Consider the following 57,671-nt stretch of genomic DNA (forward strand, 5'->3'; position numbering starts at 1 on the left):
GCCTACTGTGCTCGTGCCGTTATACAGCTGGTAGTTGATGCCGGTGTTAGAGTTGTTCAGGGTTATAGCTGCACCTGCGCTGTTCTGGCATATCGTGCCGCCGCCGCTTACCGTATGCAACTGGGGAAGGGCGTTGATGCTTATGGTCACCACTCCGCTCATATCGCTCATACAGCCTGTGGTCAGGTCTGTCGCCTGTGCGCTGTAGGTGCCTGCTACCGTAAAGGTGCCTATATCTATAGGAGTGCCTGTACCGAAGCCTGCAGTGCCTGCTACTGCGCTGCCGTTATACAGCTGGTAGCTCACGCCGGGGGCGCTGCCGCCAAGGCCTACCGTTACTCCGCTGCCACCCGCGCAGTAGCTGCCGCCGCCTGTCACGGTCTGTACCGCGGGCAGTGCGTTCACGCTCACGCTCACCGTACCGGTCATCGCGTTCGTACAGCCTGTGCCGCTGTTATAGCCTATAGCTGAGTAGTCGCCGGCCGCTGTCATGCTGCCGAAGTCAACGGCAAGGCCCGTGCCTGCAACAAGGCCGCCCGTAGGTACGCCATCGCGGTACAGCTGGTAGCTTACGCCCACCTCAGAGTTGCCGATGCCTACATGTACGCCTGTGCCGCCTGCGCAGTAGGCGCCGCCGCCGCTCACCGTCTGCGCTATGGGCAGTGCGTTCTGCACCACCGTGGCGCTGCCGTTCATATCGCTGGTGCAGGTACCGTTATCGGCCCCTACATAATAGGTAGCTGCAAGGGTGTGTATACCGAAGCTCAGCGCTGCGCCCGTACCGGTCGTCGCAGTGCCTACAGGCAGGCTGCCGTTGTACAGCTGGTAGCTTACGCCTGCTGTGCTGCCGCTCAGACCTATGGATACGCCTGTGCTGCCCGCGCAGTAGCTGCCGCCACCTGTTACATTATATACTGTCGGTACCGCATTGATGGATACCGATGCTGTGCCTGTCATATCATTGGTACAACCCGTTACAGGGTCCGTAGCTTTCACCATATAGGTGCCGCTCAGCGTCTGGCTGCCGAAGCTGATGGCAGAGCCTGTGCCCGGTACCGCGCTGCCCATCGCCGAAAGGCCGTTGTACAGCTGGTAGTTGATGCCGTTCTGGCTGCTGCCAAGGCCTACCGCTACTCCCGTGCCGCCTGCGCAATAGGCGCCGCCGCCATTCACTATCTGTGCCACAGGCAATGCATGGATGGCGATGCCTGCGCTGCCGCTCATCACGCGCGTACATGCCGTGGTGGCATTGGTCGCCAGTACCGTATAGGTGCCGCTCGCCGTCTGGGTGCCCAGGCTGATGGCAGAGCCGCTGCCGGCTACCGCTGTGCCTACTGTGGCCGCGCCATTGTACAGCTGGTAGTTAACGCCTGTCTCAGAACCTGCAAGGCTGATGGCCTGACCGCTGCCGCCTGCGCAGTAGCTGCCGCCACCCGTCACTGCATATACTGTTGGCAGAGGGTTGATGGTGATAGAGGCAGTACCGCTCATAGCGCGCGTACAGCCCGTGGTAGTATTGGTCGCCAGTACCGTATAGGTGCCTGCCGCGGTACGAAGACCGAAGCTCACTGCCGCACCGCCGCTCACCGCAGCGCCGCTCGCAGTTGCACCATTGTACAGCTGGTAGTCCACTCCTGCCTGTGTGGTGCCCGTAAGCCCTATCGTAACACCCGTACCGCCCGCGCAGTAGCTGCTGCCCGAGGCGCTCATCGCGAACACATTAGGCAGGGCATTTACCGTTATCACAGCGCTGCCGTTCATATTGCTCTGGCAGCCCGTTACGCTGTTGGTCGCCTGTACCGTATAGGTACCCGCTGTAAGCTGGTTGCCGAAGTTCAGCGCACTACCCGTACCGCTCATCACGCTCACCAGCGTAGCGCCCATCGACAGGCTGTAGTTAACGCCCGTAGACGAACCGCTCAGCCCGACAGCTATACCCGTACCACCGGCGCAGTATGCACCCGTACCCGTTACAGGATATACAGTAGGCAAGGGGTTTATACCGATAGAGGCCGTACCGCTCATGTTGTTCGAACAGCCCGTAGTAGGGTTGATGGCGAATATCGTGTAGGTACCGCTAAGGGTCTGTACAGGGAATGTTATAGGAGAACCTGTACCGCCTATGAGAGATCCTACCTGTGTAGCACCATTATATAAGGTGTAGTTCACACCGGTCTGGCTGCCGCCCAGACCTATCGCCACGCCCGTACCGCCAGAGCAATAGTTGCCGCCGCCGGTCACAGGATATATTATTGGAAGAGCATTCACTGTTACGCTTGCAGAACCTGTCATGGTAGCAGTGCAACCCGTAAGGGCATTGGTAGCAAGTACCGTATAGATACCGGCCTCTGTCTGCTGGCCGAAGTCCAGACCGCCGCCAGTACCGGGTATGGGGCTGCCTACAGGCGTGCCCGAGCGGTACAGCTGGTAGTTCACATTCGTCTGCGAGCTGGACAGGGTCACCGATATACCGGTTCCGCCTGTGCAGAAACTGCCTGTAGTACCTACGTTAAAGGCTGTAGGCAAAGAATTTATTGTTATCACTGCCGAGCCCGACATAGCTGCGGTACATGTAGTAGTGGCATTGGTAGCCAGCACCGAGTAAGTACCTGACGCAGTGAATGTGCCAAATGCCAGCGATGCACCCGTACCCGCTACCGGAGAACCTACGGTAGCTGCGCCATTGTATAGCTGGTAGTTAACACCCGCGGTAGAGCCGTTCAATGTGATGGCTATGCCTGTACCACCGCTGCAATAGCTGCCGCCGCTGCTCACAGTGAACACTGTAGGTGTAGCGTTCTGTATCACGGTCGAAGAACCGTTCATATTCGTAGCACAGCTTGTAGTAGTATTTGTGGCCACTACAGAGTAGATACCGGTAGTGGTCTGGTTGCCAAAGCTCAGTACACCTCCCACACTTACCGATGGAGAACCTACAGCGCTGGCGCCATTATATAATTGGTAAGATATACCCGCAGTAGAGTTATTGAGACCTACGGCAACACCCGTGCCACCGCTGCAGAAGCTGCCGCCGCCCGTCATATTGAATGCTGTGGGCGGCGTGTTAGCTGTCACTACCGCACTGCCGTTCATGGCGCGTGTACAGCCTGTGGCCGTTATTGTAGCAGTTGCGGTATAGGTGGCCGCTGTGGTCATATTGCCAAAGCTCAGCGATGCGTTGGTACCGCCTACAGTAGCAATGGCCGATGCGCCATTGAAAAGAGTATACTGCACGCCCGAGCTGCCGAACGACAGGCCCACAGCGCTGCCACTGCCGCCTGTGCAGTAGCCGCCGCCACCGGTTATGGTATATGCAGTGGGCAGTGGGTTCACTACTACCGTAGCGCTGCCGGTCATGTATGTGATATTGGCCGTCATAGGGTCGCCTATCACGGTATAGTTACCTGCGATCGTCTGATTGCCGAACGATATGGGAGCGCCTGCGCCTACCATTGGGCCACCTACAGGTGTAGCATCCCTGTACAGTTGGTAGCTCACGCCCACATCCGTGCCGCTTAGTGCAACAACAACACCTGAGCCTCCAGAGCAATAGCTACCTCCGCCGGTCACAGCATATTGTGTAGATGCAGCAGTGGCATTTACACCATATCCTAAAATAACCAACAGTATCGCTGACAGTTTTAGTAGGAGTTCTCTTCTCATATCGAATCTTAGTTTAATGGTATCTGATTATTGATCTGAAGTAGTTTTTTAAATATCGAATGCCCGTCAGGCCTGTGTATCGGCTTAATTGAGCTTCCTGCCGGCTATCACCTTGCCACCGCCTGCAGGGGTTTTGTACCCGCCGCTCTGGCTCTTCTTTATCATCAGCCTCACTTCGCCCAGGCTGCCGCATTCATCGCACGATGCTCGGTAGGTCTTGCCGTCATAGGTCACATCGGCCACGCCGTTGTACCAGTTGGTGCCCTGCATCATGAAATTCTCATTGGCATATAGCGCAGCGAATACGAATACGTTCTGCGGTGCGTCAAAGCTTATGAACAGGCTGTCGCCCTTCACACGCTCACATATGCCTGGCGTATAGGCAGGTATGGTCACTTCCGTCACATCCTGCAGCTTATCATAAGATACCGTGCCCGACATGATGACGCCATTGCCCGCCACACCCGTATGGCGCAGCGTTATGGGCCTGTCAGTGTAGAATTGCAGCTTGCGCAGGTCGGCCTTGTCGTTGTCCAGGCGGAATTTCAGCGACTTTGTAAATGGCAGATAGTCTGCGGCATTAGGCCCCGCTGTGGTCGCAGTACTGGCAGTATATACCTTGTCGCTGCACGAACTGAACAATAATGCAAGCACTACAGGTGCAAGGACCAATATCATTTTTCTCATGAAAATAAACTTTTGGTTTACGCTATCTCCTAACAATTCAGGCTTAGGGCTTGCTATATTACTAATAGTTTTCCACATATCACATCATATTAGTTAAAAAAATTTTCACTATTGAAAAGAGTATTGTTTATATGCACCGTATATATGTCAATATATCTAAGGTCATACCTATCAGCAGGGCATTCGACATATAAAATATTAACTTTTGGGAATTATTTTCTCGCATATTTTTTTGCCTGTAATACCGCCCCGATATTTTTATTCACATCATCAGTTCCTATACATCATTATTTTTACCTTTAAGGTGATAGAAGAAAACGATATCAAAAATACATGTACATACATACATTTGCATTATGAGATTGGAGGAAGCGATCAGATCGAACAATTTTAGCGACGAACGGCACAGGGCTACTGTCAATCTTGTGTACTCTGCATACTGGATGAAGGACATCCTCAGCTCTGCGCTCAAGGAGTACGGCCTTACCATGGAGCAGCACAATGTGCTGCGGATACTCAAGGGCTCACATCCCAAAGACCTTTGCGTGAAGGACATCGCATCGCGTATAGTAGAGAAAAGCTCTAATGTGCCCCGCATCATAGACAGGCTGGTGGCAAAAAAGCTGGTACGCCGCTACCAGTCGAAGGAAGACAAGCGCGAGACCCTGGTAGGCCTCACCGAAAAAGGCATAGAGACCATACAGCTCGCCCGCAAGGTGGTAGACGAGGTAACGCACCGCACGGTGAACCTGAACGAGAAAGAAGCGGCCACCCTCAATGCCCTGCTGGAAAAAATGAGAGAAGGTGCAGACGATGCAGGTAAATAATACTACTACGACGAACGAAAACATTTAAAGACCAATATAAAACCAACAGATATGGCAAACACAAAATGGGCGCTTGAGCCCTCACACTCCGAGGTGACATTCAAGGTAAGGCACATGATGATAAGCAATGTGTCGGGACAGTTCAAAAAATTCGATAGTACGGTAGAGACAGATGGCAACGACATAGCTACTGCCAAGGTGCGCTTCACGGCCGATGTGGATTCCATATCCACCAACAACGACCAGCGCGATGGCCACCTCAAATCTCCCGACTTCTTCGATGCAGCCACCCACCCGCAGATAGTTTTCGAAAGCACATCGCTGCAGCCTGTCGGCGGCGACGCCTACAAACTGCATGGCAACCTTACTATGCGCGGCACCACCAGACCCGTCACCTTCGATGTAGAGCATGGCGGTATACTCAACGATGGCTGGGGCAATGTACGCGCCGGCTTCACCATCACCGGCAAGGTGAACCGTAAGGACTATGGCCTCAACTGGAGCGCCCTTACCGAGACCGGCGGCCTGGTAGTAGGCGACGATGTGAAGTTCGAAGCGCATACCGAGTTCGTACGTCCCGCGCAAGGCTAGGTCAAATAACATACTGCGCAAGAAAAGAGCGGATGGGTGATGCCCGTCCGCTCTTTTTGTGTACTCACTCCTTTTCCGATGGCATACATTGAGGTCGAAATTCACAGCGTCAGATAACATTTCCCTCTCCTTTGGCTACCGTGTACCTACAAGTACTTATTTGATGATATGTTTGCCCCGGCGGGGCTACATGCTTGTAGCAAAATATATACCTCATGCCGTTATGCCCCATAGTGGGCTACCCTGTGTAACACATGGGTAGCTCCTGACGGAGCATTTCTGAAAGATACTTATAACAGCGAAGAAGATGTGGGCACAAAAGCAAAAAGCGGCACAGATCGCTCTGTACCGCCTTGCATCCATCATCCCCAAAAACTATCTTCGTCTATTCGTCGTTTCGCCCGTCCCGTCGTGTTATCCCTGTCTTATTTTGCCTTACCGAATTCCAGCTTCAGTATTATCGTCACTTCGTCGCCTACCACTGCGCCGCCGGCCTCGGTCATCTTGTTCCACATCAGGCCATATGCCTTACGGCTTATCTTGGTAGTGGTCTTGAAGCCCGCCTTGGTATTGCCCCATGGGTCTACCACGCTGCCGCCATATGCCACATCGAACTTCACTTTCTTCGTCACATCGCGTATCGTCAGGTCGCCTTCCATTACATAGTTGTTACCCTTGCCTTTTTTGAACGATGTGCTCTTGAAGGTCATCTGCGGAAACTTCTCTGCGTTGAAGAAGTCGTCGCTCTTCAGGTGCTTGTCGCGGCCTTCGTTATCAGTATTGATGCTGTTCACATCTACCGTGAACTCTACTTTGGCATTATTGAAGTCTGCTGCCGGTGCATCTATCGATCCGTTGAACTTCGTGAAGCTGCCCTCTACTTCCGATATCACCAGGTGGCTTACCGAGAATTTTACGTTAGAGTGGCTAGCGTCTACGTTCCACTTTGTCTGTGCTGTTACGCTGCTTGCTACAAAAAGCATTGCCGCTGCGATGAATGTGCTGATCTTTTTCATGTTCTTGTTTTTGGTTGTTTAGCTGTTTTTGGTTGCGTTCACAGTGCAAATATATGTACATACACGCATTATTTTGTATCGGTTTCTTTTATACTCATATAATTGATCTCATATTTTGGCGTTATTGTTTTTATATTTAAAGCACAAAACACTGTTTATGAGAAAGTACTTCCTCCTTGCGGTCATCGCCTGCGCCTCCACATACGCCTCGGCACAATCGGCCGGAGACCAGTTCGCTGTCTTTGCCCGGGAACAGAACACACAAATGGTGGCCGCCTACGAAAAGCGCGATGTCACTGCATACCTTGCCCAGCTCTCACGGCTGCAGAACAGCTATGCACGCCTCAGCGCAAAGGACAAGGCGAAGTACAAAGACGTTATGACCGATGCCTATTACAACCTGGCATGTACCTACGCCCTCACGGGCGACAAGAAGAAAGCCCTCAGCTATCTGGAGCGCTCTCGCTACTACAACTACGACCTCCTCCTCACCGACAACGACCTCGCCGCGCTCGAGACCGAGCCGCGCTTCGCCAGTTATGCCAGGACGGCCAGGGCACACAGCCCCAATTATGTGGCCATACTGCGCAGCGCTCCTGCCTACAATATGCACGAGCATAAAGAGCTGCCCGCATTCACTTATCAGCCCTCTGCACACCCCAAGCTGAAAAAGCTGGTAGAGAAATATGACCTGTATACAAAGGTCTTGGGTGGCTCTGATGTGGCTACCATGATAAACGCCATGCGCTGGGTACACAACACTATAAAGCATGATGGCTCCAAAGGTAATCCCGATACAAAGAACGCCCTCAGCATGCTGAAGACCTGCACCGCCGATGGCACCACGCTCAACTGTCGTGGTATGGCCATAGTGCTCAACGAGGTATACCTGGCCATGGGCATACCATCGCGCATTGTCACCTGCATGCCCAAAGACCCCAACGATAACGACTGCCATGTGATAGTGGCCGCATGGTCGGCATCGCTGCGCAAATGGGTATGGATGGACCCTACCTTTATGGCCTATGTAACGGACGAGAAAGGTGTGCCACTGGGCATACAGGAAGTGCGCGAACGCCTGATACAGGGCCGCCCGCTGGTACTGAACCCCGATGCTAACCACAACCAGTACGAGATGCAAACCAAAGAAGACTACCTGTATGGCTATATGGCCAAGAACCTCTACAAACTGGAATGCCCCGCCAGCAGCCAGTACGACTACGAGACCATGGAAAAAGGTAAGGAGCGCACCTACATACAGCTTTTAGGCGGTACCAGCAGTTGGCCGCATGGCACATCTGCCCGGCGCGATGGTATGAACACCCTGCATACATACTTCACCGCCAGCCCCCGCACATTCTGGAAAACACCTCCCGGCCAGTCGCGCACCGAGCAGGACCACGCCCTTGCCGAGTTCATCAACCACTATAACAACTTAGATGATGCCGCTATAAATGCCAGCTTCGCTGATGCTGCCGACTTCGAGGCCAAGACAGGCAAACCTTTATGGGCCGATGGCCAGTCTGCAGGACTCATGAAGACCTACGGTAAGATACGCTCCTTCAGGTACATGGGTGTCGATGAGCAGGGAGTGTCGCTTTACAAGGTCGTTTGCGAAAGGTCTACACATGTCCTTGGTCTTACACTCGATGGCGAGGGCAAGTTCGGCACGCACAGGTTCCACACCACATCGCCGCAGATAAGGGAAATGCTGGTAAAGAACAGCAGGTAAAAGCCGTTACTGGGCCTCGTACACATACCTCATATCTGTCTTGTAATATTTGCAGGCCGGGCGCAGGCCGCATTCATTGCATTTGGGCTTGCGGGCCACGCATATGTAACGCCCGTGCAGTATTATCCAGTGGTGGGCTATGGCCAGTAGCTCCTGTGGTATATTGGCCACCAGTTGCTGCTCTGTCTGTAATGGGGTCCTGGCATTGGTGGTCAGTCCTATCCTTGCCGATACACGGAACACATGTGTATCTACCGCCATGCCCGGCTTGTCGAACACTACCGACACTATCACGTTCGCGGTCTTTCGTCCTACGCCCGGTAGTCGTACCAGCTCTTCTATGGTATCGGGCACTTCGCCGCCATAGGTGTCCATCAGCATATTGGCCATGCCTATCAGGTGGCGCGTCTTGTTGTTGGCAAATGTCACACTGCGTATATAGGGCTCCACATCCTCAAATGTAGCTTTGGCCAGTATCGCCGGTTCGGGGAAACGCCTGAAGAGATCGGGCGTCACTATGTTCACACGCTTGTCCGTACACTGTGCCGATAGTATCACAGCCACCAGCAGCTCATACGGGTTGGTATAATGCAGTTCGGTCTCAGCATTCGGCATGTTCTGCTGAAACCACTCTATCACATATTTGTAACGCTCCTTCTTGGTCATGCCGATGAACAGGTTTTCTTTATTCCTAATTCCTATTCCCTAATTCCGCCCACCTCAACTCTATATCATATACACCACCAGCCCATCTCTCAGCTTCGGCTCGAACCATGTGCTCTTTGGCGGCATCACATTCCCGCTGTCCGCTATGTCGAAGAGCTGCTGTATGCTCACCGGGTATAGCGAGAAGGCCACGGCCATATCGCCGCTGTCCACGCGCTGCTTCAGTGCGCCCATGCCGCGTATGCCGCCTACAAAGTCCACACGCTTATCCGTACGGGGGTCGTTTATGTTCAGCAGTTTGCTCAGTACATTGTTCTGCAGTATGGTCACATCCAGTATGCCTATGGGGTCGGTGGTATAGGTGCCGGGGCGTGCCGTCAGCCTGTACCATGCGCCATCCAGGTACATTCCGAATTCGTGTATCTCTCCCGGCTTCACGGCCTCTGCACCCACGCGCGTTATTTCAAAGTCCGCCTCCAGCTTCTGCAGCAGGGCTGCTGCTGTCATACCGTTCAGGTCTTTGGCCACGCGGTTATAGTCCATTATGCGGCACTGGCTGGCAGGGAATATACAGGTAATGAAATAGTTGAACGCCTCATTGCCATCTACCGAGTAGCCATTGTCCCTCATTTCCTTGCATACCTTCGCTGCCGATGCCGCGCGGTGGTGGCCATCGGCTATATAGGTGCAGGGCACATCGCTGGCAAAATTGCGGGTTATGGCAGCGACCTTGGCATAGTCGTCCACTACCCACAGCTTGTGGCGTATACCGTCTTCTGCTACAAAGTCGTTCACGGCCTCGTGGTCACGCTTCCAGGCATCTATTATGTTCTGTACGCTCTCGGTATCGTTATATGCCATGAACACCACTCCTGTCTGCGCGCCGGTGGTAATGATGTGGTTGATGCGGTCCTGCTCCTTTTCGGGCCGGGTGAACTCATGCTTCTTAATGATGCCGTTGTTATAGTCGTCTATCGACGAGCCGCATACCAGGCCCGTCTGCGACCTTCCATCCATCACCAGCTCGTATATGTAGTAGCAGGGATCGTTATCCTGTATCAGTATACCCTCTTCCACCATGCAGTCAAAGTTCTCATTCGCCTTGTCGTACACTTGCTGGCTATGCACATCCACGCCTTCGGGCAGGTCTATCTCAGAGCGGGTCACATGGTAGAAGTTATGCGGGTACTTCCTGAACTCGCGCGCCTCGGTCACGCTTACTACGTCATACGGAAGGGTCGCTACTTCTGGTGCCAGTTCTTTGGAAGGCCTCAGGCCCTTGAAAGGAATGATGTTAGCCATATCGTTATCTGTTGTTAAGAAGGCTGCAAATTACCAATAATAGCGGGTTCCTGCAATGCATCATTCATTGCAAAGTAATGTTAATGTTACCCATCCCTTCTACTCCATCCCTTTTCTATGATAACTTCGGGTCACTCAAACCACCACCATGCCGCAGCTACGTTCCCTCCTCTGTGCCGCAGCCATATCGTATATGCCGTTACTGGCACTGGCACAGACCGATACCACTAAGACACAGCAACTAAAAGAGGTAAAGGTAAGCGCGCAGAAAGGCGCAATAGAAACAGCCCCCGGCAAGACCATAGTGAATGTGCAGGCGCTCTCGGGTACAGCGGGCAAGAATGCGCTGGAGCTACTGCGCCGCGTACCCGGCATATCTGTCGATGGCCGTGGCAATATCACCATGACGGGCAAGCAGGGTATCACCCTTATGCTGAACGGCCGGCAAACATACCTGAGCGGCGAGGAACTGCGCGACCTGCTGGAAAGCATGACAGCCGATGAGGTGGCGCAGGTGGTGGTCATATCACAGCCATCGGCCCGGTACGATGCCGAGGGCAATGCCGGTATCATAGACCTGAAGCTGCGCAGGCTGCGCCGTAGCGGCATCAATGGCAATGTGAACCTCGCCTGGACCAAGAGCCTCTACGAAAGCACGCACAACTCGGCCCTGCTCAATTACAATACCGGCAATACCAACTGGTATACCAATGCCAGCTACATCAATGGCCGCAATGGTGTGTCGTGGCAGCAGGATATGACCTTCACCGATCCTGCGGGTACGCCCACTGCACATACTGTAATGGGCTCCGAGCCGCGCGAGATGTTCGACAAATACAACCTGCGCACCGGCGCCGATCACCGCTACTCCGAAAGCACCAATGCAGGCTTCAGCATCACCGGCGCCTACTATGCCAACCAGATGAATACACCCATCATCACCAATACCACATTTCCACAGGGAGATACAGAATACAGCATACGCCATACCAACGAGAACAGCCTGCGAAAGAACTATGCGGCCAATGCATACCTGCGGCACTCGCTCGGCAAGCATTCCGACATCAGTATAGATATAGATCACCTGCGCAATACCAAGATGCTCTATCAATACCTCTCTACCGATGCATATAGCAATGGTACTCCCCTGCCCCACCAGTTGACACTGCAAAGCAGGATACCCATAGACATAGCCATATACAGCGCCAAGGCCGATCATTCCATCACCCTGACCGGCGATATGAAAATAGAGAGCGGTGGCAAATACAGCTATGTAGCTGTAGACAATGCAGCCTACTTCATGCGCCATACAGCCGGCACATGGATGGATGACACCAGCCGCACCAACCGCTTTCTCTACCACGAGCATATCAGTGCCCTGTACGCCAATGCCTCGCGCACCTTATCTTCTCAGTGGAGCGCGCAGGCAGGCCTAAGGGCAGAGTATGCACACATCACCGGTCTGCAGCAGGCCACAGGCCAGCAGTTCATACGCAGGCAGCCTGCGCTCTTCCCCACGGCCTACATCAGCTACCGGCACGATAGCGCCAATTCTTTCGAGCTCAACTACGGCAGGCGCATCACTCGCCCGCAGTATGGTATGCTCAATCCTTTCAATTACTATACCTTCTACAATACCTACCAGCGTGGCAACCCTACGCTCCTGCCACAGTACGCCCACAACATAGAGCTGAAGCACAGCTACAACGACCGTATCACTACAGAGCTTAGTATCAGCAAGGTCACCAATGCCATCTCATGGGTCAGTATGCCCGACAATGCCACGCAGACCACCTATGGCACACCCATCAACTTTGCGGGCAATACCACTGCAGCCCTTGGCATTACCTACAATGGCAAGCCACAGCCCTGGTGCGAGATGATGATACACAGCGAGGCGCTATACGCCATCTACAAAGGCATCATGAACGATGTACCCATGCACAATGCCCGTGTGGGCTACAACATATGGCTCAATAGCCGCCTTATACTGGGCAGCGGCTGGGATGCCGATTGCTATGTGAACTATACAAGCCCTATGGCGGCCTCGCCTGTCAGCAATTCCATTGCCACACTCTATACCAATTTCGGCATATCGAAAAAGGCCTTCCACGATACCACTACCATAAAGGTGAGCATCGACGATCCCTTCTATGTATACCGCAGTGGCAACGACGATAAGCAGCCCGGCCTCTCCAATAGCGCGCGCCTGCTCAGCAACAGCCGCTACTGCACTATGGCCGTCACCTACAACTTTGGGCGCAAAACCGCACGAACGCGAAGAAACGAGAACCAGCCCGAAGAGGCGCGGCGAATGTGACCCTGCCATCATTCATAACTACGTCAAGCAATAATTATGTCTCTACTTTTCTCTCCCCTGCAGCTTCGCAGCATTACATTGAAGAACCGCATCGTGGTATCGCCCATGTGCCAGTACTCGGGCATAGATGGCTTTGCCAACGACTGGCACCTGGTACACCTTGGCAGCAGGGCCGTAGGTGGTGCGGGCCTCGTATTCACCGAGGCTACAGCGGTCACACCCGAGGGGCGTATCTCGCCCTATGATCTGGGCCTGTGGGACAATGAGCACATCACCTTCCTGCGCCGCATCACATCTTTTATAGAGGCACAGGGCAGCGTACCTGGTATACAACTTGCACATGCGGGCCGCAAGTCCAGCCTCACTACTCCGTGGAATGGCGACAGGCAACTCACGACCGAGGAAGGCGCATGGGATACCCTGGGCCCCACTGCGCTTGCATTCTCTCCCGATCGCGCCACACCGCAAGAGCTCACAACCGATGGTATAGAGCGCATCATCACTGCCTTTGCACATGCCGCCAAACGTGCGCTCACAGCGGGTTTCAAGGTATTGGAGATACATGGCGCCCATGGCTACCTCATCAATGAGTTCCTATCTCCTCTCAGCAATCGCCGCACCGATGAGTATGGCGGCTCTTTCGATGACCGCATACGCTTCCTCATGCGCATCATAGAGGCTGTGCGCGAGGTATGGCCGCAGGAATACCCGCTCTTCCTGCGCATATCCGCCTCCGACTGGGTAGATGGCGGCTGGACCACAGAAGACTCTGCACGCCTTGCACCCATAGTAAAGCAGGCCGGTGTAGACCTCATAGACTGTTCCAGCGGCGGCAATTCTGCCGATGCACGGATACCGGCAAAACCCGGTTACCAGGTACCCTTTGCCGAGGCTGTAAGAAAAGCAGGCATACCCACAGGTGCAGTAGGTATAATAGTAACACCGCAGCAGGCCGAAGATATATTGGCAGCAGGCCAGGCCGATCTCATCTTCATGGCACGCGAGTTCCTGCGCGATCCCTACTTCCCCCTGCATGCTGCCACAGCATTAGATCACGATATGCGCTGGCCCGTACAGTACGAGCGTGCAAAGCGAAAGAAGTAACATAGTTCTGTAAAGAGAAAAAGGAAAGGAAGAGAAACAAAGAACACGGGTCACTGCGAAGCCCGCGCCTGGACTTGTGTATAGCCGCGGGCTGTGGCAGCCTCGCAAAAAACACTTCTATAAATAATGGTCGCTGCTTATCACCCCCCTCTCCTTCGGAGAGGCCTGCCTGCCGGTAGGCAGGGCCGGGGAGAGGTCTCTACTGATCATCCTTCAGTATATACCCCATACCTATCACGGTATGTATCAGCTTGGGGTCAAAATCCTTGTCCATTTTCTTGCGCAGGTAGTTCACATACACATCCACCACATTGGTGGTTATGTTGAAGTCCACACCCCATACGTTCTCCAGCAGGTCCATGCGCGATACCACCTTGCGCTGGTTCTTCATAAAATGCTCCAGCAGCCTGTACTCTGTCGATGTCAGCAGTATCTCCGTATCGCCGCGTTTCACGCGTTTGGCGTCCAGGTCCATCTCCAGGTCGGCTATGCGCAGCTTGTTCTCCTCTGTATACCCCGATGAGCGGCGTATCAGCGCCCTTATCCTTGCCAGCAGCTCTGCAAATTTGAACGGCTTCACCATATAGTCGTCGGCTCCGTTCTCAAAACCCGTCACTATGTTCTCTGTAGTACCCAGTGCGGTCAGTATCAGTATGGGCCGCGTATCTTTTGCCTTGCGTATCAGGCGGCACAGTTCCAGCCCGTTTATGCCCGGCAGCATTATGTCTATTATGTACAGGTCGTATGCGTGCCCCGATGCCATTTGCAGGCCTATATTGCCATCAGGGGCCACGCTCACCTCATAGCCCTCCTCCCTCAGCCCCTTGCTTACCATGGCCGCTATATTCGCCTCATCTTCTACAAGGAGTATGTTCATGCGCTGTATCGTTATTTGAGTCGTTCTGCAAGTATATTCCGTCACCTGCCTTGCGGTGGTGTGGTAAACAAATTTAAGCACAATAAAAAGACCGGGCGCATATGCACGCGCCCGGTCTGTTAAAATAGTATTAGAATATCATTTGCTTACAGCGTACGCTTCACTTCCACTTCTTCGAAGCCTTCTATGATATCGCCTATGCGTATGTCGTTGTAGTTCTTCACCGACAGACCGCATTCGTAGCCCGCGTTCACTTCCTTCACATCGTCCTTGAAGCGCTTCAGCGATGCCAGTTCGCCCGTGTATATCACTATACCGTCGCGCACCAGGTTCAGCTTCGTCTGGCGGGTCATCTTGCCATCCAGCACATAGCAGCCTGCTATGGTACCTACGCCTGTTATCTTGTATATCTCGCGTATCTCTATGTTGCACACGGTCTTCTTCTCTACCTTCGGTTCCAGCAGGCCTTCCATAGCGCTCTTTATCTCCTCTATCGCATCGTATATGATAGAGTAGGTGCGTATCTCTATGTTCTCCTGCTCTGCCAGCTTGGCGGCCTGGCTCGACGGGCGCACCTGGAAGCCCAGTATGATGGCGTCCGATGCCGTTGCCAGCAGTACATCGCTCTCTGTTATCTGGCCCACGCCCTTGTGTACCACGTTCACTGCCACCTCTTCGGTAGACAGTTTCTGCAACGAGTCGCTCAGCGCCTCTACCGATCCGTCGAAGTCGCCCTTTATGATGATGCCCAGCTCCTTGAAGTTGCCCAGCGCCAGTCGGCGGCCTATCTCGTCCAGCGTTATGTGCTTGCGGGCGCGTATACCCTGCTCGCGCATTATCTGTGCACGATGGTTGGCCACTTCCTTCGCATCGTTCTCGTCCTCGTATATCTTGAACTTCTCACCCGCCTGTGGCGCGCCGTTCAGGCCCAGCACCTGTACAGGTGTAGATGGTCCTGCGGTCTGCACACGCTGTCCGCGTTCGTTGAACATGGCCTTTATCTTGCCATAGTACTGGCCGCACACGGCCATCTCGCCCTGGTTCAGCGTACCGCTCTGCACCAGTATGGTGCTCTGGTAGCCGCGGCCCTTATCCAACGATGCCTCTATCACGCTACCTGTTGCCAGGCGGTCGGGATTGGCTTTCAGTTCCAGCATCTCTGCCTCCAGGCCTATCTTCTCCAGCAGCAGGTCTATGTTCAGACCCTTCTTGGCCGATATCTCCTGGCTCTGGTACTTACCGCCCCAGTCCTCTACCAGTATGTTCATCTGCGCCAGCTGTTCCTTTATCTTTTCGGGGTTGGCGCCCTCTTTATCTATCTTGTTTATGGCAAATATCATGGGCAGGTTGGCTGCCTGTGCGTGCGATATCGCCTCCCTAGTCTGGGGCATTATCGCATCGTCGGCCGCTACCACTATCACCGCTACGTCGGCCACCTTGGCACCGCGTGCACGCATCGCCGTAAAGGCCTCGTGACCCGGCGTATCCAGGAAGGTTATCTTCTTACCTGTCGATGTCTTCACCTGGTAGGCGCCTATGTGCTGGGTGATGCCGCCGGCCTCACCCGCTACCACATTGGCGCTGCGTATATAGTCCAGCAGCGATGTCTTACCGTGGTCCACATGGCCCATTATGGTCACAATGGGTGCGCGTGGCAGCAGGTCCTCTTCATCATCTACATCGTCCTCTTCTTCCTCTGCTTCCTGCTCCAGGTTTATGAACTCTACGTCGTAGCCGAATTCGCTGGCCACCAGCTCTATCACTTCCGCATCCAGCCTCTGGTTGATGGACACCATGATGCCCAGCCCCATACACTTGCCTATTATCTCGGCAAAGCTCACATCCAGCAGACCTGCCAGCTCGCTCACCGATATGAATTCGGTCACCTGTATCACATTGCTCTGCTCGGCATTCTCTGCGGCTGCGCGTTTTTCGGCCATTTCATCGCGCTTGTTGCGGCGGTATTTGGCCTTCAGGTTCTTGCTGCGGGTCGATCCCGTCAGCTTCGCCTGTGTTTCGCGTATCTTATCCTGTATAGCTTTTGTATCTATCTCCTGCTGCTGTGCCGATACGAATGGTGCGCGCGGATCTCTGCGGTCATTACGGCCACCCGGTCCGCCCGGCCTTGGCCCGCGGTTATCCCTGCCGCCGGGTCCGCCCGGCCTTGGTCCGCGGTCATTACGGCCTCCGGGTCCACCCGGTCCGAAGCCGGGCCTTCCCTGGCCACCACGGTTGCCTGCGCCTGCTGCGCCGCCCGCATCGGGCCTTGCTGTAGGGTCCGGCTTTTTGTCCACCGGTATACGTTTGCGCTTGCGTTTCTCCCTGTTGTCTCCGGGGCGGCCGCCTGGCTGCGATACCGGCAGTTCTATCCTGCCTATTATCTTCGGGCCCTCCAGCCTGGGGGCCTTCATTTCTATGTGTTCACGCTTCTGTGCGCTATCGTCGTCCGCAGCAGGGGCGCTCCTGTCCTCTTCGGCAGCTACGGCAGGGGTTTCATGTTCCTCTTCACGCGTTGCCACAGGGGTAGCAGGGGCTACGGGAGCCACTTCTTCTTCGGCAGCGCTCTCCTTTACCTCTTTGGGCGTATCTTCTTTCTTCTTGCCTGCGGCAGCGGTAGCGCCTTTCTTGGGGCGGCTTGCCTGGTTCAGCGAATCCAGGTCTATCTTGCCCAGTACATTGGGGCCACCCAGCTTGGGTGCTTTCATGGCCACATGCTCGGTACCTGCCTCGGGCTCTGCCTCTTCGGGGGTATCTGCCTTCTTGGCCACCACGGCTTTCTTAGGCTCCTCGGCCACGGGTGGCTCTGCGGGTGCAGGCTCTGTCACGGCTTTTTTAGGCGCTTCGGCCACCTTTGGCTGCTCCACCACTACAGGTTTTTCCTCTACAGGTGGCTTGGGTTTGAATATCTCCTGCGCCTTTGCAGCAGGTTCTTCTTTCTTCTCCTTTACGGTAATATCCAGTTCTTCCTTCGTCTTCTTTATGCCTTCCAGCAGCGAGCCCTTCGGCAGCGCTATGTTCTCGCTCCGCTGCTTGTCCTTCTTGTCCTGGGCAAACTCCACCTGCAGGGCACTGTACATCTGCTCTGTAAGCTTGGTGCTGGGGTTATTGCTCACCTCAAAGCCCTTATCGACAAGGAACTCCACCAGGGTGTCCTTACCGATGTTGAATTCTTTGGCGGCAGCCAGCAGCCTTGGTGTATTCGTGGTCGTACTCATTCTTTCTTTCTCCTTGTCAGATGTTTTTTTTCGAAAACCGCCCGAGTGGCACTTGCCCTGCTCACAAACCTACGCCATTTTTCACTGAAAAAGGCATACAGGCGGGTCATACCTATTTCTATCTCATACGAACAGTGCGCTTTTTTTTAAGATCATTGTTCATTGAATTCAGCCTCAAGCACTCGGCGCACATCGCGCACTGTCTCTTCTTCCAGGTCGGTGCGGCGTACCAGTTCGTCGGCGCTCAGCTCCAGCACGCTCAGTGCCGTATCGCAGCCTATACGCTTGAACTCGTCTATCACCCATGGTTCTATCTCGTCCGCAAATTCGTCCAGGTCTATATCGTAGTCCACATCGTCCTTCACATCGCGGTACACATCTATGCTGTAGCCGGTCAGTTCCTGCGCCAGTTTTATGTTCACACCCTTCTTGCCTATCGCCAGCGATACCTGGTCGGGGTCCAGGTACACATCTGCGCTCATGTTCTCGTTGTTCAGCTCCATCTTGTTTATACGCGCCGGCGTCAGCGAGCGCTGCAGCAGCAGTTGCAGGTTGGTAGTGTAGTTTATGATGTCTATGTTCTCATTACGCAGCTCGCGCACTATACCATGTATACGGCTGCCCTTCATACCCACGCATGCGCCTACCGGGTCTATGCGGTCGTCGTAGCTCTCTACGGCCACTTTGGCGCGCTCGCCGGGTTCGCGTACTATCTTCTTTATCACTATCAGGCCATCCATTATCTCGGGCACCTCTATTTCCAGCAGCTTCTCCAGGAACGATGGATGCGTACGGCTCAGTATGATGATGGGCGAGTTGTTCCTCATCTCCACCTTCTTCACCACTGCACGCACGGTCTCTCCTTTCTTGAAGAAATCGGTAGGTATCTGCTCGCTCTTCGGCATTATCAGCTCATTGCCTTCGTCGTCCAGCAGCAGTATCTCTTTTTTCCATATCTGGTATACCTCGCCGCTTATTATGTCGCCTACGCGGTCGGCATATTTCTTCAGCAGGTTGTTCTTCTTCAGGTCGTTTATACGCGCGGCCAGCGTCTGCTTGGCGGCCAGTATGGCCCTGCGGCCAAAGTTGCGCACATCCACTTCCTCGTATACTTCCTCGCCCACGCTATAGTCGGGCTCTATCTTTATGGCGTCAGAGTAGGGTATCTGCAGGTTCTCGTCCTCCACCATATCGTCGTCCACTATCTCGCGCCTGCGAAATATCTCCAGGTCACCCGTCTGGTCGTTCACTATCACGTCAAAGTTCTCGTCGGTAACGTACTTCTTGCGCAGCAGCGTTTTGAAGACGTCTTCCAATACCTTCATAAGGGTAGGCCTGTCAATGTTCTCGGCGTCTTTGAACTCCTGGAAGGAGTCTATCAGGTTGATACTTGCCATATTGCTCTGTTTTTCTGTGCCCGGCCCATCCCGGGCCATCCACGTTATTTAAAAGATTATCTGAACTACAGTTTTTTTGATGTTCGAAAATGCGATCTCGGTGCTCTTTACCGGGTCGCTGGCTTTTTTACCTTTTACTTCCAGCACCATGTGCTCGTCTGTCACTTCCCGTAGCATACCGGTCACTTCCTTGTCCTCCTTGTCTGTCACGGTCACCTTGCGGCCTATGTTCTTTTTATACTGGCGCATCTGTGTCAGCGGCTCATCTACGCCCGGGCTCGATACCTCCAGCGAAAAATCACCATCCGGGAACATGCCCGCAGCCTCTATGGCCGCATACAACTTCCTGTTCACCGACGACGACTTGGTGATGGAAAAGCCACTATCCGCATCCAGGTATACCTTCAGGTTGTTGGTAGGCTTCACCTTTATATTCACCACGAATATATCGGTACCGTCCAGCAGCGGTTCCAGCAGGGCATACACCTTTTCTATTATCTCGGCCATATATCACAATAAACGAGGGGACAACCATGTGTCCCCTCTCTTTTGAATCAATTCCGCTGCAAATATACAATAATTTCCAATTACGGCATTACCATTTTATGAAAATATTTATCCCGGCGCCTCAGTGCGAGGCCTGCGCCGGGACCCCGTACATAACCGCAAGCCGTGGCAACCTCGCGAAAATAGATAGAAGAACATAAAAACAAATGCAGGTCATTGCGAGGCCTGTGACAAGCCCTGGTGCGTAGCCGCAGGCCGTGGCAATCTCGCGAAAACCAAAAGAACGTGGTCAAAAAATGCAGGTCACTGCGAGGCCTGCGCCAAGCCCCAGAGCGTAGCCGCAGGCCGTGGCAACCTCGCGAAAAACTAAGACATCTAATATGTACGAATATCTTTAATATCGTCCCAAAGATCTCGCCACTCATAATTAAAACCAGTTATGAGCGCCTCCTTTTTCTTTCTGCTACCTGCTTTTATTCTTTTCTCTTCAGCGATCGCCTCTTCTATATGGTCAAAGTATTTGTACCATACCAGCATCACGCAGTTATATTTCGCAGTAAAGCTGTTCTCATAAAATTTGCTCTTATGTTTCCATATTCTACCCTCAAGGTCAGATGTAACGCCCGTATACAGAACATTCTTATCAGGAGAACAGACGATATATACTAGACCACCCTTTTGCATATTGCAATGTACATACTGTATTTTATTATGGTTTTCGCAAGATCGCCACAGACCGCAACCTCGCGCACAAAGCCACAGCGGTCTTCGCAATGACACAAATATTTAAGCCTTCGGCAATACCCCTATAAGCATCATCCCACCATAAAATAGTAATTTTGCTTACACTGCAAAGAAGAAAATTGTTAATAATATTATGAATAATAATATTTTCTTCTCCCCGCCTGCGATACATGAGTTATCCACATAGGTGTGAGTACTTTCTTCATGCAGCAGGAACCTGTTTTTGATAATTTAGACATACTGTGTTCCTCGTTAACAACTTTTAAACAATATTCTGTATGAGTGCCCATCAACAAAAAGGCCTGTCTTTCGGCCGCCAGTACACGCGCGACGGAGTAAGCCCATACGATATGTTCGAGTACGACTACCGTACCTCTGTCATTCGCAACCCCAATGGCGAAAAGGTTTTCGAGATGACCAATGTCGAAGTACCGAAGCATTGGTCGCAGATAGCTACCGATATCCTTGCGCAGAAATACTTTCGCAAAGCAGGTGTGCCGCAGCCCGATGGCACCACCGGCCGCGAAACATCTGTGAAGCAGGTGGCTCACCGCCTGGCCGACTGCTGGCGCAGCTGGGGCGAGCGTTACGGCTACTTCGCATTGGCATACGATGCGCAGGTCTTCTACGACGAGCTCATATATAGCATACTATACCAGAGCTGCGCGCCCAATTCGCCGCAGTGGTTCAATACCGGCCTCTACAGCAGCTACGGCATAGATGGCAAGGCCCAGGGCCATTTCTATGTCGATCCTACTACAGGTAAACTCGAACGCTCAAAGAACGCCTACGAGCGCCCTCAGCCACATGCATGTTTCATCCTCTCTGTCGATGACGACCTTGTGAACCAGGGCGGCATCATGGACCTCTGGGTGCGCGAGGCACGCATATTCAAATACGGCTCGGGCGTAGGTACCAACTACTCCAACATCCGCGCCGAGAACGAAAAGCTCTCGGGTGGTGGCACATCCAGCGGCCTCATGAGCTTCCTGAAGATAGGCGACCGCGCCGCAGGTGCCATCAAGAGCGGCGGCACTACGCGCCGGGCCGCCAAAATGGTCTGCCTCGATCTCGATCATCCCGAAGTAGAGCAGTTCATAGACTGGAAGGTAGAGGAAGAGAAGAAAGTAGCGGCCCTCATTGCCGCCGGCTACTCCTCCGACTACGAGGGAGAGGCATATCGCACGGTATCGGGCCAGAACTCCAATAACTCTGTACGCATACCCAACTCCTTCTTCCATGCGCTGGAGAACAATGCCGACTGGAACATGACGGCCCGCAGCGACCGCAGCAGGGTGATGAAGAGCGTGCCTGCAAAGACCCTGTGGGACAAGATAGCATATGCCGCATGGCGCTGCGCCGACCCCGGTACGCAGTACGATACCACCATCAACGAGTGGCACACATGCCCCGAGGGTGGCCCCATCAGGGCATCCAATCCCTGCTCCGAGTACATGTTCCTCGATAATACCGCCTGCAACCTGGCATCCCTCAACCTGCGCCGCTTCTATAACGAGGACACAGGTATGTTCGATGTCGATGGCTTCGAATACATGACCCGCCTCTGGACCGTCGTGCTGGAGATATCTGTGCTCATGGCGCAGTTTCCCTCGCCCGAGGTAGCACAGCTCAGCTACGACTACCGCACCCTGGGTCTCGGCTATGCCAACCTCGGCTCTATGCTCATGGTCAGCGGCATAGCCTACGATAGCGAGGAGGCCCGTGGTATAGCAGGCGCCATCACTGCCATTATGAATGGTGTCGCCTACCGCACATCGGCCGAAATGGCCCGTGCCCTCGGCGCCTTCCCCAGGTTCAAAGAGAACAAGGCCCACATGATGCGCGTGATGCGCAATCACCGCGCCGCCGCATACGATGCTGCCGAGGCATACGAAGGGCTGGAGACAAAACCCATGGGCATACATGCCAAGTACTGTCCCGACTACCTGCTGAAGGCCGCCACCCGCGCGTGGGACGAGGCCGTGCAGATGGGCGAGCAGTATGGCTACCGCAATGCACAGGCCACCGTTATAGCGCCTACAGGTACCATAGGCCTGGTTATGGATTGTGACACCACCGGTGTAGAGCCCGATTTCGCGCTGGTAAAGTTCAAGAAGCTCTCCGGCGGCGGCTATTTCAAGATCATCAACCAGAGCATACCCGCGGCCCTCAAAAAGCTAGGCTACACTCCCGAGCAGAGCGATGCTATAGTGAAGTATGCCAAGGGCCATGGCACATTCGCAGGTGCGCCCTACATCAATCACCAGAGCCTTAGCGAAAAAGGCTTCATAGCGGAAGAGATAAAGAAGCTGGATGCCGCTGTGGAAAGCGCCTTCGAGATAGGTTTCGTCTTCAATGTCTACACCCTTGGCGAGGAGTGCCTGCAGCGCCTGGGCTTTACTGCAGAGCAGTACTTCGCTCCTGACTTCAACCTGCTCGAGTCCCTCGGCTTCACCGATGAAGAGATAGATGCCGCCAACGACCATGTATGCGGCACCATGATGATAGAAGGTGCGCCCTACCTCAAGGCCGAGCATCTGCCCGTGTTCGACTGTGCCAATAAATGCGGCAAGAAGGGCCAGCGCTACATACACGCCCATGGCCACATACGCATGATGGGCGCTGTACAGCCCTTCATCAGCGGCGCCATATCCAAGACCATCAACCTCCCCAACGAGGCCACCGTCGATGAGATAAAGGACTGCTACCACCTTAGCTGGCAACTGGGCATAAAGGCGTGCGCCCTCTACCGCGATGGCTCCAAGCTCAGCCAGCCCCTCAGCAACAAGAGCGATAAGAAAAAGAAAGAAGAACCAAAGGCCGATGCCGCTACTGCAGAGGCCAGCCAGATAATAGACCTCGGACAGCTCACCATCAACGAGCTGCTCGAAGAAGTGAACAAACGTGTACAGGCCAGCCCCGATACACAGCTCAAACGCCAGCTCAGCCGCATAGTAGAGCGCAAGCAGCTACCTGCCAAGCGCCGTGGCTATACCATCAAGGGCAAGGTAGGCGGTCAGGCCATCTTCCTGCGCACCGGCGAGTACAGCGATGGCACCCTCGGCGAGATATTCGTAGATATGGCCAAGGAGGGCGCTACCATGCGCAGCCTGCTCAATAGCTTTGCCATAGCCATATCGGTAGGCCTGCAGTATGGTGTACCGCTGGAGGAGTATGTCGATAAGTTCGCCTTCTCCCGCTTCGAACCCTCCGGCATGGTCGATCACCCCAATATCAAGAGCGCCACTTCCGTGCTCGACTATATCTTCCGTGTGCTTGCCTACGAGTACCTGGACCGCGACGACCTGGTGCATGTACCCGACCCCGACCGCCGCACACATGCGCAGGAGGTAGAGGCCCTGCAGCAGGAGCTCTCGCAGGTACGCGTCACAGCGCCGCAGGCGTCACAGCCCGTGCAGAAGCCACAGCAGGCCATTGCGCCAAAGGCCGTACCCGTTACCGCCGATGTGAAGAAGCTAATGGGCACCAGCGCTGATGCCCCCGCCTGCCGCAACTGCGGCAACATCACCCTTCGCAACGGCACCTGCTACATGTGCCCTAACTGCGGAACGACCACGGGATGTAGTTAAGAAGAACATTGAACACCCTTTAATTGTATTTCATTACATGAAAAAAGAAGTAATTCAAGCACTTTTTGAAAAATTTGAGGCAGCATCCTTATTAGTTGAAAATGTAGAATACTGGAGCGCAAGAGTATTACAGGATATTCTTGGATATACTCAATGGAGAAATTTCATAAATGCTATTGAAAAAGCAAAAACCGCCTGTCAAGCAGCAGGAGAGGTGGTCGGCGACCATTTTGCTGATATCAGCAAAATGGTCGAAATAGGTAGTAATACACAAGAGAGGTCACTGACATTGCATTAACTCGCTATGCCTGCTATTTAATAGCTCAAAATGGAGACCCTTCAAAAAGCGAAGTAGCATTTGCTCAAACCTATTTTGCCGTACAGACCAGAAAACAAGAGATAATAGAACAACGCTTACTCGATGTCGCGCGCGTTACTGCTCGCGAAAAACTTTCACGGTCCGAAAGCAAGCTTTCCGGTATCATTTATGAACGTGGGGTAGACAATCAAAGTTTTGCTTTTATTCGTTCGAAAGGCGATATGGCACTATTCGGTGGGTATACTACTAACGACATGAAAAGAAAATTAGGTGTGCCAAACAATAGGCCACTAGCCGACTTTTTACCTACACTTACCATTAAAGCCAAAGACTTTGCTACCGAACTTACAAGCCACAATGTAATGGACCGCGAATTAAAAGGAGAAAGTGAAATAACCAAAGAACACGTTGAAAACAATATTGCAGTAAGAAGAATGCTTGCAGAAAGAGGAGTGCAACCGGAACAACTTCCTCCTGCTGAAGATCTTGGAAAGGTAAAACGTCGATTGGATAAAGCTGAAAAGAAAATCGTTAAAGACTTGAAAAAAGGAAAAAGAAAATAATCTTTTATAGCCCGCCCAAATGGGATTCCCCGCCCGTTTGGCGTAGTCTCCGACTACGTCCTTGTGGTTGTCGATCTCCAGATCGATGAAATACAATACCCACTGGCGCAAGCGTTCCTCAGGGCCGCTACTGCCTCACACGGATCGGCCGCTCCGTTACCTGCCGAAACATGAACCACCCTTATCTTTGCCCCGAAAATCCCAGTATAGGAATGAACATCAAGACCCTTCTTCTACCCGCCTGCCTCTATCTTGCTCTTGCATTCGCCTCCTGTGGCAGCAACACCGGTAGCAGCAATAACGGTACAGCTACATCAGCCACTACCACAGATACCACAGGCCGGTCGCAGGGCGCCTGGTATCGCCACTACGAGGGCACCATCGCCGGCCAGCCCGTCTCGGCCGATATCTATCACACACAGCAACATATCCATGGTACCTATGCCTACCACCGGCAAGATATTCCGCTGGCCCTCTTCCAGCAGCACGACTCCTCTCGTGGCGACCGCATATTCCTTTACGAGAGCGTCCTCACCGACCGCAACGAGAACGACGACCCCACCGGCGATCACTGGGTCATATCCTTCACCGGCAATGCTATCACCGGCAAATGGATAAGCCGCGATGGCAAGAAGAACTACGATATACAGCTCAGGGAAACATACGATGGCGCCTATCGCTTCGCGCTCCTCCAGCACACCGACTCCACCATCATCACCCTCAAAAGCAAACCCCATACTGCCATATCCTCTTACGATCTCTCTATACCTGCCTCCGGCAACAGTGCTGCCGATAATGCTTTCCTTACCGAATGCATCCTCAAAAAGCAGGGCTGCAACGCTGCCGATCTGCGCTCCTGTCTCAAAGACCGTGATGCAGCTTATTTCAAAGAATACATGGCCGACTTCGACTCCTCTGCCATCGACGATGATATGACCTTCGAGCTCGACCACGAACGTTCTGTCGCCTCCCGCGTGGTATATAGCCGCAGTGGCGTGGTAGTATTGTGCTACAGCCACTATGCGTTCTCCGGTGGCGCGCACGGCATGGGCTACGATACCTATCTGTGCATCGATGTACCTGGCAAAAAAGTATTCGCTCTGCCTGATGTGCTTCAGGCCGATACTCCTGTCCTCCTCTCCCTTATCGAGGCCGAGGTACGCAGGCAGTTCCGCATACCACAGGGGCAGCCCCTCATAGAGCGCCTCGCTACCGAAAGCATCACCACGCTTCCCCACGAGTTCTCCTTTACCTCTACCGGCATCATTTTTCACTATGCCCCCTACGATATAGCCAGCTATGCCGATGGCGAGGTAGACCTTTTTATATCCTTCACCAAGCTGCGCAGCTTGTTGCTGCCTGCCTTTGTAAAGCGCATGAACATACAGTGATAGTTGCTGCAAATGGCGTTATACATTAATTTTATGCCGCAAAACACGCCTATTCCCGTAATTATTTTTATTTTTGATGTTCTCTATTAGTTAATAATAGCGATACCGGTACCGCAGCTACCTGCAATTGCCACACTCTATTGCACATTTTGCACCATATACCCTGTTACGCAAAGACACTTTTGTGAACACTCAAAACACTCAGCATATGCAGCACCCCGAAGGTTATGTAAGCCACGAAATAGAACACGGCATTGCCACCATCGAGTTCTTCCACCCATCCAGCAATGCACTGCCTGCGGCCATTCTTGCCGACCTGGCAAAGACCATCAACGACATCGGTATCGACAATCGTGTGAAGGTCATCATACTGCGTAGCGCAGGTGATGGTGCGTTCTGCGCAGGTGCTTCTTTCGATGAGCTTATGGCCATCACCAACGAGGCCGAGGGCAAAAAATTCTTCAGTGGTTTCGCACATGTCATCAATGCCATGCGCAAATGCCACAAGCTCATCATAGGCCGCGTGCAGGGCAAGGCCGTAGGCGGTGGTGTAGGCATCATAGCCGCTACAGACTACGCCATAGCCACAGACAATGCCTCAGTGAAACTGAGCGAGCTGGCAGTAGGTATAGGCCCCTTCGTGGTAGGCCCCGCAGTAGAGCGCAAAATAGGCGTATCGGGCCTTTCGCAACTGGCCATAGATGCCACAGGCTGGCGCTCGGCAGAGTGGGCAAAACGCCACGGCCTCTATAGCGAGATACACAGCAATACACAGGAGCTGGACGATGCCGTTGCCAGCCTTGCAGAGCAGTTGTCGCACAGCAGCCCACAGGCTATGGCCCAGCTCAAAAAGATATTCTGGCATGGCACCGAGAATTGGGATACGCTACTTTCTGAGCGTGCCGCCATCAGCGGTCACCTCGTCCTCAGCGATTTCACCCGCAATGCCATCAGCAAGTTCAAGTCCAAGTCGGCCAAATAAGACCACAACCTTACATACAGAAGGGCGCCCTGCAACTATGCATGGCGCCCTTTATATTTCATTTCATTACCCCCGACCTCAACACCCTTTCACTCCTTGCCCTCACGCTTCGCTTCACACTCATTTTGGCTCTTCGCGCTCATCATACTGCGTCTCCTTTTCCAAGGTCCTGGTCGGTATGGGTCTTCATCTTTGGCAGCTCGCGTGCCTCACGCTTGAAAACGAATACCGCCGTCTTGCGCACCGTCACTCCACGTCCGCATTTACGGGCATATACATCGGTGAATTCAGCGCCGAAGTATACTATCAGCGCCGAATAGTATATCCATGATAACAGTATGATGAGCGATGCCGCAGCGCCATAGGCCGTTATCAGGCGCGAGCTGGTGAGGTACCACGTTATCAGGAATTTCCCCACCATAAAAAGCACACCTGTGAACGAAGCGCCCACCAGTATGTCCTTCCAGTGTATATTGGCATCGGGCAGCACCTTGAATACCACCGCGAAAAGAAACGTCACTATAACGAACAGCAATGCCGTGTTCAGCCCCGTTATCAGCACCAGGTCCACACCTCCCAGGTATTGTTGCAGGTAGTGAAAATGATGCAGCTGCGCTATTATGGCATCTACTGCCACGTTCAGTATCAGTGTGGCTATCATCAGTACCCCCATACCTGCTATGAACACCAGCGCCAGCAGGCGGTCGGTTATCATTTTCAGCCACCCTCTCTTCGGCCGCGCCCTCACCGACCACATATAGTTGATAGAGCTTTTTATCTCCGTGAATATGCTGGTGGCGCTGAATACGAATACCACTACACCTATCACCCCGAACAGTGTATTGCTGTTGCTGCTGCTTATACCTTTCAGCATGGCCTCTAGCTGCATGGCCGTATCCTTGCCTGCAAAGGTGCTCACCTGCTCCAGCACTTTGCCTTCAGCATCCTTGGTCTTGTAAAAAAAGGTGATGATGTGTATGATCACCAGCAGCAGCGGCGCTATAGAGAACAGCGTGAAATAGGCCAGCGATGCGCTCAGTTTCGTTGCATGGTCGTCGCCGAATTCGGTGATCGTCTCATCTATCAGCTCCCAGAAAGTGCGCAGCTTTGCCTTCATATGCGGCCGCATTTACGGCGCCTCAAAAGTAGGCAAGAGATCCCATATTACCACCGCAGCTCGGGGTCGCTGTCATCGGCCTGCTGCCTGAAGTGCATACGGGTCAGCACCTTTGCCCGCTGCCGCTCATACACCAGCCTGGCCACCTTCATGGCCACATCGTCGGTACCGGCTACGGCATTCAGCTTTTTCTCGGGTATATCCAGCCTGTACATCAGGCGGTAAAATGGCTCCTGGCCCTGCTGCACTACCTCGGCTATCTTCCCGGCTATTCTTTGCAGCAGTTCATCCTCCGTGAGGGTGACCGGCACCGTCATGCCCAGCTCTGCCGATACCGCCATTGCGGTGTCCTTAAGTACATCTTCTGTCATAATGAAAGGGTCTTTGCCATATAAAGTTATGCCATCTTTCATTAAGACATGGCAAAACCCCTTGGCGTTGACCACTGCATAAAAACAAATATGGCGGCCGCTCTTTGTGCGACCGCCATATCATGTACTTTATCTTAAAGGTCAGAGACCGTACGGCTTACTTTATTACTGTAAGCTTGTCAGCCCTTCTGCCGCTTGCAGTAGTTATAGTAACTATGTAGTTACCAGAAGCAAGGTCAGCAGTAGAGATCTTCACGCTCTGTGTGCCCAGGCCCATTTCTTTGTCAGAAACAACGCTCAGTACTTTACCGGTATAGTCCATAACGGCTACCTGAACCCTGCCAGACTCTACCAGGCTGAAGCTCAATGTAGCTTCGCTGCTTGTAGGGTTAGGATACAGGGCTATGTTCTCTATCTTGTCTGTAGTAGGTATCAGCGTAGTAGATGATGTACCGCGCTTGCCCCACAGAGACTGCAGTATAGAACCTGTAGCATTGTCCTGTACGAAAGCTACTACTTCGCTCAGGTTGTATGGGTTGTTCCAGAATTTGAAGCTGTTCTGTGTAGGATAGCTGCCAGAGCCCAGCATGTAGTGGCCATGAGTGAAGGCCTTATCTACCTGTGTGAATGTCTGTGTAGTACCATCTGTCCATGAAGATACGGTAGTACCGTTGCCATCAGGCAGCATCTGGCGCATGATGTGGTAGTAGTTCAGCTGGCCGGTAGTATTGGTAGTATTGGTATAGAAGCTGTCCATTACTACTATATGCACTCTGTAGCTACCTGTTTTGGTGAAGTGTGGAGTAACGTTCAGTGTCACACCCAGCTTCTTGGTCACAGTATCCACAGTATATGTCATAGACATATCCATGAAAGAAGCATTGGCTTTAGATGCCATCATTTCTGCAGTAAGGGCAGAAGAAGTACCGGCAGCTGTGCTGCTAGCGCCGTTCACAAAGTGTTCGGGTATGCTGTTCACACCATAGTAGCTCCTTCGCTTGGTACCATCGCTGTTGTAGCTGCGATCAGTGCCGGGCGAAGGCCAGTTCATCTGGTACTTTATCACGTTCACCTTGGTAGCAACAGTATTTACGGCATTGGTCACGCAAAGAGGATCATACACCTCGTTGAACGACTTACAAGGAGGACATGTAGAAGAAGAGAACTCTTCTATAAGACCCCAGCGGCCTGTAGTAGAAGAAGCCTTCACATAGTTAGATGTCATTGCAGAGTCTACGTCAGCGTTCGCTGATGAGTTCACGTCTGTGATCACCACCTTCAGCGCATTGGAGCCTGCTGCAGAGCCTGCTATCGGCAGGGCGAAGGTGAGCTTCTGATAAGCATATGGCGCTATGCTAAGGCTGCTGAAGGTCTCAGGAGCACCTACTGGTACACCATTGATGGTGTACTTCGCTTTCAGAGAAGTAATGGCAACACCTGTGTTCTGTACCCAGAAAGATACTGTCTGGCCATCCGAAGATATACCATCCTGTACGCTGTTATAGTCTACGGCAGCTACAGCAGCTGTGCTGGCTGTCAGGTTTATTGCCTGTATGTTGTCCACTGCCAGGCCTATCATGTGGTCATTATCGTCAGAGTATACGAAACCTACCATCACGTTAGTGCCTGTGCCCAGAGATGACAGGCTCACATGGCCCTTTGACCACAGACCGTCAAAGCCATCGCCCGCTAGGTCCTGCAGTACGGTCCATGTTGCGCCGCCGTCGGTAGAGCCTATTACTTTACCTTCTTCTACTACCGAAGCGCTTCTTGCAGCGTTGTAGAAGTAGAAGTCGAAGTTCAGCCATGCAGCCGTTGAACCGGCAAGGCTGAACACTGGCGATTTCAGTGTATCGTGCAGGTTAGAGATAGGAGCAGATACGGTACCAGAGTCGTTCCAGTCATCCACCAGGGCTATCTGGCCGGGATGCGCCGCGGGTGTAGCGCCAGTAGCGCCGGCCCAACCGGTAGTAGTGGGCGATCCGAATGTAGCTGTCTTCCAGCCCGGAACGCCTGTAGAACCCTGCATCCAGCCCGTCGGAAGAGTAGGGATCGTCGTCGGGGTCTCGAAGTCCTGCGTAAAGATGACCTGCGATTTCGCTGTAGGAGCGAATGCAAGAACGGCCAATCCCAGTCCAAGTACAAGTTTTTTCATTTTTTGCTTTTTTTTAAAAATTGTTACGAAGAGGATCTATTGAATTTATAAAATTATGGGTAAAACAGCATATGAACAAAATTTTATTTTTACTCCGGCTGCACTCATTTTCATGCATATAACATATACATACACATATACGATACGGTACAACAGGTGTCTATACCCATATGAAAATATCGTGCCAAAGATGTGTTAAAGCACCCCGGCACGATAAATATTTTGAGAACGGTCAGCTATTCTATGCTATAGCTCACACTGCCGTCCTTTTCGTCCTTCAGTTGTATGCCTGCCTCGGCCAGCCGGTTGCGTATCTGGTCGCTGGTGGCAAAGTCCTTGCGCTTTTTGGCATCCTTCCGTATCTCTATCAGCAGGGCCAGCACTTCGTCCAGCTTATTGCTCTGCTGCACCTGCAGGGCCTGCATGCCCAGTATGTCCTCCAGGTAGGTCCTGAAGGTGCTCTTTAGGGTATCAAAGGCATCCGCACCTATCGCATTGGCAGCTACCTGCCCACCCTTCATACCGTTTATGGTCGATGACAGGTCGAACAGGTTGGCTATCACCTTGGCCGTGTTCAGGTCATCGTTCATGTATTCGCTGCACTGGCCGCATTGTTCCAGCACTTGCTGGTGCAGCCCGGCATTGGCAGCTTCGTTATTGCCGGGGTGCTGCAGCTTCTGCAATACCTCGTATGCTTCCCACAGCCTGCGGAAGGCACGCTCTGCGGCCTGCAGGGCCTCATTGCTGAAGTCCAGCGTGCTGCGGTAGTGTGTCTGCAATATATAGAAGCGTACCACCATCGGGTGATAGGCCTGCGCCAGCAACGGATGCCCCCCGCTGAACAGTTCGCTCAGCTTTATCACATTGTTGTAGCTCTTGCCCATCTTCTTGCCGTTGATGGTTATCATATTATTGTGCATCCAGTAGCGCACCGGCGCATGGCCGTGGGATATGGTGCTCTGCGCTATCTCGCTCTCGTGATGGGGAAACTGCAGGTCCATGCCGCCGCCATGTATATCAAAGGTCTCGCCCAGGTATTTGCTGCTCATGGCGCTGCACTCTATGTGCCACCCCGGGAAGCCCTCGCCCCATGGGCTCTTCCACCGCATTATATGTTCCGGCGGTGCGTTCTTCCACAGGGCAAAGTCGGCCTTATTGCGTTTCTCGTCCTGCCCGTCCAGCTCGCGTGTGGTCTCCAGCTGGTCTTCCAATACCCTGCCCGATAGTTTTCCGTATGGATAGTTATCGGCATATTTCTTCACATCGAAGTACACCGATCCGTTCACCTCGTAGGCATAGCCCTTGGCTATTATGTCTTCTATCATGCCTATCTGCTCCACTATATGGCCAGTGGCCGTCGGCTCTATCGATGGCTCATCGCAGTTGAACAGGCGCATACCGTGGTGGAACATCGATGTGTACTTATGCACCATCTCCATAGGCTCCAGCTTTTCCAGCCGGGCCTTTTCGCTCACCTTGTCCTGCGCCTCGCGGCCCTCTTCCTCAAAGTGGCCTGCATCGGTTATGTTGCGCACATAGCGCACCTTATAGCCCAGGTGGCGCAGGTAGCGCTGCACCACATCGAAGGTGATATAGGGGCGCGCATGGCCCATATGCGATTCGCCCGATACCGTAGGGCCGCACACATACAGCCCCGCATGACCGGGAGTAATGGACTCGAAACGTTCTTTCTGGCGTGTATAGGAGTTGTATATATGGAACTCGGACATAGTAATGCTATATGCGGCGGCATCCGCCACCTATTTATACAAAAATAGCGAATAAGTGACCTCTACCTCAGAGATACATTGCAAAAGGTCGCTTTTTCTTGTTTCGATATATAGATCGACCACTACCCTTTTTATCATAGTGGTCTTTCAAGGTACGGCGACCCGACCTCATCTCCCCGGACGGGAGGGGCTGAACACATACCGTATTTGAAACTATTGGTCAAAGTATTTGGTGAACCATGGCGGGTTGCTTGCCGGGTGCAGCAGCATATCCCTGTCTGCCGGGGCCAGTTTGCCCTTTACCGCCCTTACGGTTATCTCTGTGCTCTGCACAGTGCGTGTCACATCCGTAAAGCCGTTATCCTCCAGCATCTTCTTCACATAGCTGTAGTCCAGCCTGCGGTTCAGCAGGGGCGAGTATATATCGTGGTTCTGGTGCAGCTTGGTGCGGTCGCCATTGGCCTTCTCTATCAGGAATTTCTCCTTCTCGGCAAATGACGGCAGGGTATTATAGTACACCCTGTTCTTGAACAGGTTTATATCCTCCTCATACGATACCGACTCCCTGCCATACAGGTACAGGTGTATGAAGCCGCCCTCTTTCACCAGGTCCATCACCTGCCTGAAGGCCGTATTGAAGCTGCCGCAGTGGTGCAGCACACCCCACGACCATACCATATCGTACTTCTTGCCCGCAGGTATATGCTTGTACAGCTCTTCCAGCGGTGTCTGTATGAATTCTTTTTTTACCGGTATACCTTCCAACGCCTCCCTCGTGGCCTCCAGTGCCGATGTGTTTATGTCCACCGCCGTCACATTGGCGCCCAGCTTGGCCAGGCCATAAGACCACCTGCCACCGCCGCTGCCGCAGTCTATCACATCCTTACCTGCGAACCACTCTTTCTTTATCAGCGTCTCATGCTCGCTTATTATTTTGGTCACATTTTCCTTGAACCACTTATCACTCAGCATGGCCTCGCCATCCTTCAGGTCGCTCCACTGAAAGCTGAACGCCCCCACCGTCTGCGATGCCGAGAACGATAAAGTGCTGTCCAGGTCGTGTACCTGGTCATACAGCAGCTTGTACAGGGCGTCTATCTCCCTTTTTTGCTTTTCCAGCCTTATGTCATACGATCTCAGTATGGGAGATAATATCTTCTTTATTAATTGTTTCATGATATGCTTTGCGAACAGGGGTATGTCCGAACGGCCCCAAAAGTAACAAAAAACCCGTTCATCATATGACGGGCACATGTTCTGTGGGTATTTCAACTTTTCGCTAATGACACCCGCGCGACAGCGCGGACATTGGATCTCCCTCTCCCTCGGAGAGGGCTGGGGTGAGGCTGAAAATGCGGCGATATGAAATGCATTACATCTCAGCTGCGCCTATCAGTTCGGCAGATCGCGGAAGTCCCTGCGGCGCACTAGCTTCAGGTCCTGCAGCACGGTCGATTTCACATTCAGCGTAAAGTTGAAGCTCTTCCTGGGCCCGAATGGGAAGGCGAAGAAGTGCATCTGCCAGCAGTGCAGGTCGCGGTACAGGTCTATCGATGTCAGGGTCAGTTCCTTCAGGTCGAAGTTGTAACCGCTGCTTATGGCCAGTTTCCACCGCTCGGTTATCCGCAGCTCACTGTTGAAGGTGAACGAATGGCTTATCGTCACCGTATCATCGTACGAGTAGGGCGAATATCTCGAATCCGCGCTCAGGGTATAGTTTATGTTGAAGCTCCAGGGTATGTTGAAGTCCACATACTCCATATACCCGGCATTGCGCATCACGCGGGCATACTCTTGGCTATTGGTAGGGCTGTTGGCGCCTCCCTTCGGTTTGGAGTGGAAGTTGGTGCCCAGAGACATGTTCGCCGTCCTGAAACGCCCTATACCCGTGCCCTGCTCCAGGTTGGTGGTCTGTAGTATGCGGCCCGTGCCCTTGTCTATGGCATAGGGGCTGTACACTGCCGCGGCCGATATGTTCACCTTGTCCAGCACATTGGTACGGAAGTTCACGCCCAGGTCGCTCCAGCGGAACGAGTCCGCAGCAGCATTGTACGCACCTGCTACGCTCAATCCGTCTATCAGTGTCACGTTCTTATAGCCACTTGCCGTATCCTTTGCCGACCGCACCTTTATCTGCAGGTTGTTGTTCAGCCCAAAGCCCACGCTAGCGGCCTTGCCCACAGGCGGCAGCCCCACCACCGACCCCTGGTAGGGCGATAGTATATCTCTGCGTTGGCTCGTGTCCAGCCGCGCATCATAGTAGTAGTTGAAGGGTGCATCCGCAAAATCCGGCCGATAGGTAAAGCCCGCATTGGGGGTCAGCACATGGCGTATACCCCTTAGCGCCCCGTGGCGAAACATCTTCATACCGTATATACGGGTAGAGAAATTGACACCTGCATTGAAGTCGCGCGCGGCAAAGAAGCCCGTGCTGCGCGTACTGTCTATACGCATGGTAGCATCATTGAAGCCGCGTATCAGCCGGTTAGAGTACCAGTATTCATTATAGTTCACGCTGAACGACATGTTCACATACCTGGCCACGGTATACGATGCGCTCACGGGTATCGAGTGCCTTATACCGTTCTGAAAGCTGCTCAGTGCCAGTGTTGCCAGGTTGAAGGTGCTGTCGTAGAATGTGGTCTGGTTCCGCACATCGGCGCTATAGCTGGCCGTTATCTTGTCATACCAGTGGTCGCCCACGGCATTCTTGTTCTGGAAGAGGTTGAACTGGTTCACGAAAAAGTTCATGGCCGGCAGGGTCACGCTTATCTCCTTGGTGCCTGTGTTCTGATTGTGCAGGGCGCTTATCGTCAGCCCGAAGGGGCGGTTCTGCCAGTTCTTCGAGTATGTTATGTTCGACTGGTACTGGTTCCGCAGCACCTGGTTGGGGTCGTAGCTGTTATTGGCGTAGAAGCTCGATGTGCCCGCCTGCACCGATGCATTGAACGTTTGCCCCGGCACCGACTTCTCGTCCGATGTGTGCTGCCAGTTCACCATAAAGTCCTTGGTCACACTCGCGTTCGGCTCAAAGTCCTCTCCTGTCTTGTTATAGGCATAAGACAGGCGGAACGCCCCCCTGTAGTGGTACAGGTTGTTGTAGTTGCTGGTAGCGGCTATGGCATAGCTGCCCTTGGCATATATATTGGTCTGCGCATAGGCATCCACCTTGTCGTTCACATAAAAATAGTACCCCCCGTTCAGCAGCCCGAAGCCCCTGGCCTGCTCCATGGTATAGGTAGGCAGTATGAAGCCCGACCGCTGTTTTTGCGACGATGGGAATATGCCGAACGGCAGGTAGAGCGGCGTAGGCACCCCCTCTATCTCCAGGTTCGCCGATCCCGATACCACCACCCTGCCGGGTATTATCTTCTGTTTCCTCGCCCTTATCCCAAAGTGGGGCGTGTCCAGCGCGCAGGTGGTATATACGCTGTGCCACCCATATATCGTCTGGTCGGGGTTGCGTTTCACCTGTTCACTGTGTATGAAGCCCTCGCCATACTGTGTGGCGGCATTCCTCACTATCGCCCGCTTGCTCCTGAAGTTGTACTGCATGGAGTCGTAGGTGAACCGCTCACTCCCCTGCTTGAACGAAGGGCGCTCTTTGGCCGTGTCCCGTTCTGCCGCCGATGGCGCTGCCGTCACTATATTGCTGGCCTGTGTATAGCTTACCTCTCCGGCGTTCAGTTGCAGGTCCTCATAGTTCACCTGCGCCTTGCCATACAGGTAAAAGACATCATGCTCCATATCCAGCACCGCCGAGTCTCGCGATACCGTCTTTACTACCGCCGGCAGCGCATCCTTCGATATCCGTATGCCCAGCTCCCGCTCCATCGCGGCCGTCTTCGATGTATCGGCCGTGGCCGTATCTGCACGCAGGCTGTCCCCCATGGGCACGCCCTTGTTCATCTTTATGGTATCGTTGCCGGTGCTTGTGGTATCTGCCACAGGCCTCACCTGGGCAATGGCCGCATCTGGATATCCACAATTTGTTATAAAGAATATAAAAATTACTGACACCCAAGCCGCGAAGCGATGCATTGATCGAGAAATTGGAATAAATTTACCGCTAAGGCTCATGAGCGTGGCAAAATTAATTATTTGACGGCGACGTTATGTGGGTATGCTTCTAAATCTTTTGTAAAACCGGTCATGCGCGTAAAAGCCATATTCATCATATTGCTGGCATTAGCCCCCCTACCCCTGCTGGCAAAAGCGAAAAAAGTGACGAAAATAGTCCTCGATGCCGGTCACGGAGGTAAGGACCATGGCGCACAGGGGGCTATATCTTACGAAAAAGACATTACCCTTGCAGTAACGCTCAAACTCGGCAAATTATTGGAGGATAGTATGCGGAACATAGATGTCATCTATACCCGCACCGAAGATGCCTACCCTACCCTGGTAGAGCGCCACGAGATAGCCAATAAGGCCAATGCCGACCTGTTCATATCCATACACGTCAATTCTACACCCTATACCTACACCCGCACCCTGCAGGGCTACAAGACCATAAAGCGCAAGGGCAAGACCGTGCGCCAGCCCATATACAAATCGGTGCGCCACCATACCACCAAGCGCAGCGGCGTAGAGACCTATGTGATGGGGCTGCACCGCGCCGGCCAGCAGAAAGAGGCCATAGGCGAATATGCCGACAATGTGAGCGAGGAACCCGGCCTGCTCAACGAGAACGACCCACAAACGGCCATTATCGTGGCCCAGTATGCCAAGGCCTTCCTGGGCAAAAGCGTCACATTCGCCTCTCAGGTACAGGCGCAAATGAAGCGCACAGGCCGCGAAGACCTGGGTGTAAAGCAGATGGGCCTGGAGGTACTGGCAGGCAGTGCCATGCCGGGTGTACTTATAGAGATTGGCTTCATTACCAATGTAGATGAGGAAGCATACCTCAACTCAGAGCGGGGCCAATACGAGATAGCCGCGGCCATTTACAAGGCCATAAGGGCATATAAGGCCGACGTAGAGAAATAAACACCGCCCTCTTACCGCCCGCATTTTGATTTATTTGCCTATTTACTTATTTTTGAATTTGCTAACAAAATCCATACCGATGGCATCTACGCTTAAAACCATTTTTATATCCTCTATAGCCACTATCGCGGCATTCGGCGCCGTTGTATATTCATCGTGCAACAGGGACAAATGCAAGTCCATAGTGTGTGCCAATGGCGGCGTATGCAACGATGGTAGCTGCACCTGCCCATCGGGCTACGAAGGCACCAACTGCGAAAAGGTGAGCAGGGATAAATTCCTGGGCAACTGGCATGTGCTGGAAAAAGGCAGCATCACCCTTGCTGCCCAGTACCCCATCAGCATAGAGCCTACCACCAATCTTACCGATGTTGTCATCAAGAATTTTTACAACTACTTCAAGACCCCCATCAAGGCCACCATCATCGGCGGCGACTCTATAGTCATCCCCAACCAGCAGTACGAGGGCAAAGTGCTCTTCGGCATAGGCCACATATATTCCAATGTTACCTACGGCCAGTACGGCGCTATAGAAATGAGGTACGAGATCATAGACACCGCTACTCAACGCGTCAACGACTTCGGCTACAACGAGGCCGTAGACCACTCCGACCCCTCTCAGTGGAACAAATAAGTTCATCATTTCCCACTACCATATTTCACGCCCCTGCACATGCAGGGGCGTTCTTTTTTAGTAATGCGGGCCATCGCGAAGCTGTACTGTTGCCATAGGTCGTACCTACGGCAACAGTTACCACTGACGCGGGTCTGGGGCATAGCCCTGTGCGATGCCGACCCGTGCCACACAAAAATGGACCGATCTGCGATCGGGGTGACACGCAATTTGCCATAGGTCGCCACTGGCGCGGGTCTGGGGCATAGCCCCGTGCGATAGCCGACCCGTGCCACGCAAAAATGAACCGATCTGCGATCGGGGTGACACGCAATTCGTCATAGGTCGCCACTGGCGTGGTCTGGGGCATAGCCCTGTGCGATAGCCGATCCGTGCCACACAAAAATGAACCGATCTGCGATCGGGGTGACACGCAGTTTGCCATAGGTCGCCACTGGCGCGGGTCTGGCGCATAGCCCTGTGCGATAGCCGACCCGTGCCACACAAAAATGAACCGATCTGCGATCGGGGTGACACGCAGTTTGCCATAGGTCGCAGCCTTGTGCATAGCCACGGGCGGGCGGTGACGACCTCGCGAAATAGAGGTACATTTGCCTTACCATAGAACTAACGACCAACGAATCATGTCCGCACATAAGATGATCATTGCTATAGACGGCTATTCTTCCTGCGGGAAAAGCACTCTTGCCAAAGAACTTGCCGCCAGGCTGGGCTACAACTATATCGATAGTGGCGCCATGTACCGCGCCATTACGCTATACTTCCTGCGCAATGCCATAGACCTCGGCGATCACAATGAGGTACTGGATGCCCTCTCGCAGATATCCCTCTCTTTCGTGTTCAACGAGCATCGCAATGCTTCCGATATCTACCTCAACGACGAGAATGCCGAGCCCTTCATCCGTGATATGATAGTGTCCGAAAAGGTGAGCGAGGTCGCAGCCATACGCGAGGTACGCTCCTTTGCCGTAGCACAGCAGAAACGCATGGGCCGCAAAAAAAGCATAGTGATGGACGGCCGCGATATAGGCACTGCCGTCTTCCCCGATGCCGAGCTGAAGCTCTTTATGACCGCCGATCCCGAAGTGCGTGTCATACGCCGCTTCAAAGAGCTATATGCCACCAACCCCAACATCACCCTCGAAGAAGTGCGCGACAATCTCCAGCTACGCGATCATATCGACTCTACCCGCGAGGAAAGCCCCCTGCGCCGCGCCGACGATGCCGTTATTCTCGACAACAGCAACCTCTCCCGCGAAGAACAGTTGAAGCTCGTCCTGGAAATGGTAAAGGACCGCACCAAGGCTTTCAGCGTAAAGTGATGCGGTCCGGAACATCTAAGTAAGCCTCCGGAATACGAGGCAAGGGTCCTAAATACATTCACCATTACAACCCTTTAGCCCCACCGGGGCAAACATATTATCAAACTAGAATTTGCGGGACATGGTAGCCCCTAATGAGTAGGGCCGGAAAAATGTCATACCGATAGAACATTAAAATTCGTCATTAAAAAAGTGTCGGATAACATCTCCCTCTCCTTTGGAGAGGGCCGGGGGTGAGGCTTGGTGCATGTATTTTCAGGTGCCTTTCTTTTTAATTCGATCTCCCCCTACCGGTACTAGCTTCCCCAAAACAAAAGCGGCCACCGGAAGGTGGCCGCTTTATTATCTATCACTAAGTTGTGCTTAGTCTACGCTCAGCCTCATAACGGCACGCCTGTTCTCGGCCCTGCCCTCATCGGTAGCATTGCTTGCGGTAGGATCGCTCTCACCATGAGCCACGATCTTTATCCTCTTCGGATCCGCGCCCATCTTCACCAGCTTGCTCTTCACGGCCTGTGCACGCTTACGCGACAGCTCCTTGTTGTAAGCAGCCCTACCCCTCGAGTCAGCATGACCATGTATCACTATGATACCCTGTGCATCGTTGCCCAGTGTCTTCACAGCGGTCTCCAGTACCGGCACAGATGCCTCATGCACCACTGTCTTATTGGTCTCGAACAGTATCGGTGTGCTCAGCGGTATGTCTACCGGTGGCGGCGGTGGCGGCGGGCAACCATTGTTGGTAGCAGGGCCGGGCACCTCAGGACACTGGTCCTCATTATCGGGCAGGCCATCACCATCCGTATCGGGGCAGCCTTTGTACTGCGCCAGGCCCGGCTTGTCAGGGCATACGTCATACTTGTCGGCTATACCATCGCCATCCCTGTCAGGGCAACCCCTCAAGCTGGCAGGACCCGCCTGGTAAGGACATTCATCGTTCTTGTCAGGTATACCGTCATTATCGCTGTCAGGACAACCATTGAATTTACGCAGGCCCGGTACGGTACGGCAGGAGTCCTCAGAATCCTGTACGCTATCCTTATCGGTATCGGGGCAACCCTGGAACATGGCCACACCCCATACATCAGGACACTTGTCCTTCCTGTCCACTATGCCATCCCCATCAGTATCCTTAGGTTTGCCGAAGAGGAATCGTACACCTGCAACACCGCCGAACGACTGCACCGATGCCGATGTTGCGTTCCTCAGGCTCGAGTTGTACTGGCCGCTTGTACTCATCAGCACATAATTGGCCTGGTTCTCGTTCTTGAACGACTGGTAAGTATAGTACAGGCCGAAGTTCAGCGCTACATGGTCGGACAGGTATACGCTCAGCGATGGCTGCAGCAGCAGGCCTACCGATACTGTCTTGTAAGAAGCCTCGTCCTTCACAGTGGCAGGGCGCTGGCCCAGGCCCACGTTGAAACCCGCATCCCTGTTCTGCTGGAACCACTGGTTCACATTACCGCCCGGTGTCTTGGACAGGTAATAGTCCTTCAGTATCAGGTAAGAGGTGGGCGACGGCGTGTTCGATGCATCGTACACTGTAGGGCTACCATCAGAGCCGGAACCCGAGAATTTGTACACTGCTTCATAGTCGAAGGTGCCTGTGTTCTCGGTAGTGGTCTTCATGCCTATGTTGAACATAGGGCCGGCATCCATTGTAAAGCCCAGCGTCTTCGAGAAGCGCGTCTTGTACTTCAGCAACAGGGGTATGTTCATATTGCTGATCTTCGCCGTCTCCTTCACATCATTACCGGTTATTATCTGGCGGTAGATGCGGCCTTTGCTGTCCTCTGCCTGGTACTCCACATGGTAGTTGTCCAGGGAGAAGGTACCCTTCTGGCTGAAGTATGCGAAGCCTGCGCCTACGCCCCAATGGCGCTTAGGACCAAAGAAGTAGCCCAGTTGCGCATTGAAGCCCAGCGAAGAGCCCTTATCGAACTTCAGTACGCCTGTATTCATGTTCACCCCGTTCATGTAACCCGCTATAGAGGTAGCAGTGGTCACATCCTGGGTCATCAGTCCGCCCATGAAGTTCAGGTCTATCACCCACGGCGACAGCAGGCTGTCGGGGGTATATTTCTTTTTATCCGGTGTCGGAGTAGTGGAGCTTCCCGTTGTCTGGGCGCTCGCAGATATTGCCGTTGCGGCCGCGATGGATAAGAAAAGTATTCTTTTCATCTAATGGATTTTAAGCGTTGATAGAAATTAATTCTTCACGAATTTAGCTGCACCTACTTTCACACCACCCAGGTAGCAATCGATCATGTACACACCTGCCGGCAGGCTGGCTATGTTCATGCTCACTTTGCGGGTGTCAGCATCTACCTTGTTTATAACTTGTCCCAGCATATTGGTCAGTTCTACATTCATCGTACCCTCCATCTCTGTGGTCACTTCCACGCTCACGTTATCGTTAGCAGGGTTGGGGAATACGCGCATTATAGTAGCGCCCTCACCGGCATTGCCACCATACCTTGGCGTATTATCGCCCGGGGCATTATAGTATGCCTTCTTTATGCAATCTCCCTTCTTCACCATCACCCAGTAGTGGCGGGTCCAGTTGGGGGTGCTGTTGAAGTAGCTCTGGCTGGTCTCTCCTGCATACATGGTAGAGTCTAGCGTGGTAGAGTCGTCGCTACCCCACTGGAAGCCGTCCACATCGTTCAGCAGGCATATGAATGCGCCATTGGTGTATATCACCTTTGGTGTAGCTATAGAGTCGGTACCTACGTTCACTGTATAAGTGGCCACACCCTGGCAGCCTGTAGCGCCTATAGATGATGTAAGTGTCACGGTAGCAGTACCTGCGCTCTTGAAGTGTACCAGGCTATACTGCTTGTCAGCGCCTACAGCGTATACTTCTGCATTGGTCGCGCTCCATATATAGGTATTGCCGAATGCAGGCGGATTAGGTGCGCCGAAGTTCACGAACAGTGAAGAACCGCAAAGCGATGAAGAAGCCGGCTTGGTAGTTATAGAAGGTGCTGCTGCTGCAGGCCTTACTTTCACGCGCAGGTCGTAGCGTTTAGAGCAGGTACCACCTACTGTCACAGTATATACATATACCACGTCTATATTGCCGGTAGTGCTGTTTATAAGAGTTTCATTGATGCCATTGGTACCTGATGCTGTAGCTGGGCTTATGTTCAGTACCGACGGGCGGTTCCATGCATAGGTCACAGGTGGTATCAGGTTGGTGGTAGGCGTGTATACATATGGCATACCCGAGCATGCGCTATCCGTAAGCGTAGACGACATTTTTGGTGTCGGGCGTACGGTCACCCTTACGTCCTGAGTGCGAGAGCAGCCATTGGCAGAGAGCGTGAAGGTATAGGGCACATCTACATTGGTATTGGTAGTGTTCACCAGCTGGTGGTTCACTGCGCCCGATCCGGTATCTGGCAGGGCAGCTATACCCGGAACGAACGGACGCGACCAGTGGAAATAAGTACCCAGTGTAGCGCTCGTAGGTACGAACACGAACGAAGAGCTGTCGCATATGGTCGATGTCAGCGGTGTGTTCGTCAGCACAGGGCGTGGGTTCACCGTTACCGATACGTTCTCTGCGTTAGAGCAGCCGTCTATGGTAGTAGTGAAAACATAGGTCACTGCTACAGGGAAGGTAGCGGTGTTCCTCAGCCTTTCGTTGGGGTTGCCGGTGCCGGTAGCAGCAGGGTTGCTGATGTTGGCCACCGCCGCGCGAGACCATGCGAAGGTAGCGCCCACCGTATTGCTCGCCGGGTCATAGTCGAATATAGAGCTGTCGCATATAGCGGCAGGTGTAAGCGATGTGTTCAGGAACGGTGTGGGGTTCACCACCACGGTCACATCCTGTGTATTGCTACAGCCGTTGGCGTCCAGCGTAAAGGTGTACACCACATCTATCGGGTTGTCGGTAGTGTTGGTATGTGTCTCGTTCACTGTGTCGGGGCCCGATGCTGCGGGGCTCGATATGCCCGGTATCACTGCGCGGTCCCATGTTATGGTAGTACCTGCAGTAGCAGTGGTCGCATTATAGTCGAACACCTCATTGTTACATACCGATGGCGGCGTCAGCGAGCTCGAAAGTGTTGGTGTAGGATTCACACTCACCTGTACGGTCTGCAGGTTGCTACAGCCATTTATGCGCAGTGTGTCCACATATGTCACCAGTATCGGGTCGGTAGTGGTATTGTTCAGTACTTCGCTTATAGAGCCTGTACCGCTGCCTGTTGCAGGCGTTATACCTGCTATCGCAGGGCGGCCCCAGGAGTAGGTAACACCGGGTGTTGGGCTGTTCTGAACAAAAGTGAACAGATCGCCATCGCATATCGAACCCGTCAGCGGGGTCAGCGTGTAGCGAGGTGTAGGGTTAGCATTCACATTCAGTACCTCCACATTATCACAGCCATTGGCAGTAAGGGTGAACGTATAGGCCACATTGATCACGTCGTCCGTGGTATTGTCGAATGTTTCGCTTATGGTGTTGGTACCGCTGGCGGTAGCCGCACCGGCAAGGCCCGTAGGCAACGTGGTACGCTCCCATACGAATGTGGTACCCGCTGTAGGGCTTGTAGCCGTGTAGTTGAACACTTCATTGTCGCACACATTGCCGGTATTGTTCGTCAGCACAGGTGTGGGGAACACTACATAGGTAAATGTATCCGGCGTACCGAAGCAACCGTTCAGTTCAGGTGTCACTATTATGTTAGCGGTATCTATGTCGGTACCTATGTTCACACCTGTGAAAGACAGTATGTCGCCTGTACCATCATCGCCAAGACCTATGGTGTTAAGGTCGTTCGTCCAGTTGAACTGTGTGAAGGGCAGCGGACCGCTGAAGTTCACATCTGTGGTAGCTATGCCATTACATACCGGCGTCTGGTCGGGTGTAGCGTTCACGGTAGGTATAGGCTTCACCTCTACGTTTATAGGATGCGTGCTGGTACATATACCATTATCTATCACTAGTGTACCGGTATATGTATCCGGGTCGGCAGTAGTAGGTACTGTTATCGGGAAGGCCGATCCCGTTGTCGGGAAGGTAGCCGCCGTTACATCTGTAAAGCCCGCGGTTATAGCTGTGCCGCTCCAGTTTATGCTGTAGGTATAGGTGGCAGGCACTATATAAGATACATTGCCCGATCCATCACCCATGTTCGCGCCCTGCAGGTAGGCCGATGCAGGTACATGCATCGGATCGGTGAACGAAGAGCCGCCACCGCCGCCTGAGAATGCACCGCCGCCGCCGCCATAGTAGCCTGCGCCGCCGCCGCCTGATATACCTTCTATGCTGCCCGCACCGCCAAAGCCTTCCGAGCCATCACCGCCGGGCAGGGCTCCTGTATAGGTAGCACCTATACCACCCGCCGTCTGGTCGCCGCCTGTTGCAGGGGTCGCAGTTATATCAGAGTTCATACCGCCATCGGCGCCAGTGAAGTTGCCGCCATGGCCACCACCTACAGACATGTGCAGGGCTGTGTCATAGCCGCAGCCACCGCCGCCGCCGGCCACCGCTACGCGGTCGCTCAGCGCAGTGCCGCCCAGGCGTATATCAGATGCGCCGCCGCCAGAGCCGCCAAAGCCGGCACTAGCACCGCCGCCATTCATACCGCCCGGCACACCGCCCATCATACCGTTCTGGCCTGCGCTGCCTATATTGATGGTAAGCACATCGCCGGGGGTTACGTTCAGCGTACCTGTGGTCCTGCCGCCAAAGCCCGGTGCATGTATGCTCATCGTACTAGTGTCCACACCGCCCGATCCGCCGTTCAGCTCGAATTCTACGCTCGTCACGCCGGCAGGTACGGTATAGGTATATGGGGTAGGAGAAAAACCAAAACCCGTGCTGGTATTATACGTCAGCATTGCAGTAGTGATGCCATGACATATGGATACCAGTGGCGACACCGATATAGATGGCGCCTCCAGGTGTGTCACATGTATGCCTGTTGCAGGGCTGTCCACTACGCCGTTCACGTCGGCATATACGCAGTTATATACGCCCGGGTCGGTAACGTTCAGCGTAGCGCTGGTCTCGCTCATCAGCATACCGTCCTTGTACCACTGGTAGCCACCGGTACCACCGGTCACTGTCAGGTCCACGCTAGAACCGGGGCATATGGCCACCGGACCCGATGAGGATATGGAGCTCATATGTGTCTCCGTTACCATGCCCCTTACAGGTCCGTCGAAGGTGATGATGGACGAGCCTATATTGCCCAGTGCATCCCACATCATCCACTCGCCCATGGCGTTGCTGGTCACAAATTCGCCGCCGCCCTCATACAGGGCGCCCACTACTTCCGATGCCGGTGTAGGGGTGAATGTCAGTGTTTCCGCTACATCCAGGCCTGTGGTATCGAAACGCTCCCATGTATTGGGTGCCGTACCCGACCAGCGGTAGAAATAATGATCGTCATTGTTATACGCCAGCACCTCGTCATCGCCGGCAGGGGTCAGCCCCCTGAACGGTGTTATATCTACAGCGCCCGATGTTTTATCTATACGGTACATGGTCTCAGGGGCCAGTGTACCCGTTACCTCGCCTGTTATCCCGAACAGCGATCCGTTGGCATTGAATGCTATCGTTTTGAATACGTCAGGCATGCCTGTTCCTATCTGTGTACAGATACCCGTCTGTATATTTATAGTACCCAGCACTACGCCCGGAACGCCATCCAGCACCATCAGGCAGTAGTGGTCGCCCGTTGTAGGGTCGGTGGCCAGGCTGTTGAAACCGTTTATGGTCTCTACCGGAATGGTGGGGTGCAAACGCTTCACTATAGCGTTGTCGAACCTGTTCACTGTCCACAGAGAGTCCTGAGTAGGCGATACTCCGGCTACCACACGCGAGGTCCTGCTTACAGTAGTGACCTGCGCTTGCGATCGCAGAGAAGGCAGTAAAGACAGTGCCGCGCAGATAATGCCTGCCGCAAATGCATGTTTGGAAACACGCATACGGCCGCCCGAACGCTTGTCGGTCGTGCCGTTACTTTTGTTGCCCGTCGGTTGAAGGTAAACGTTGTGTAATTTCATATGAGAAAAGATAAACGGTGATGATAGACACAAAATATTCCGCCACAAAAATAGCGTAAGAAAGCCGTATTTAGAGCGATCGTGCCGATAAAAAATAAATTCATCTTTACTTGCATATTATTAACCTCATACACACTTCATCGTTTTGAATACATAATCGCAACGCCCTCTTTAGCTCGCCAGTACTGGCATTTTCCGCCATTTCGGCACGAATTGTCACGCCCGATCCACGAAATGGTCCTCACCGCTGGAACCATCAAGCATATATCGCATCACTACTATTAATTATCAATAAAACATTCTTTATTATTATCATGCTAGAAAATATATTATGCGTCGTTACATGTATCTGCAACATCCCCGGGTCCATACTTTGTTAAATGTACCTATATATATCAGGCCACAATAGGAAATGTATCGGAAGTTGTTACTTTTGAACAGCAATTTTAAAGCCCTATGGCATTCTGGAATAAAAAAGGGAAGACAGGCGACGCAGCCGGAGAGAAGAAAAAAAAGTCGGTGATACGGGAGTGGGCTGATGCCGCCATATTTGCCATTGTTGCCGCTACGCTCATCCGCACTTTCTTTTTCGAGGCATACACCATTCCTACAGGCTCTATGGAGGGCACCATGCTCATAAACGACTACCTGTTCGTGAGCAAGCTGGCCTATGGCCCCCGCATACCCATGACCCCGCTGGCCATACCCCTGGTACACAATACCATGCCGCTCACAGGTGGCAAGTCATATACCGAGGCCGTACAGTGGAAATACCGCCGCATACCCGGCTTCGGCAGCATAAAGCGCAACGATGTGGTGGTGTTCAACTTCCCCGCCGGCGATACCGTTGTCACCAAATACCCCGATCAGGACTATTACATGCTCTGCCGCGCCTCCGGCCGGGAGACCGTTCTTTCCAACCTGGAAGTGATAACCCGCCCGGTAGATAAGAAGGAGAACTACATAAAACGGTGCGTGGCCGTGGCCGGCGATGTCATAGAGGTAAAGGATGCCCGCATATACATAAACGGCAATGCAGCGCCCCTTTTCCCTCATTCCCGCCTCAATTACCTGGTCACTACCAACGGTAGCGCCCCGGGTGTGGAAGAGAATGTAGAGCTGGCCGAGCGTTTCAACAACAATTTTTACCGCTACAACCTCGAGAACGACCAGGTGGCCGCCGTACAAAAGGCGCCCAACGTAGTATCGGTAAAGCCGCTTATAGAGTATGGCCCCGGCGTAGCGCCATCCTCCCCTGCCGACTGGGTATTCCCCCACGATACGGTCAACTTCAAATGGAACCGCGACAATTTCGGCCCCATCAATGTACCTAAGGAGGGCGCTACCGTGCTGCTCACCCCGCAGAACATGGCCATGTACCGCCGCATCATTCGCAACTACGAGGGCAATACGCTGGAAGAGCGCGATGGCAAGGTATTCATCAATGGCAAAGAGACCACCTCCTATACCTTCAAAATGGACTACTACTGGATGATGGGCGACAACCGCCACAATTCGCTCGATTCCCGCTATTGGGGCTTCGTGCCGGTAGACCATGTGGTAGGTAAGGCATGGTTCGTATGGCTCAGCTATGGCGAAAGCGGCATACGCTGGAGGCGCCTGCTGCGCGGCATAAGCTCGCTGGAGAAATAGACCCACCCTGTATTGGATATCATCAACAATATATACTTCCCTGCTATAGCATACCTCCTCCCCTCTGGGGTGAACGTAGTGAACGAGCATAGCTCTGGTAGGGGCTTTTGATATGCATCCCGCACACCTGCGCATAGAAGACCATAGCTATGAGCTGCCCGATGAGCGGATAGCACGCTACCCCCTGCCCGAACGCGATGCATCCAAGCTGCTCATATACCGCCAGGGCCACATTACCGAAGATATATACCGCAATATAGGCAGCCACATACCCCCCGGCACCCTTATGGTGTTCAATCAGGCGCGGGTGGTACATGCGCGGCTGCAGTTCACCAAGCCTACAGGCGGTACCATAGAGGTCTTCTGCCTTGCCCCCCACCCGCAATATGCCGATGTGCAGACCGCCCTGCAGCAGCATGGCCATGTGCTGTGGGAGTGCCTGGTAGGTGGCGCTTCCAAATGGAAAGAAGGCATGGCGCTGCACATGCAGCATACCGCACCAGCATTCACCCTCACGGCCACCATAGCAGAGCGCAGGCAGGGTAGCTACATACTGCGCCTGCAGTGGAACGATGCCGCACTCACCTTTGCCGAGGTACTGCACCATATGGGCAAGGTGCCCCTCCCCCCCTACCTGCGCCGCCACGCCGAGCAGGGCGACGACAGCACCTACCAAACGGTATATGCCAAAGACGAGGGCAGCGTGGCCGCACCTACGGCCGGCCTGCACTTCACGCCACAGGTATTGGAGCAGCTATCGGCTGCCGGAGTACATTCCGCCTTCGTTACCCTGCATGTAGGTGCAGGCACCTTCATACCCGTAAAGGCCGACACCATGGCCGGCCACGATATGCATGCCGAATGGATAGAGGTGACCCGCACCACCCTGTCGCAACTGCAAGACGCACTCGGAAAGGACATAGTGGCCGTAGGCACCACATCCCTTCGCACACTGGAAACCCTGTACTGGATAGGCAACAAGCTGCTGAATAACGAACCGCTGCATCTGCACGGCATAGCCGTAGGCCAGTGGGACCCCTACGATACCGCCACACAGCACCCTACCGCTGATGCGCTGGCTGCACTGGCACAGTACATGCAGCAGCACAGCATGGAACGCCTCATCACCCGCACGCAGATACTCATAGCTCCCGGCTACACGTTCAGGGTCATCACAGGGCTGGTCACCAACTTCCACCAGCCACGCTCTACCCTGCTGCTGCTGGTATCGGCCATAGTGGGAGACGACTGGCGGCGCATATACACCCATGCGCTGCAAAACGATTACCGCTTCCTTAGCTATGGCGATGGCAGCCTGCTTTGGCTCTGATGTTCTGAAATTCAATGAACGGTCCGCTCTTAGGAGAAAAGCGAACGGCGTCTACTTCCTTGTGCCCACTTCTATAAAAAGTCTTGTGACCCTTGTGAAATATCTTCGTGCTCTTTGTGGTAAGGCTCTATTTCTTTTCACAAAAAATTACAGCCACGCATTATTTTACTATCGCATTAAACCGTAAAATTGTACAAATATCCTTACCCATGACCGATGATGTAATGGAAACGCAGGACCCTGCCACCACTCCCGATGCCACCCCATCCATAGACCTGCTGGTAAGCCAGATGGAGCGCGTCATTCGTGGCAAAAGACCGCAGATAGAGATGGTGGTGACCTGCCTGCTTGCCGGCGGACACATTCTCATGGAAGACAATCCCGGTACGGGCAAAACAGTGCTGGCACGCACACTGGCACAGTGCATCAGCGGCGGCACCCAGGATGGCCATGTGCTCTTCAAGCGCATACAGTTCACCCCCGACCTCCTGCCTATGGACCTCATAGGCACCCACATATTCGACGACCGCAACAAGGAGTTCGTTTTCAAGAAGGGCCCCCTCTTCTGTAATGTCCTACTGGCCGATGAGATAAACCGCGCCTCGCCCAAGGTACAGAGCGCCCTGCTAGAGGCCATGGCCGAGCACCAGGTGACCGTAGGCGATACTACTATGATGCTGGAGCGCCTCTTCTTCACCATAGCCACACAGAACCCTATAGAGATGGAGGGCACCTACCCGCTGCCCGCCGCCCAGCTCGATCGTTTTTTTATGAAGATCAATTTCGGCTATGTGGACGAAGAGACCGAGCTGAACATATACCGCGAATACCTCGATATCGCCCGCAACCTCGTAGAGCTCACACAGGTACTCTCTATGCAGGATATACTGGCGCTGCAGGCACAGGCCGGTGAGGTCTTTGTACATGAGGAAATAGTAAAAGCCGTTAGCAATATAGTACGCGGCACCCGCGCCCACCCCGATATCTCGTTGGGTGCATCTACGCGTAGCGGTATAGCGTTCATCAAATGCCTGCGCGCATGGGCGCTCATCAAGGGCCGCACCTTCGTCATAGAGGACGATGTGCGCGACATAACCCGTGCCGTGCTGGAACACCGCCTCATATACCGCAACAAGGAAGGCCGCCAGAAGGCCCTGGAAGGTATCATCATCAAGGAAACGGAAAGGCTTGCGAAACTGAAGTTATATGGCCGATAGCAGTGGCAAAGAAGGTACCGGGCATATGGCCGTGGCGCTCCGCCATGGCAGGGCCTTTATTTGTTCCGTCGTTTGCATATTGCTATCCTTTACCGCGCTGGCACAGAGCGGCGGTGTCCGCCGCGAGCTGCCGCCCGAGCTTATGCCCAAGCACCCCGCAGGCAAAGAGGCCCTGCGCGCCAATATAGATGCCAAACGCGCCATAGAGAACATGTACAGCGAGGATGCACTCCCCCGCTCGCGCGAGTTCAAGCGTACGGATAGTACCTACTATGTAGGCTGGATGTTCGAGGGCATTTACAAATACAATCACGCTGCCGACTTCATCGGTTTCAAGAACGCCGCTGCATCGCTCGAGAAAGCGCTTATGCTCATAGAACGCGATTACAAGCGTGCCCTCACCACCCGGTCCGATAACATAATGGTGCTGCTGCCCGCCTACAATTTCCAGATAGACTATACCATCATAGCCAATGCACTGGTACATGCCTATGGCAATATGGAGCAGCCCGAAAAGGCGGTACCCCTGCTACGCAAAGCCATCAAGTACAACTTCCAGCGCGAGTACTACCTGGATCCCTACAACATGCTTGCCTGGACGGTGCATCGCAATCGCTTCTACACTTCGCAGAAGTATTCTTTCCTCAAGAACTCTATAGACGAGAACGAGGCCCTCGCCAACCGCTACCTGGATAGCGGGATGCGCGCCATAGAAAAGAACAGGCACATCAATAGCAGCCTCTTTCCCCCGCAATACATCGATGCCGAAAAGAGCGGGATATACCATTACAAGAACATCCTGCATGCCTACAACTTCCGCATAGACTCTGCCAATTATTACTTCGAGCTTATGCGCAAGAACGGCAGGCTGCCGCATAACAACTATGCCAATTTCAAAAGCATTTGTGGCGATTTTCGCACTGCCGAGGCCGAGTACAAGACAGCGGCACAGCAGGACGGCAGCGACAAGCGCCTGCAGGAGTGGGCCTACTTCACCACCATACTGGACATATACAAGGCCAACCCCAAGAATGGCGCTGCCCTGGCACGCAATATGATAAAGACCTCGGGCTCCACACCCGGGTATGGCTGGTACAACATAGCCCTGGCGCGCACCCTTACCTACGATGGCCAGGTGGCGCAGGCCGAGCGCTATGGCAAACGCGCTGCCGAGTTCAAGGAGCTGCACATAGGCACTACTCTTGGTCAGAGCCATTATGATTTCAGCCTGCAGCTGGTAAAGCTCATGAACAAAGAGCAACTGGTACAGATGGAGAAATTCGAGAACAGCAACTGGTGGTACAATCCCAAAGTGCTGACGCGAATAACATCGAAGGTCACCGACAAATACCTGCAGCAGTTCCTTATCATCAACCAGTTCGCGCAGAACCCCGAGCGCGAGCGGGTCATCTACAAGCTCTTCTCTACCGAGAACGTAGTATCGTGGGATGAGGTCTGGTATCTCATAAAAGATTTCAGCACACGCTACTTCCTCACACGGTTCAAAAAAGAGGCTGCTACCGATAAGCGCGAGTATATCCGCAAATACTTCGAGTTCTTCACCGCAAAGCTCATGATGGAGCAGGGCAAATACAAAGAGGCCGCCCCCATGCTGCGCCGCCTGCTCAATGACCCCAATACCGATGCCGACTATGAAAAGCTCTTTACAGCGCGCCTCTACCAGGCTCTTGCCCAGTGTGCCGATGAGCTGAAGAACAACCGCGAGCGCGATGAATGGCTCTACAAGCTATACACCATATACCCGCAGCTCATACCCTTCAGCGGCATGAAGGCCAATATGATACTGCATGTGAGTGGCAATGTAGATAAGGAAGTAGAGGAACGCCTGCGCGCCTGCAACATCAACTGGAGCAATGGCAGCGGCGCACCTGCCCCCGAGGCATATGTCATATTCTCTGGTACCGGCAAGAAGAAAGGCATCACTTACTATGTGCTCGATCGCAGCGGCAACGAGCTCATTCCAAAGCAGTACTTCTCATTGCAGAAGGCCGAAGAGACCGGCAAAGAGCTCGCCTATCGCCTCTTTGGCGTAGGTGGCAAAGAGCCCGAAGATGTAGAGGAGACCACTACTGAAGAAAAGAAGAAATGATAGAGATGCTTATTTAGCAGCCGTCATATCTATCCCCTCATAAATAACATCGAGCCTCAGGGAAACACCCAGTGTCTTTAACTTTAGCGTATCTTCTATATTCTTAAGCTCTTTTAGCTCCCATTGCCCATGAGCATTTATGTAAAAGGCCTCTATGCTCACCGACTCCGCATCTACAAGAATATACTCGCGTAGCGAAGCTATATCGCGGTACAACTTGAACTTGTCACCCCGGTCATAGGACTTTGTCGATGGCGATAGCACCTCGAATATCACAGCAGGATTCACCAGGTTCCACTGATCATCATTCAGGAATTGTGGGTCGCCGCAAATGACAGATATGTCAGGGTAAGTGAACAGCGTATTCTTAGGTATGTGAATGCGCATATCGCTACCCATTGGCCTGCATGGTTTGCCTTTCAGTTTACTTTTCAGGGCTGTGGCAATGTTCAGGCATATCATGTTGTGCCCATACTTTGCGCCAGACATCGCAAAGATCTCTCCTTTATAGTATTCATGCTTATCCTCCGCCTCGTTCTCCATCTCCAGGTATTCCTCGATGGTGAATTTGCGTCTTTCATAAGCTACGGCAGGCTCTCTCACATACATAGTATAAAGTTACATCGAAATAACATAAAAACAGAAAGGCCACCCATTGTGGGAAGCCTTTCCGTTCTGCGAATTGTTGTGGGATCGGAATTATTCTACCACCTTGTTCGCATCTCTTGTTACTACTACCTGCTGTCCTGTACGGTGGGCTACTTTGTTGGCCTTGCGCTCTGCGTTGTGCATTTTGCGGGCTATCATCTTATAGTGCCTCTTCGATACCTTCAGGTATGTAGTGTTGTCCTTTGCCGGATAGTTACCTGTGTAGGTAGCTGTCTTCTCTACGTTCACGTTGGCAGTAAGGGCCAGTGTCTGGTTCTCGCAGGCCGATACATCGAGCCTGTTGTTATTCAGCGACACCGTATATATTTCCGGCCTTATGTCCATGTCCTTTGTCATTACCACCTGCAGCGGCTCTGATGGGTATTCTTCGTTCAGGCCCGCTACAGGGTATGCCTGGTCGTCCTTCTTATGGCGCTTACGGCTATAGTATACAAAGGTCTTGTTGTCTGTAGTTATCTTGCTGCCACTAGCAGGCAGAGATATCTGGTTCATGTCGGGCTTCACATCTACCGGCACCATTATACAGGCCGTGCGGCCACCGGTGCGTGGGAAGAATGCGTTACCGCATTTTGCAAAGAGATAGAGCGCGCCCATGTTGTTGCCATCATTGGCTGCTATCTTCCATGCCTTGAACTCCTCGGGGTCGCCATCCAGGCGGTACAGGGCGTATGTATAGCCGCTGCTACCCATGTTACCCACGGTGCCGGGAGCTATATACTCCATGCTTATATCGCTGGCCTCCAGGTCCTTGGCGCCGTTGGCATAGCCTATCTGCATCAGCAGGCCGTTCAGGTTGTTCATGGCCTCGGTGTTGTCATTCTCGTGCCTTTTGATGGTACGGTATACCTCGTTGGCAGATGACTTGTTGCGGAGAAAGGGGAACTCGGGTGCCGTACCCAGTCTGCTCACCGACCTGGGCTCTTCTCCGTCCCTGAACCTGAACAGGGCATTATCGGACTGTGCGATGGCGGCATATGTGAGCATAAGTGATGCCGATATCAAAAAAAGACGTTTCATAGCTTCGTTTTTTTAGGTGAATGATCGGGTGAGGGGCTAGCGGGATGCAAGGTCTGTGGTGGATCGTGTTTCAACATTCACTTCGGCCCTGCGGGCTATCTTTTCCTGCTTGCGTTCTATCTTCCTCATTTTCCTGGCAGCCACCTTGTAGCTACGTTTAGATACCTTGTGGTACTGAGGTGCATAGTGCTCGGGATAGTTGCCGGTGTAGGATGCGATGCGCTCTATGTTCAGGTTAGCGGCCACGTTCATTACAGAGTCGGGGCAGGCAGTGAGGGTGCGTTCGGGGAGCGTTACAGATACGTTGTATTTCTCCTCTACAGGCGCCACATCTTTAGAACTATTGAGCAAGAGTGGTTCGGATGGATACTGCGCCGCTACGCCGGGAAGGGCATAGGCAGAATCGTTCTTTCTGAGGCGTTTGCGTTCGTAGTACACGAATGTCTGCCGAGATGTTACCGACTTGGCGCCGCTGGTCGTCAGGGTCTTCTGCTGCCCTGTCATGTTCACCGCTGTCTTTACACATTCCGACTGTGCATAGGCATGTACTGTGGCGGCAAAACATGCTGAGATCAATATTAGCCGTTTCATGGTCATAATAGTTTTTGGTTGAAAAGAAGATGTCTTATCCAAAACTTCACTAGCTATAGCGCAAAACCCATGCGACCAATGCCCAAATAGCCCGCTTATAGTTTTCTTTAACTCATAGCCATACCGCTGCAGAACAGGCATGAATACTGAAGTTTTTGAGTATTAATGCACCATACATAGCAGTAGCTGACGGGCTCTTAATGCCCGTTAACACTTTTACAGGATGTTAAAACACGAGCGCTGTGGACATAGAGATACAGATCGGGGAAAAATTTTCCCTAATTTTACAAGTATGACAGGCGTTATGAGGAGGAGTAAGTATGGTGTGCGCAAGAAAAGCCGTCACCTATTCATCGGATCTATGGTATGTCTCTTCTGCTTCCAGGCAAAGGGGAAGACCAATGTGACCAGCGAGGTGCGCGCCAGCGACCGTTTTAGCTGGAGCGAACATCGCAAACTATCGTGGGAGGACTTCAAGGGGCCGTCCGATGGGGGTAGCCACGAGTCTGCTGCGGCCACCTGCTGCAGCATAGGTTTCAAGATAGATAATACCGGTACCGGCGACCGTAAGGTAACGGTGTACAACACGTTCTATATAGACAGGTCGTGGGTGAAGGAGGATGCGCGCATAGGCTCTATACTGGCCCATGAGCAGGGCCACTTCGACCTCTGCGAGCTGTATACGCGCAAGTTGCGGGAACGCACAGCGGCCATAGATGTGAACGCAAAAGACCTGAAACAGCAGCTAATGGATATATATGCTGCCGTGAACGATGAATACGAGGCCCGCCAACAGGCCTACGAATATGAGACCACGCATGGCACAGACCTGCCTGCACAGAACAGATGGGAGCGGATGATACAGAGGGAGTTGACCGAAGCGCCGCAAAGCATCTGATATGGTATCACTTATGTTGCTGATGACCTATACCCAATGCCGGGTATACATCTACGCCTTAACACTTTGCGGATGCCGGATATTGTCCGATGGGTCGAACCGTTTTTTAATGGCCTGGAGACGGGCGTAATTATCCCCATAATAGGCATGTTCCCAGTCGTTGAACTCTGCACTGCAATAGTTCACATACTGGCGGGTGATGCCATGCTGTGCCGTTATGCCCAGTATCTCGGTAGTGGCCTTTGCCAGCCGCGGATCTTGCGAGGGGCTTTCCCAATATGCCTGTACCTCTGATATGAAGGGAAAGCCACGATGGGGATAAGATGCCTGACCGGCGAACATTGTATTATCTACCTCGCCGCCCAGGGTATTCACCTGGTATATCATGCCCGGCGTAGACACTACTACCCGGAACACATCGGTAATGAAGGGTGCTACCGTACCGTGGTCTTTGAAGAAGCCTGCCGAAGAATTGCGGAAATAGAGCGGACCGGGGCGCCCATAGTAGTTGCGCAGCATGGTGGCCAGCGCCGTTGGCCGTGTACTGCGGAAGGTATCGGTCACATCGGCAAGTTTTTGTAGCAGTGATGCGATATCGTGTTTGGCCGCATCATGGTCGGTCACTAGTATGTTCAGGGTACTGCCATTGAGCACATAGCCCGAGAAACAACTGGCGGGCAACTGTGGCGTTACCTCCATCCATATGCGCAAGATCTCTGCAGCCTTTTCGGCCGTTAGTTTGCGGGCCTTGAAGTAGTGCGCTTGCAATGTAGCCGGTGCAGCCTGTGTACAAAATGTCATCTCTGTTACGATACCGAAGTTGCCTGTACCGCCGCCCTTCAGCGCCCACAGCAGTTCTGCATCGTCCTTTGTGCTGTGAATATCACCATTGCCATCTACCATGGTCGCTTCTAGCAGGTGATCGCAGGTGAGGCCATAGCTGCGCGAAAAGAGACCATAACCACCGCCCAATGTGAGGCCACCTACAGCCACCGTACCGCACGAGCCACCGGGAAGCAACAGGCCATGAGGCAGAATGGAATCGTACAGATGGCTGAGGGTGCAGCCGGGGCCTAGTTTTATCTTATTGTCCGGCAGCAGCTCTACGGTATTCATTTTAGAGAGGTTCACTACAAGGCCGCCATCGTTGCAGGAGAAGCCCTCCATGCTGTGACCACCGCTCTTCACTGCTATGGCGAACTTCTGTTCGCGGGCATAGCGTACCGCCTCTACCACATCGGCAGTAGAAGTGCATAAGGCTATCGCCGCAGGGTATTTATCTATACGCTTGTTAAAGCCCTGTCGCAGGGTGTTGTAGCGGCTGTCGTTCTTATCTGCCAGGTCCAGCTTTG

The 57,671-nt window shown here is 53.2% G+C and carries 40 protein-coding genes (1 of these 40 running past the window's edge); 18 read left to right on the forward strand and 22 right to left on the reverse strand.

Features of this window, described 5'->3' with window-relative positions; translation table 11 throughout:
• Together ABD843_RS07335 and ABD843_RS07340 are read right to left on the reverse strand one after the other, a co-directional pair.
• Positions 1–3,663 (reverse strand): beta strand repeat-containing protein (locus ABD843_RS07335; protein ID WP_345080806.1); only part of this gene is annotated, 3,663 nt, incomplete at its 3' end.
• A gap of 84 nt (positions 3,664–3,747) precedes the next feature.
• The gene (locus ABD843_RS07340; RefSeq protein ID WP_345080808.1) at positions 3,748–4,341 is read right to left on the reverse strand and encodes a hypothetical protein; all 594 of its coding nucleotides are present in this window, start codon (positions 4,339–4,341) and stop codon (positions 3,748–3,750) included.
• A gap of 365 nt (positions 4,342–4,706) precedes the next feature.
• Between ABD843_RS07340 and ABD843_RS07345 the strand changes: the two genes are divergently transcribed.
• Together ABD843_RS07345 and ABD843_RS07350 are read left to right on the forward strand one after the other, a co-directional pair.
• Positions 4,707–5,177 (forward strand): MarR family winged helix-turn-helix transcriptional regulator, encoded by a 471-nt coding sequence (locus ABD843_RS07345; protein ID WP_345080810.1) that lies wholly within the window; start codon positions 4,707–4,709, stop codon positions 5,175–5,177.
• A gap of 51 nt (positions 5,178–5,228) precedes the next feature.
• Positions 5,229–5,768, forward strand: coding sequence for a YceI family protein (locus ABD843_RS07350; RefSeq protein WP_345080812.1), 540 nt, complete (start codon positions 5,229–5,231; stop codon positions 5,766–5,768).
• A gap of 425 nt (positions 5,769–6,193) precedes the next feature.
• On the opposite strand, the gene ABD843_RS07355 is transcribed toward ABD843_RS07350, so the two are convergent.
• Positions 6,194–6,784 (reverse strand): YceI family protein, encoded by a 591-nt coding sequence (locus ABD843_RS07355; protein WP_345080814.1) that lies wholly within the window; start codon positions 6,782–6,784, stop codon positions 6,194–6,196.
• 157 nt (positions 6,785–6,941) lie between these two features.
• Between ABD843_RS07355 and ABD843_RS07360 the strand changes: the two genes are divergently transcribed.
• Positions 6,942–8,516 carry a TPR end-of-group domain-containing protein gene (locus ABD843_RS07360; protein WP_345080816.1) on the forward strand — a complete coding sequence of 525 codons (1,575 nt, stop codon included), beginning with the start codon at positions 6,942–6,944 and terminating at the stop codon, positions 8,514–8,516.
• Between the two features lie 6 nt (positions 8,517–8,522).
• Here the strand turns inward: ABD843_RS07360 and nth are convergent, their stop codons facing one another.
• Positions 8,523–9,182, reverse strand: coding sequence for an endonuclease III (gene nth / locus ABD843_RS07365; protein ID WP_345080818.1), 660 nt, complete (start codon positions 9,180–9,182; stop codon positions 8,523–8,525).
• Between the two features lie 60 nt (positions 9,183–9,242).
• Complete coding sequence (locus ABD843_RS07370; RefSeq protein WP_345080820.1) at positions 9,243–10,484, reverse strand: DUF1015 domain-containing protein; 1,242 nt, start codon at positions 10,482–10,484, stop codon at positions 9,243–9,245.
• A gap of 148 nt (positions 10,485–10,632) precedes the next feature.
• Between ABD843_RS07370 and ABD843_RS07375 the strand changes: the two genes are divergently transcribed.
• Positions 10,633–12,804 (forward strand): TonB-dependent receptor domain-containing protein, encoded by a 2,172-nt coding sequence (locus ABD843_RS07375; RefSeq protein ID WP_345080822.1) that lies wholly within the window; start codon positions 10,633–10,635, stop codon positions 12,802–12,804.
• Positions 12,805–12,840: 36 nt separating this feature from the next.
• A complete protein-coding gene (locus tag ABD843_RS07380; RefSeq protein ID WP_345080825.1) occupies positions 12,841–13,908 on the forward strand; it encodes an NADH:flavin oxidoreductase/NADH oxidase in 1,068 nt (355 codons plus the stop codon).
• Between the two features lie 199 nt (positions 13,909–14,107).
• On the opposite strand, the gene ABD843_RS07385 is transcribed toward ABD843_RS07380, so the two are convergent.
• From ABD843_RS07385 to ABD843_RS07405, 5 genes are all read right to left on the reverse strand, one after another.
• A complete protein-coding gene (locus tag ABD843_RS07385) occupies positions 14,108–14,785 on the reverse strand; it encodes a response regulator transcription factor (protein WP_345080828.1) in 678 nt (225 codons plus the stop codon).
• 146 nt (positions 14,786–14,931) lie between these two features.
• Complete coding sequence (gene infB, locus ABD843_RS07390) at positions 14,932–18,000, reverse strand: translation initiation factor IF-2 (protein ID WP_345080831.1); 3,069 nt, start codon at positions 17,998–18,000, stop codon at positions 14,932–14,934.
• Between the two features lie 152 nt (positions 18,001–18,152).
• Complete coding sequence (gene nusA / locus ABD843_RS07395) at positions 18,153–19,397, reverse strand: transcription termination factor NusA (RefSeq protein WP_345080833.1); 1,245 nt, start codon at positions 19,395–19,397, stop codon at positions 18,153–18,155.
• A 48-nt stretch (positions 19,398–19,445) separates the two neighbouring features.
• Positions 19,446–19,904, reverse strand: a complete 459-nt coding sequence (locus ABD843_RS07400) for a ribosome maturation factor RimP (protein WP_345080836.1) — start codon at positions 19,902–19,904, stop codon at positions 19,446–19,448.
• A 375-nt stretch (positions 19,905–20,279) separates the two neighbouring features.
• Positions 20,280–20,588 (reverse strand): GIY-YIG nuclease family protein, encoded by a 309-nt coding sequence (locus ABD843_RS07405; protein WP_345080838.1) that lies wholly within the window; start codon positions 20,586–20,588, stop codon positions 20,280–20,282.
• A gap of 338 nt (positions 20,589–20,926) precedes the next feature.
• Here ABD843_RS07405 and ABD843_RS07410 point away from each other — a divergent pair, with 338 nt between their 5' ends.
• From ABD843_RS07410 to ABD843_RS07430, 5 genes are all read left to right on the forward strand, one after another.
• Positions 20,927–24,238 carry a vitamin B12-dependent ribonucleotide reductase gene (locus tag ABD843_RS07410; RefSeq protein WP_345080841.1) on the forward strand — a complete coding sequence of 1,104 codons (3,312 nt, stop codon included), beginning with the start codon at positions 20,927–20,929 and terminating at the stop codon, positions 24,236–24,238.
• Between the two features lie 37 nt (positions 24,239–24,275).
• Positions 24,276–24,536 carry a hypothetical protein gene (locus ABD843_RS07415; RefSeq protein ID WP_345080844.1) on the forward strand — a complete coding sequence of 87 codons (261 nt, stop codon included), beginning with the start codon at positions 24,276–24,278 and terminating at the stop codon, positions 24,534–24,536.
• A gap of 20 nt (positions 24,537–24,556) precedes the next feature.
• Positions 24,557–25,120 (forward strand): hypothetical protein, encoded by a 564-nt coding sequence (locus ABD843_RS07420; protein WP_345081942.1) that lies wholly within the window; start codon positions 24,557–24,559, stop codon positions 25,118–25,120.
• A gap of 212 nt (positions 25,121–25,332) precedes the next feature.
• Entirely contained in the window at positions 25,333–26,511 is a 1,179-nt protein-coding gene (locus ABD843_RS07425; protein ID WP_345080847.1) for a DUF3298 and DUF4163 domain-containing protein, read from the forward strand.
• 208 nt (positions 26,512–26,719) lie between these two features.
• Positions 26,720–27,493: an enoyl-CoA hydratase/isomerase family protein gene (locus tag ABD843_RS07430; RefSeq protein WP_345080850.1), complete on the forward strand. Its 774-nt coding sequence runs from the start codon at positions 26,720–26,722 to the stop codon at positions 27,491–27,493.
• 142 nt (positions 27,494–27,635) lie between these two features.
• Here the strand turns inward: ABD843_RS07430 and ABD843_RS07435 are convergent, their stop codons facing one another.
• The 6 genes from ABD843_RS07435 to ABD843_RS07460 form a co-directional block, all read right to left on the reverse strand.
• On the reverse strand, positions 27,636–28,610 hold the full coding sequence (locus ABD843_RS07435; RefSeq protein WP_345080853.1) for a YihY/virulence factor BrkB family protein: 975 nt from the start codon (positions 28,608–28,610) through the stop codon (positions 27,636–27,638).
• Positions 28,611–28,657: 47 nt separating this feature from the next.
• Positions 28,658–28,981, reverse strand: a complete 324-nt coding sequence (locus ABD843_RS07440; protein WP_345080856.1) for a hypothetical protein — start codon at positions 28,979–28,981, stop codon at positions 28,658–28,660.
• Positions 28,982–29,138: 157 nt separating this feature from the next.
• Positions 29,139–31,136: a T9SS type A sorting domain-containing protein gene (locus ABD843_RS07445; RefSeq protein ID WP_345080859.1), complete on the reverse strand. Its 1,998-nt coding sequence runs from the start codon at positions 31,134–31,136 to the stop codon at positions 29,139–29,141.
• A 236-nt stretch (positions 31,137–31,372) separates the two neighbouring features.
• Positions 31,373–32,866 carry a cysteine--tRNA ligase gene (gene cysS / locus ABD843_RS07450; RefSeq protein WP_345080862.1) on the reverse strand — a complete coding sequence of 498 codons (1,494 nt, stop codon included), beginning with the start codon at positions 32,864–32,866 and terminating at the stop codon, positions 31,373–31,375.
• 213 nt (positions 32,867–33,079) lie between these two features.
• Entirely contained in the window at positions 33,080–34,042 is a 963-nt protein-coding gene (locus tag ABD843_RS07455) for a class I SAM-dependent methyltransferase (protein ID WP_345080865.1), read from the reverse strand.
• Positions 34,043–34,258: 216 nt separating this feature from the next.
• Positions 34,259–36,814 carry a putative LPS assembly protein LptD gene (locus ABD843_RS07460; protein WP_345080868.1) on the reverse strand — a complete coding sequence of 852 codons (2,556 nt, stop codon included), beginning with the start codon at positions 36,812–36,814 and terminating at the stop codon, positions 34,259–34,261.
• A 204-nt stretch (positions 36,815–37,018) separates the two neighbouring features.
• On the opposite strand from ABD843_RS07460, the gene ABD843_RS07465 reads away from it, so the two are divergent.
• From ABD843_RS07465 to cmk, 3 genes are all read left to right on the forward strand, one after another.
• On the forward strand, positions 37,019–37,855 hold the full coding sequence (locus ABD843_RS07465; RefSeq protein ID WP_345080871.1) for an N-acetylmuramoyl-L-alanine amidase family protein: 837 nt from the start codon (positions 37,019–37,021) through the stop codon (positions 37,853–37,855).
• A 79-nt stretch (positions 37,856–37,934) separates the two neighbouring features.
• Entirely contained in the window at positions 37,935–38,489 is a 555-nt protein-coding gene (locus ABD843_RS07470) for a calcium-binding EGF-like domain-containing protein (RefSeq protein ID WP_345080874.1), read from the forward strand.
• Between the two features lie 623 nt (positions 38,490–39,112).
• Positions 39,113–39,811: a (d)CMP kinase gene (gene cmk / locus ABD843_RS07475; RefSeq protein ID WP_345080877.1), complete on the forward strand. Its 699-nt coding sequence runs from the start codon at positions 39,113–39,115 to the stop codon at positions 39,809–39,811.
• A gap of 363 nt (positions 39,812–40,174) precedes the next feature.
• Here cmk and ABD843_RS07480 read toward each other — a convergent pair whose 3' ends face one another.
• Complete coding sequence (locus ABD843_RS07480) at positions 40,175–41,995, reverse strand: OmpA family protein (RefSeq protein WP_345080880.1); 1,821 nt, start codon at positions 41,993–41,995, stop codon at positions 40,175–40,177.
• Positions 41,996–42,022: 27 nt separating this feature from the next.
• On the reverse strand, positions 42,023–46,834 hold the full coding sequence (locus ABD843_RS07485) for a PKD-like domain-containing protein (protein ID WP_345080883.1): 4,812 nt from the start codon (positions 46,832–46,834) through the stop codon (positions 42,023–42,025).
• Between the two features lie 456 nt (positions 46,835–47,290).
• Between ABD843_RS07485 and lepB the strand changes: the two genes are divergently transcribed.
• The 4 genes from lepB to ABD843_RS07505 all read left to right on the forward strand — a co-directional run bounded on the left by lepB (position 47,291) and on the right by ABD843_RS07505 (position 53,144).
• Positions 47,291–48,487 (forward strand): signal peptidase I, encoded by a 1,197-nt coding sequence (gene lepB, locus ABD843_RS07490; protein ID WP_345080886.1) that lies wholly within the window; start codon positions 47,291–47,293, stop codon positions 48,485–48,487.
• A 112-nt stretch (positions 48,488–48,599) separates the two neighbouring features.
• Positions 48,600–49,817, forward strand: coding sequence for an S-adenosylmethionine:tRNA ribosyltransferase-isomerase (locus tag ABD843_RS07495; RefSeq protein WP_345080889.1), 1,218 nt, complete (start codon positions 48,600–48,602; stop codon positions 49,815–49,817).
• Between the two features lie 209 nt (positions 49,818–50,026).
• Positions 50,027–51,034, forward strand: a complete 1,008-nt coding sequence (locus tag ABD843_RS07500) for an AAA family ATPase (RefSeq protein ID WP_345080892.1) — start codon at positions 50,027–50,029, stop codon at positions 51,032–51,034.
• Entirely contained in the window at positions 51,024–53,144 is a 2,121-nt protein-coding gene (locus ABD843_RS07505; protein WP_345080895.1) for a hypothetical protein, read from the forward strand. The genes ABD843_RS07500 and ABD843_RS07505 overlap by 11 nt, the downstream gene beginning before the upstream one ends.
• 9 nt (positions 53,145–53,153) lie before the next feature.
• Here the strand turns inward: ABD843_RS07505 and ABD843_RS07510 are convergent, their stop codons facing one another.
• From ABD843_RS07510 to ABD843_RS07520, 3 genes are all read right to left on the reverse strand, one after another.
• Positions 53,154–53,753 carry a Uma2 family endonuclease gene (locus ABD843_RS07510; RefSeq protein WP_345080898.1) on the reverse strand — a complete coding sequence of 200 codons (600 nt, stop codon included), beginning with the start codon at positions 53,751–53,753 and terminating at the stop codon, positions 53,154–53,156.
• Positions 53,754–53,843: 90 nt separating this feature from the next.
• Positions 53,844–54,830: a hypothetical protein gene (locus ABD843_RS07515; RefSeq protein ID WP_345080901.1), complete on the reverse strand. Its 987-nt coding sequence runs from the start codon at positions 54,828–54,830 to the stop codon at positions 53,844–53,846.
• A 36-nt stretch (positions 54,831–54,866) separates the two neighbouring features.
• The gene (locus ABD843_RS07520) at positions 54,867–55,421 is read right to left on the reverse strand and encodes a hypothetical protein (RefSeq protein ID WP_345080904.1); all 555 of its coding nucleotides are present in this window, start codon (positions 55,419–55,421) and stop codon (positions 54,867–54,869) included.
• Positions 55,422–55,725: 304 nt separating this feature from the next.
• Between ABD843_RS07520 and ABD843_RS07525 the strand changes: the two genes are divergently transcribed.
• Positions 55,726–56,319: a DUF922 domain-containing protein gene (locus ABD843_RS07525; RefSeq protein WP_345080911.1), complete on the forward strand. Its 594-nt coding sequence runs from the start codon at positions 55,726–55,728 to the stop codon at positions 56,317–56,319.
• A gap of 51 nt (positions 56,320–56,370) precedes the next feature.
• Here the strand turns inward: ABD843_RS07525 and ABD843_RS07530 are convergent, their stop codons facing one another.
• Positions 56,371–57,671: the 3' portion of an FAD-binding oxidoreductase gene (locus ABD843_RS07530; RefSeq protein ID WP_345080914.1), read on the reverse strand. 166 nt of this gene lie beyond the right edge of the window; only the last 1,301 of its 1,467 coding nucleotides appear in the window; its start codon lies beyond the right edge, outside the window — the gene reads right to left on this strand; its stop codon occupies positions 56,371–56,373.

Origin of the sequence: Nemorincola caseinilytica, from assembly GCF_039540515.1 — a bacterium.
Classification (GTDB): domain Bacteria; phylum Bacteroidota; class Bacteroidia; order Chitinophagales; family Chitinophagaceae; genus Nemorincola; species Nemorincola caseinilytica.

Bases quoted from the DNA above. Each gene is read 5' to 3' on its own strand.
- ABD843_RS07355 (WP_345080814.1), bottom strand. From the start codon at position 6,784: ATGAAAAAGATCAGCACATTCATCGCAGCGGCAATGCTTTTTGTAGCA.
- ABD843_RS07405 (WP_345080838.1), bottom strand. From the start codon at position 20,588: ATGCAAAAGGGTGGTCTAGTATATATCGTCTGTTCTCCTGATAAGAAT.
- ABD843_RS07435 (WP_345080853.1), bottom strand. From the start codon at position 28,610: ATGAAGGCAAAGCTGCGCACTTTCTGGGAGCTGATAGATGAGACGATC.
- ABD843_RS07415 (WP_345080844.1), top strand. From the start codon at position 24,276: ATGAAAAAAGAAGTAATTCAAGCACTTTTTGAAAAATTTGAGGCAGCA.
- ABD843_RS07485 (WP_345080883.1), bottom strand. From the start codon at position 46,834: ATGAAATTACACAACGTTTACCTTCAACCGACGGGCAACAAAAGTAAC.
- lepB (WP_345080886.1), top strand. From the start codon at position 47,291: ATGGCATTCTGGAATAAAAAAGGGAAGACAGGCGACGCAGCCGGAGAG.
- ABD843_RS07430 (WP_345080850.1), top strand. From the start codon at position 26,720: ATGCAGCACCCCGAAGGTTATGTAAGCCACGAAATAGAACACGGCATT.
- ABD843_RS07510 (WP_345080898.1), bottom strand. From the start codon at position 53,753: ATGTATGTGAGAGAGCCTGCCGTAGCTTATGAAAGACGCAAATTCACC.
- ABD843_RS07370 (WP_345080820.1), bottom strand. From the start codon at position 10,484: ATGGCTAACATCATTCCTTTCAAGGGCCTGAGGCCTTCCAAAGAACTG.
- nth (WP_345080818.1), bottom strand. From the start codon at position 9,182: ATGACCAAGAAGGAGCGTTACAAATATGTGATAGAGTGGTTTCAGCAG.
- ABD843_RS07410 (WP_345080841.1), top strand. From the start codon at position 20,927: ATGAGTGCCCATCAACAAAAAGGCCTGTCTTTCGGCCGCCAGTACACG.
- ABD843_RS07340 (WP_345080808.1), bottom strand. From the start codon at position 4,341: ATGATATTGGTCCTTGCACCTGTAGTGCTTGCATTATTGTTCAGTTCG.
- ABD843_RS07425 (WP_345080847.1), top strand. From the start codon at position 25,333: ATGAACATCAAGACCCTTCTTCTACCCGCCTGCCTCTATCTTGCTCTT.
- ABD843_RS07445 (WP_345080859.1), bottom strand. From the start codon at position 31,136: ATGAAAAAACTTGTACTTGGACTGGGATTGGCCGTTCTTGCATTCGCT.
- ABD843_RS07455 (WP_345080865.1), bottom strand. From the start codon at position 34,042: ATGAAACAATTAATAAAGAAGATATTATCTCCCATACTGAGATCGTAT.
- ABD843_RS07360 (WP_345080816.1), top strand. From the start codon at position 6,942: ATGAGAAAGTACTTCCTCCTTGCGGTCATCGCCTGCGCCTCCACATAC.
- nusA (WP_345080833.1), bottom strand. From the start codon at position 19,397: ATGGCAAGTATCAACCTGATAGACTCCTTCCAGGAGTTCAAAGACGCC.
- ABD843_RS07520 (WP_345080904.1), bottom strand. From the start codon at position 55,421: ATGAAACGGCTAATATTGATCTCAGCATGTTTTGCCGCCACAGTACAT.
- ABD843_RS07500 (WP_345080892.1), top strand. From the start codon at position 50,027: ATGACCGATGATGTAATGGAAACGCAGGACCCTGCCACCACTCCCGAT.
- ABD843_RS07480 (WP_345080880.1), bottom strand. From the start codon at position 41,995: ATGAAAAGAATACTTTTCTTATCCATCGCGGCCGCAACGGCAATATCT.
- ABD843_RS07515 (WP_345080901.1), bottom strand. From the start codon at position 54,830: ATGAAACGTCTTTTTTTGATATCGGCATCACTTATGCTCACATATGCC.
- ABD843_RS07380 (WP_345080825.1), top strand. From the start codon at position 12,841: ATGTCTCTACTTTTCTCTCCCCTGCAGCTTCGCAGCATTACATTGAAG.
- ABD843_RS07375 (WP_345080822.1), top strand. From the start codon at position 10,633: ATGCCGCAGCTACGTTCCCTCCTCTGTGCCGCAGCCATATCGTATATG.
- infB (WP_345080831.1), bottom strand. From the start codon at position 18,000: ATGAGTACGACCACGAATACACCAAGGCTGCTGGCTGCCGCCAAAGAA.
- ABD843_RS07440 (WP_345080856.1), bottom strand. From the start codon at position 28,981: ATGACAGAAGATGTACTTAAGGACACCGCAATGGCGGTATCGGCAGAG.
- cmk (WP_345080877.1), top strand. From the start codon at position 39,113: ATGTCCGCACATAAGATGATCATTGCTATAGACGGCTATTCTTCCTGC.
- ABD843_RS07400 (WP_345080836.1), bottom strand. From the start codon at position 19,904: ATGGCCGAGATAATAGAAAAGGTGTATGCCCTGCTGGAACCGCTGCTG.
- ABD843_RS07385 (WP_345080828.1), bottom strand. From the start codon at position 14,785: ATGAACATACTCCTTGTAGAAGATGAGGCGAATATAGCGGCCATGGTA.
- ABD843_RS07465 (WP_345080871.1), top strand. From the start codon at position 37,019: ATGCGCGTAAAAGCCATATTCATCATATTGCTGGCATTAGCCCCCCTA.
- ABD843_RS07345 (WP_345080810.1), top strand. From the start codon at position 4,707: ATGAGATTGGAGGAAGCGATCAGATCGAACAATTTTAGCGACGAACGG.
- ABD843_RS07505 (WP_345080895.1), top strand. From the start codon at position 51,024: ATGGCCGATAGCAGTGGCAAAGAAGGTACCGGGCATATGGCCGTGGCG.
- ABD843_RS07495 (WP_345080889.1), top strand. From the start codon at position 48,600: ATGCATCCCGCACACCTGCGCATAGAAGACCATAGCTATGAGCTGCCC.
- ABD843_RS07350 (WP_345080812.1), top strand. From the start codon at position 5,229: ATGGCAAACACAAAATGGGCGCTTGAGCCCTCACACTCCGAGGTGACA.
- ABD843_RS07525 (WP_345080911.1), top strand. From the start codon at position 55,726: ATGAGGAGGAGTAAGTATGGTGTGCGCAAGAAAAGCCGTCACCTATTC.
- cysS (WP_345080862.1), bottom strand. From the start codon at position 32,866: ATGTCCGAGTTCCATATATACAACTCCTATACACGCCAGAAAGAACGT.
- ABD843_RS07470 (WP_345080874.1), top strand. From the start codon at position 37,935: ATGGCATCTACGCTTAAAACCATTTTTATATCCTCTATAGCCACTATC.